The sequence below is a fragment of the Marinospirillum perlucidum genome, assembly GCF_003336805.1.
GTDB lineage: Bacteria > Pseudomonadota > Gammaproteobacteria > Pseudomonadales > Halomonadaceae > Marinospirillum > Marinospirillum perlucidum.
This window is the reverse complement of record NZ_QFWJ01000004.1, coordinates 115344-170707: the sequence shown is the minus strand read 5'-3', so window position 1 is coordinate 170707 and position 55364 is coordinate 115344. Positions and strand designations below refer to the sequence as shown.

The window sequence follows — 55364 nt, the reverse complement described above, 5'->3', positions numbered from 1 at the left end:
GTAGGTGACAAACTCCAGATGTCTTTCCCAACGCACCTCGATTTCACCCAGGCGCTGGTAAAAACTGTTGTCCTCAAAGGAAGGCGCTGTAACCCCATAACGACTGCAAAGATCCACCAGATGCTGAAAATCCTTTTGGCGATCTTCTTCAGACAGGACCAAAGCCAGATGAGAGATACGCACCGGACTATCAATAACCGGAAAGGGACGGGCATGCAGCTCCTGATAGAGAGAAGCCCGCTCAGGGTGACTGAGCGGGAGTGAAAAACGCGCGGAGGGGTGCTCTTGCTGTTCGGACACGACTCAACCTTTGATGCAGAAATTTTCTGCATCATGCTACGCCGCGTTCATGACCGCAAGTCATCCCCCCAGGCGATGAAGCAGCCGGTGAGGCGCTTCGTGCAAAGAAGAACGCAAGGCAAAATGAGCAAAACCGGCAAGCAGAAGTGCACCGATCAAGGGTGGCAAAATCCAGAAAAGCGGAGCTGCCTCCCAGGCCAGATTGAACAATTTGGCCGCCATCAAGGCATAGAGAAGCTCGCCCAAAAAAGCAGCCAAAAAGCCCGCCAGGCCGCCCAGTAAAAGGAATTCAGCGGCCTGGCGACCAGCCAGAGTTCGTCGTGCCGCACCCATGACCTTGAGTAAGGCCTGCTCTCTTTTACGGGCATCCATACTCGCCATGATCAGTGCCCAGGTCACCAGCAAACCGGCCAGCAAAACAAAGCCCAGAAGGTACTGAACCCCCAGACTCAGCTGCTGCAAAATGCCTTCTGCCTGCGCCAAAATGGCGCGGACATCCAGGAAGGCGACCCCGGGAAAACGCTGACTGAGCTCCTGCATGAATTCAGCTTCGTTATCCGGTAGATTAAAGCTGGCCAAGTAGGTATGCGGTTGATCCTGCAAGACCTCGGGCGGGAAAATCACATAGAAATTGGGTTTAAAGTTTTCCCAGTTAACACTGCGCAGGCTGGCAACCCGGGTCTGCAATTGCTGCCCGGCCAGAGTAAAAGTCAGCTCATCACCCAGTTCCAGATCCAGACGTCCAGCCAGGTCGGCCTCTACGGAAATGGGCAGCAAGTCAGCCTCAGCCGTTTCCTCTCCGCTCCACCACTGGCCTTCCAGAATCTCATTGTCATCCGGCAGGCGTTGACTCCAGGTCAGGTTCAGCTCACGTCTCAGGCTATTGTCATTTTCCGCTTCTGCCGGTACGGCCTCGCGTGCCTCCTCGCCATTAATCGCAGTCAGACGCCCGCGCAGGATCGGGTAAAGCTGGCTGTAATCCACGCCCTTTTGCTGCATAAAAGCGGCAAAATCCTGACTCTCCCAGGGCTGAATATCCACAGCAAACTGACTGTGTCTGTCCTCGGGCAGCTGGGCCTGCCAGTCACCCACTAGCTGATCCCCGCCTCGGGCCACCAAGAGTACTGCCGTAAAAGCCAGCGTGAAGGTGCTCAACTGCAACAGGGTTTCGGCCGGGTTACGCCCCAAACGCCTCAAGGCCTGACGCCCCTGCCAGGGCAGAACCTCAAGACGCACCATCAGCAGGCGCAACAAGCCTCCCCCGAGAAGAGCGACCAGTCCACCCACCAGCAGCAGACCGACCAGCGTCCAGAGCGTCAGCTGCAGATCACCGGATAACCAATAGCCCAGTCCCAGGGTAGCCAATAAAGCCAGGCCATAGGTCAAAAGGCCTGAGCTGGACAGCTTCCAGGGACGCGACTGGAGCACTGCCAGCGGACTGACTTTGGCCAGACTCAGCAGGGGAGCCAGGGAAAAACCCAACAACAGCCAGATTGCCAGGCCCAGCGCTGCCACCAGTGGCCAGATACTGGGCGGTGGTAGTGTCAGGGGCAGCAGGGGAGCCAGTAGAGCAACCAGCACCAGGTGAGCCTGATAGCCCAGCAGACCACCCAGCAGGCCTCCGCCCAGTCCCAACCAGAAGAGTTGAAGTAAAAACAAGCGCCTGACTCGGGCACGCGACTGTCCCAGGCACCTCAGTAGAGCCACTTCGCGAGCCTGGCGTTTGGCCTGACGCTGCGAGGCCAGAGCCACAGCAAGAGAGGCCAGCAAAACGGCCACCAACCCGGCCAGCCCCAGGTAACGCCGTCCCTCATCCAGCGCCCGGGCAATGCCCGGACGGTCTTCACTGATATCACGCAAGCGCTGGTGGTCTTCCAAGCGAGCGGGCAGTTGCTGACGCAGGAATTCCAGAGTCGCTTCATCGCCGGTAATACCCAGCTTCCAACGAGCCCGACTCAAAGGCCCGAGCAGCGCACTGCCTTCCAGGCTTTGCAGATTGACCAGGGCACGCGGCGAGAAGTTGGCAAAGCCTCCATCCTGGTCGGGAACTTCCAATAGCAGGGCCGTCAATTGCAACCGCTGATCGCCCAGGCCCAGCCAGTCACCCACTTCGGCTCCCAGTCGCCTGGCCAATCCGGGCTCCACCCAGATCTGACCAGCCGGTGGAGAAGAAGTCATGCTCTTCTCGCCCTCAGGAGTTTGTAACTTTAGTTCCCCCAGAAGCGGATAGCGCGCATCCACTGCACTCAGACTCACCAGCTGAAGTGCCTCTTCGTGGCTGGCCATACTGCTCAGGGTTACTTTTTGCGACCAGTCTGCTCCCTGGTAGTCAAGATAACTTTGTAATTCCGGACTCGCCGGCTCCCTGGCAGACACCACCAGTTCGCCGCCTGCAATGCGGGCGGCTTCCCGATCCAGTGCAGCCTGCATGCGTTCACCCAGTACACCCAGCAGCGTGGCACAGGCCACTGCCAACATTAAAGCCACCAGCAAAACCCGGTATTCACCGGCACGCACGCCTCGCCAGGCCAGTCTGGCCGCCAAGATCCAATCAGTCATCCAGTCGCTCCCCGGCCGTTTCACTCACCAACTGTCCGGCTTCCAGCTCCAGAATTCTCTGACAGCGACCGGCCAGCTTGCGATCGTGAGTCACCAGGACCAGGGTTACCGGGTCCTGGGTTGCTTCCTGATTAAGGGAAAACAGTAGATCTGCCACCTTCTGACCATTATCAGCATCCAAATTTCCCGTGGGTTCATCAGCAAAGAGTACGGCCGGTCTGGAAGCAAACGCCCGGGCAATGGCGACCCGCTGCTGCTCGCCCCCGGACAACTGGCTAGGGCGGTGATCAGCCCTGGCACTCAGGCCCACTCGCTCTAACCAGCGACGGGCCTCTGGCGTAGCCTGGCGGTCTCCGCGTAGCTCCAGGGGCAGCTGCACATTTTCCAGCGCCGTTAACTCAGGTAACAATTGAAAAGACTGAAAAATAAAACCCACTTCCCGGGCTCGCACAGCCGCCCTTTCATCTTCATCCAGACGGCTGAAAGCCTGACCGGACCAAAGCAACTCTCCGTCTGTTGGGGTGTCCAAACCAGCCAGCAGAGCCAGAAGTGTTGATTTTCCTGCACCCGAAGGCCCCAGCAGAGCCACACTTTCCCCTCGGTGTATACGCAGATTCAGGTTTTGCAGAATAACCAGTTTGCCGCTTTGCTGGGAAACGCTGTAACCTAAATCCTTGGCCTCCAGCAGGGGCTGCTGGCCGGCTGTCCAAGTCGTTGAAGTAGAAGACATCATCTGCATCCCGGAGTTAATAATGGAAAGAAAATCCCAAGCATCCTACCTCGCCTGGGTTCTGCTCTTGCTACTCAGTCTAACCAGTCTGCCAGCAAGCAGCGCTGACTCTAAGACATTATTGGTGCTGGGTGACAGTCTCAGTGCCGCCTATGGTATCCCCCAGCAAAGTGGATGGGTCAAGTTGCTGGAAGAACGCCTGGAAGAAGACTATCCCGCCTGGGAGGTCGTCAATGCCTCCATCAGTGGCGAGACCACGACAGGTGGACTGACCCGTCTACCCACTTTGCTCAGACAGCATCAGCCACAAATTGTTCTCCTGGAATTGGGCGGTAATGACGGCCTTAGAGGACTTCCCCCTCAGCGGATTAAAAGCAACCTCCAGCAAATGATACGTCTCAGCCAGGAAGCCGGTGCCGAGGTTTATCTGGCTGGTATTCTTTTACCGCCCAATTACGGCCAGGTTTATCTGGATGCCTTCAAGCAGGTTTATTCCGATCTCGCTGCCAGCCAGGAATTAACGTTTTTACCCTTCCTGCTCGAAGGTGTAGCCGAACAGCCACAACTGATGCAGGAAGATCAGATTCATCCCACAGCCGCAGCCCAGCCCTTGATTCTGGAAAGTGTATGGGTTGAGTTACAACCGCTGCTCAATTAAGATGTCATTAATAGTCAGGACAACAGGAGGTCAGTGATGACAACGCCAAATACCCACCCACAGCAGGCCCCGGATTTGGCTGCCCCCACAGAGGAAGTGAGCCCCTCCACTGAGGCAGAAAAGAAATCCCCCCCAGCCGAGACTCAACCTGAAGATCGGCTACTGGACATGCCCCAGCCCGGGTTTGATCCGGATCACTACCCCTACAAGAAGAAGCTGACCCGCAAAGCCTACGAAGCTGAAAAGCGTCTTTTACAGATCGAACTGCTGAAAATGCAGCGCTGGATCAAGGACGAAGGCGAAAGAGTCGTCATTCTCTTTGAAGGCCGTGATGCCGCCGGTAAAGGGGGCACCATCAAGCGCATGATGGAACACCTCAATCCGCGGGGAGCCCATGTAGTGGCCCTGGAAAAACCCAGCGAACGCGAAAAAACCCAGTGGTACTTCCAGCGCTACATTCAGCATCTGCCCGCTGCCGGTGAAATCATTCTCTTTGACCGCTCCTGGTACAACCGTGCCGGGGTAGAAAGAGTCATGGGCTTTTGCAGCCAGGAAGAATATGTCCAGTTTCTGCATCAGACCCCGGTGTTTGAACAGATGCTGGTCGATAGTGGCATCCGCCTCTACAAGTTCTGGTTTTCGGTATCGCGCAGTGAGCAGTTCCGCCGCTTCATGGCCCGGCGCAAGGATCCTTTAAAACAGTGGAAACTGTCACCGGTTGACCTAGCCTCCTTGGACAAGTGGGAAGACTACAGTCACGCCAAGGAAGCCATGTTCCTGCATACCCACAAGAACCAGGCTCCCTGGACGGTGATCAAGTCCGATGACAAAAAGCGGGCTCGACTGGCGGCCATGCGTAAGCTGCTATCAACCATCCCCTATACCAACCGTAACGATGAAGTCGTTGGTGAACCGGATCCCCTCCTGGTTGCCAGCGCCTCGGAAGTACTGACCAATCCCAATATCTGATCAAAGGAAGAACCATGGCGGGAGAACACAGTGAACATGCACAGCGGGTGGTTGCTGCCTTCCGTGACAAACTCAGCCAAAGCGGCCGCGAACATGTCGGTGCCAAGCACTTTGAAGAGCTGGAAATGTTGATCGAGCTGGCAATCGCCACCTCGGTCAATAAAGAACGAGAATTGCAGGCTAGCAAACTGGAAAGCTTTGCCAAATCTTTGCGCGCTTCCGAGTACAGCGACTAACCAACCACTTGCCGGATGTTAACCAGAAACTACCGACTTAGATGCCAATTAACATCCGGTTAAAAACCAGGTACCAAATGCTTGCAAAAGCTCACATCTTTAAGAAGCTTTCCTGCTAGTATTGAATTAGTCTCGGAATTCGGGCAGTTAACGATCATTAATCAGGGAACCAGAGTTCTGGGTCTGTGTAATCCACGGAGGAAATAGAATGCAGTTAACCCGACAAACTGACTATGCCATACGCGTGATGATGTTTCTGGGCATCCAACAGGATGACAGTCTTGTCACCATCAGCGACATCGCAGAGCATTTTGATATTTCGCGTAACCATTTGATGAAAATTGTCCACAAACTGGGACAGATGGAATATATCCAGACTGTTCGCGGCAAATACGGTGGCCTGCGACTGGAGCGAGAAGCCGCTTCGGTCAACCTGGGTGTTCTGGTCAAGGATTTTGAAACCACCCTGGAGGTGGTTGACTGTCAGAAGTTGACCTGCCCCATTACCGGTGCCTGTGAGCTCAAGCCTGCTATTCAAAAAGCCCAGGAAGCTTTTCTCGGTGTTCTCTACGAATACACCCTGCAGGATCTGCTGAAAAATCCTGCCGATCTTCGCAGCCTGCTAGGGCTGGATGCCGACGAGGAATTGCCTCTACAGGTCATGGCCGTCTCCTGATCTGTAGGACAGCGTAATATCCCGAGGGAGCTGTAGACTGACTACAGCTCCCTTTTTGCATCCGCCTTTAAAAGGCATTTGAATTTTTACCGACCACCCTGCATAGTTCTGCTATTACCTCGCCTGAATCTTGCTTAAGGAAAACTATGAAAGCCAAGCCTTTGATCAGCCCCGACCTGCTCGAACTGGTCGTCAATGAATCGGAAGATGGCATCGTGATCGCCGAACAGGAAGGGGATGAAAACATCCTTATTTACGTCAATAAAGGGTTTGAAAAACTGACCGGTTATTCCGCTGATGAAATCCTCTATCAGGATTGCCGTTTTTTACAGGGCGATGATCGTGACCAGCCCGCGCTGGATCAGATCCGTCAAGCCATCAAGGAAGGCCGCCCTTGCCGGGAAACCCTGCGTAATTACCGCAAGGATGGCAGTCTTTTCTGGAACGAATTGTCCATTACACCGGTATATAACGATCAGGATCAGCTAACCTACTATATCGGCGTACAAAAGGATGTCACTGAACTGGTTGAACTGCGCCAGGCAGCCCAGAACAAAAAATAAAAAATTTTGCTTGTCAAGCCCCATGAAAAGTCCTATATAGCAAGTTGTGGCCAACAACTGGAGTAGACTGAACCATGGGTCGTGAAGAAGCCGCTTACGAAGACAATGATGATTTTGATGTAGCCGTCAATGATGATGACTACGAGCTGGAACTTTTAGGTAAAGACAGCCTGACCAATCGCGATGGTTCACCCATTGCCAAGCGTCGGATGATCGAAGCCTTGCTGGAAGAACGCCAGCTGAAAAAACAGCTTGATGATGATTTTGATTTTGACGAGGATTGATTAAAGAGGAAGCCGCCAGACTGCGGCTTCCTGCATGCCACCTAGAAATTCAGAAGGGCAGAGGCTGATCATTGAGTCGCAGCTGCCCCTTTTCCCAGCTCAGCATCTGCTGGTCTGCTTCTTCATCCAGCAAAGAAGTAGGCAAACCGACCAGACGCATCAAGTTAGGATCAACCTCATCCATCAGCAATTGCAAGGAAACCCGACTGGCAAAATCCTCAGGGGGCAACTCGCCAGCGGATAAACGTGCCAGATAATCGGTGGGCAGGTTGCGTCCATCAAACTTCAACTCACCTTCTGCCATCTGCTGGATAGGAAACGGAGCCTGTAGTTCCACTGCCAATTGATCCAGTACCAGCTTGGGTGATCCAGATAAAAGACGGCTAGCGGCATCTCTGGCTGGCTGCATGGCCGCCGCATCAGCCTGGTTCCAGTCAATATCCTGATTGAAGTGCTCCGCCAACTCCAAGGCCGCCTCACCGTTCAGGTTTTCCGTGTGAAAAGTAATGTCCACTTGTCCCAGAGGGCGCCCTGAAGAGGTTATCTCACCCGTATCCAGCTGCATGGATAGATCCAGAGCTTCTTCAGTAAGCTGGATCGCATAATCTAATTGAGGCTGCTGCAACTGCACCCGACCCAGAGGAGACTGGTAGGTAATTTCAGTCGCATGCACTTGCATTTCGCCCTCGCCCCAGGGATAGCCCCCTGTATTCTGCCATACCGCTTCAAGATCCAGGATTTCCAAATCATCAGCCCGGGGTGAAGTAAATGCCAGACGCTCCATCTGCAATTGGCCATCCTGTTCACCATTATAGTGATAGCTGCCGGCCAGTTCGGCCTCTTGCATGTGAAGGGTCAGATCGGAATCCTCGCTTTTCAGCTCGTCGACCTCTAGGCGGTAGCTGGCTTTACTCCAGTCGGCCTGGCCGGAAAAAGGCAATTCTTCCAAACCCACAGACTCCAGAAAATCCAGGGGTTCCTGGTCATCCCAGATCACCTGCATATCCATGCCGCCCTGGAAGGTCGTCCAGCCTGGCCGGTAACTGGATACCAGAAGGGTGGAAATCAGGACTTGGGTACGCGCATCCAGTTGGAAAGCCAGCTCAAGGTCGGCTTCACTACCCAGCAAACCACCGCGGATATCCTGGCTAACCAGGGTATAGCCTGGACTGGAAGCTACTTGAGCCACGGCTTTTTCCAGCTGCTGCTCAAAAACCCGCCCCGTGGCTACAGTCATGATGACCAGAAGAATCACCAGCAGCAGACTGCCACTCAACAACCATTTTTTCATTGAAGCTCTCCTTGTAGATACCCGGTGCGGCTAGAGGGAATCTATAAAAAATTTCGCCAAATGCAGGCAGCCACCGGCATAGACTGCAGCCAGCACATCATCCAGCATGATCCCGAAACCACCGGCCACACGCCGGTCGGCCCAACGAATCGGCCAGGGTTTAATAATGTCAAAGAAACGAAAGACGACAAATCCCGCCAGGGCCCATTGCCAGGAAACCGGCAAGGCCAGCATGGTTAACCAGTAGCCGACAAATTCATCCCAGACGATGCCGCTATGATCATGAACACCCAAGTCTTCAGACGTTCTTTCACACAGCCAGCAACCGATGACAAAAGTGACCACTAGCACCAAGATATAAAAGGGCAGGGAAAGACCGGCCATTATAAAATACAGGGGTACGGCGGCCAGAGTACCTACCGTACCCGGGGCCCAGGGCGAGGCACCGCTTCCCAGACCAAAGGCGAAAAAATGAATCGGATTTTGCCAGACACTGGCCGGGGCTTTATTCATGCCTTGTCCTGTTGCAGGGAAAAGTGGTTATAGCCATGCGCCTCCAGGAGCTCACCTTCCTGATCGCGGATACCTGCACCCGGCACCAGCTGCCCAACGCGTTTCAAATCCGGGCAGAGGTTACGGGCCAGGGGAAAGTCTTCCTCATCCATCACCAGCAGGAGGGCATAGTCGTCACCAGCATGCAGGGCTGCATCCCGAGCCAGAGGCAGCCCCCAACGCTCAACCAGAAGAGAGTCCAGGGGTAATTGAGTGGTATCTATCTGGGCGGCCAGAGCTGAAGCAGCCAGTAGGTGCTGTAAATCAGCCAGAAAACCATCGGAGACATCGATGGCTGCAGAAATGCTGACATTCTGGGCCAGACGCTGGGCCTCAGCGGTCAGGGGCCAGGGCAGCATATAAGCCTTTTCCAGGGCATCCCAGTCTTCACGTTCCTGTAACCTTTGCGGATTTCGGGTCATGCTATCCAGGCCCGCTGCTGCTGAACCCAGGTTACCCAAGATCGTTAATATCTGGCCGGGACGAGCGCCTGAGCGCCGCCATACCCTGGACGGTGCCACGGCCCCTTGGACCTGAACCCCCAGGGACAGCGGGCCTCGGGTGGTGTCGCCACCGATCAGAGGACACTGCGTCAACTTTGCCAGTGTTTCCAGCCCCTGGCTAAAACCCTTCAGCCAGTCTTCGCGGGTTTCTGGCAGGGTCAGGCTCAGCGTAAAACCCAGAGGTCTGGCTCCCATAGCGGCCAAATCAGACAAGGCGACGGCCAGACAACGCCAGCCAAGCGCCCAGGGATCGGCCGCTTCGGGAAAGTGCCGGCCTTCGACTGAAGTATCAACAGAGAGAGCCAGAAGCTCTCCAGGTTGTAGCTGTAACAGGGCACAGTCATCGCCGACACCCTCGATCACCTCCGGGAGCCGGGGACCCAGGTGGGTGAAAAAGCGGTTGATGACAGTAAACTCGTCCATAACCGGTTACCGCTCCAATTGCCCGGGATCAGGACCGCTTGGCCCTGACTTCCACACTGCGGAATTTCTGGGCCAGCTTATCGAGAATGCCGTTGATGTATTTGTGGCTATCCGTACCACCAAAGCGTTTGGCCAGCTCGACGGCCTCATTGATGACCACTCGGTAGGGAACATCGATACGATGAATCATTTCATAGCTGCCCAGACGTAGAAGGGCCAGCTCGATGGGATCCAGCTCTTCGGTGCGTCGGTCCAGCAGACTGGCGAAACCTTCATCCAGCTCATCCAGCTGCTCGGGAATAGCCTGGGCCATTTCGTGAAAATAGGCCAGGTCGGCAATTTTAAGCACCTGGGAAATATCCTCATGCTCTTCCAGGCTATCGTCCGGTAGTGCCGCACGAATATGGGCTTCCACCTGATGCATGCTGTTGCCGCTAATCTGCCATTGGTAAAGAGCCTGCAGTGTCAGCTGACGGGCTGCACGCCGCTGGGCACTACGGGATGGCTTGCGTTTTTTCTCCGAAGCCATTTCAGTCTCCCAGCACGCTCATCAGATTGACCATCTCCAGAGCCGCTTCAGCTGCTTCAGCACCCTTGTTGCCCATTTTGGTACCGGAACGCTCGATTGCCTGCTCAATGGAATTCACGGTGAGAACACCGTTGGCGATAGGAACGTCGCTGTCCAGCATCAGACGGCCCAGGGCAGAATTGCATTCACCAGCCACGTATTCAAAGTGGGGAGTACCGCCCCGAATCACGGCACCCAAGACGATCACGGCAGCAGGCTGACGGGTTTTCAGTACCTGCTTGACAGCCAGGGGCAGCTCCCAGGCACCTGGAGCACGGACAATTTCCAGTTGGTCACTGCTGATCCCGTGGCGCTTGAGGGTATCGATGGCACCAGCCACCAGACTTTCCACCACAAAGCTGTTAAAACGGCCAACGACCAGTACAAAACGTCCTGCTGCGGCGTGAAGTTGACCTTCGGTCTGGGTAATATCCTGCATCATCTTTTAATCTCGTCTGTCATCTATAGTTATTCAGCGCTCAGGGTTTCCACAATTTCCAGATCAAAACCGGAAAGGGCCCCGAATTTAAGCGGTGAGGAAAGCAGTCGCATCTTGCCCACGCCGACTTCGCGCAATATCTGGGCACCCGTGCCTATGGTCAGATAGGTACCGGCACCATCCTGATTGGCCGTTCTGGTTTCCCGTTCCAATCCCAGGAAACGCTTCAGCTGGCTTTCCAGATCCGTACTGGGTTCCTGATTATCAAGCAGCACCACAACGCCTTCGCCTTCCTCGGCGATACGCTTCAGGGAGCCTCGCAGACTCCAGCTGGGTTTGCGCGGATGCTTGGCATCCAGCAGATCCTTGCAGGTATCCGCCTGGTGGACACGAACCAGGGTGGGCTTTTCCGGCTGTGGTTGCCCCTTGACCAGTGCCAGATGGGAGCCGCCTTGTACACTGTCACGGAAGGCGGTGACCTGAAAACTGCCATGCTCGGTATCCAGCGTATAGCTCTCACCCTTCTCGACGGTGGTTTCATTCACCACCCGATAGTGAATCAAATCGGCAATGGTACCGATTTTAATACCGTGACGAGCTGCAAATTCTTCCAGCTCGGGGCGACGGGCCATGGTGCCGTCTTCATTCATGATTTCCACAATCACTGCTGAAGGCTCGTAACCAGCCAGATGGGCCAGATCGCAACCGGCTTCGGTATGCCCGGCTCTTTGCAGCACACCACCGGCTTGAGCACGCAGCGGGAAGATATGCCCCGGCTGAACGATGTCTTCAGGCTTGGCATTACGCGCCACGGCGGCCTGAACGGTGGTGGCCCGGTCTGCTGCGGAAATACCGGTAGTGACCCCTTCGGCCGCTTCGATCGACAGGGTGAAATTGGTTGAGAACTGGGCACCATTGCTATCCACCATCAGGGGTAGATCCAACTGCTCACAGCGTTCCGAAGTCAGGGTCATACAAATCAGGCCACAAGCATGACGGGCCATGAAGTTGATGTCTTCCGCCCGGACCTTTTCCGAGGCAATAATCAGATCGCCTTCATTTTCGCGGTCTTCATCATCCATCAGGATGACCATCTTGCCTTGGCGAATATCTTCAATAATCTCTTCAATCGTATTTAAAGCCATAATGCTCTCTTGAATTTATTGAGCTGACGGCTGGTTCAGCGGTTTAAGCTGAAAACGCCAGTCTTTTCCTACTGCCCGCACCTCGGTCACTTCCAGCTCGGGGGCTGCGGCCAGTTTGTTCAGTCCGGGCAGTTCCAGCAAACCCCGGGCCGCTGACCCCAAAAAGCGTGGAGCCAGATAAAGTCTTAGTTCATCGATCAAACCCTGCTGCAAAAAAGCTCCGGTCAGTTGGGAGCCAGCTTCCAGCATTAATTGATTGCATTCTCGTGCACCCAGTGCCTTGACCAGTGCTTCCAGATCCAGGCGCTGACCGCAGGGGGCAGCAGGCAGAAGCATCAGTTCGGCCCCGGCCGCTTCCAGGGCTGCCGCCTCTTCTGGCTTACGATCGCGACTCGCCTGCAAAGTGGCGACCAGTGTACTACCCGCCTGCTGAAAAATCTCGGCGCTCGGCGGGCAGCGTAACTGGGAGTCCAACACCACCCGCAGCGGCTGGGTAAAACCCGGCAAGCCGGTGAAGCGTTCATCCCTGACCGTCAAACGACTGTTATCGGTCAGCAGGCTTTCAATACCGGTAATAATCGCACAACTGGCTGCGCGTAATTCCTGCACATCAGCCCTGGCTTCAGGACCGGTAATCCACTGGGATTCACCGGAAGCCATGGCCGTGCGTCCGTCCAGACTGGCCGCCTGTTTGGCCACCAACCAGGGACGCCCGCTTTGCATACGCCGGATAAACCCGGGGTTCAATGCTTGGGCCGCCTCTTCCAACAATCCTGATTCCACCTCAATGCCAGCAGCTTGCAAACGTGCCAGACCCCGCCCTGCAACCTGAGGGTTGGGGTCCTGCATACCCACAAAAACCCGCTTGACGCCTGCCTTTATCAAGGCATCAGCACAGGGCGGCGTACGGCCCTGGTGACTACAGGGCTCCAGAGTGACATAGGCATCAGCGCCTGCAGCTTCTGCTCCGGCCTGACGCAGGGCATGGATTTCAGCATGGGGCTCACCTGCCTTGAGATGCGCCCCGGCACCCAGGATCCGGTCATTCTTGACCAGTACACAACCAACTCTCGGATTGGGACGGGTGGTATAAAGCCCCTGGCGCGCTAGCTGTAGCGCTTTTGCCATGTATTCAGTTCGCGGCACGAGAAACCTTGAATGACGACTAATGGATGGATGCTTCAGCTGTCGATTCCGGAATCCGGATTGGCAGCCAGCTGATCAATTTCGGCCCGGAATTCGTTCAAGTCCTTGAATTGCCGATAAACGGAAGCAAAACGGATATAAGCCACCTGATCCAGCCTTTTCAACTGCTGCATAACCAGCTCACCCACCTGCAAGGAAGGCACTTCACGCTCGCCCCTGGCTAGCAACTGCTGACGAATTCTTTCCAGAGCTGCTTCCAGTGTCTCGGTATCCACGGGCCGCTTTTCCAGGGCTCGGGCCAGACCGGCACGCAGCTTGTTTTCATCAAAAACTTCACGGGAACCATCGCGTTTGACCACGCGAGGCATCAGGAGCTCGGCTGTTTCGTAGGTAGTGAAACGTTCACTGCAGGCAACGCATTGACGCCGTCGACGAACCTGATCGCCGCCAGCCACCAGGCGTGAATCACTGACTTTCGTTTCTTCGGCACCACAGAAAGGGCAATGCATGACGTCTACCGCCAAAGGACAGTTGAAATTGCAATGGAGACTATTCTACCTGCAAAAGCTCCCTGAGAGAAACCGGGGGGGAAGCGAAGGGAAGCACCCCTGCCCAACGGGCAGGGGCAAGCGGTCTTACTGGTAAACAGGGAAGCGGCTGCAGAGATCAGCCACCTTCTGCTTCACACTCTCCTGAATTTGCGTGTTGTTGATATCATCGAGAATATCGCAAATCCAGCCTGCCAGCTCGGTGCACTCGGCTTCACCAAAACCACGCGTGGTAACTGCCGGGGTACCGATACGCAGACCCGAGGTGACAAAAGGACTTTGTGGATCCTTGGGAACCGCATTCTTGTTGACGGTAATGTGGGCTGCACCCAGAGCGGCATCCGCCTCTTTACCGGTCAGGCCCTTGGAAATCAGGCTCAGCAGGAAGAGGTGGTCTTCAGTACCGTTGGAAACCACATCATAGCCACGCTCCATCATCACCTTGGCCATGGCCTGGGCGTTTTTCACCACCTGTGCCTGGTAGGTTTTGAATTCATCACTCATGGCTTCCTTGAAGCAGACCGCCTTGGCAGCAATCACATGCATCAGAGGACCACCCTGACCACCAGGGAAGACAGCCGAGTTCAGCTTCTTGTAGATGTCTTCATCATCACAGGCGGAAAGGATCAAACCACCACGAGGACCACGCAGGGTCTTGTGAGTGGTCGTGGTCACCACATGGGCGTGCTTCATGGGGCTGGGATAAACACCAGCAGCAACCAGACCGGCGATATGGGCCATATCCACAAACAGGTAGGCACCCACCTTGTCAGCAATTTCGCGGAATTTACCCCAATCAATCACCTTGGAGTAGGCCGAGAAACCGGCAATAATCATCTTGGGCTGATGTTCCACAGCCAGGCGCTCAACTTCAGCGTAATCGATTTCGCCAGTATCAGGGTTGAGGCCATACTGAACGGCATTGTAAAGCTTGCCGGAGAAGTTGGGCTTGGCACCGTGAGTCAGGTGACCACCTTCAGCCAGGCTCATGCCCAGCACGGTATCGCCTGGTTTGACCAGTGCCAGAAAAACAGCCGAGTTGGCCTGAGAACCAGAATGCGGTTGAACATTGGCGTAGGTGGCGCCAAAGAGTTCACAGGCACGATCAATGGCCAGCTGCTCCACTTTATCAACAAATTCACAGCCGCCGTAATAGCGCTTGCCTGGGTAGCCTTCAGCGTACTTGTTGGTCAGGAGGCTGCCCTGCGCTTCCATGACTCTTGGGCTGGTGTAGTTTTCCGATGCAATCAGCTCAATATGATCTTCTTGACGCTGAACTTCTTCCTGCATGGCAGACCAGACATCAGCATCAAAATCAGCAATATTCATTTTACGACTAAACATGGCTTCCCCGGTGGGCTTTACTAGGTTGCAAAAATTGAAGGCCACTATTCTACCTCAGTCCCGGCCCGGCTTCCTATCAAAAAAATAAACGATTGAAGATGAATACTTCTCAGGAAAGCTTCTTGCTGGCTCTGGATAACCCCTTAAGCGTCTCACCAAGATGAACGCAGCTGATCCGTCTTGATGCTAACCAGAGCAAAGCGAGCTGCTTCAGGCTGGCAATCTGTCCGGCATCCACCTATCATGCGTCCTTAATTCAAGTTGAATGTCGATGCGGCTGGCTTTTGCCCCGGCATTCCTATCCGGCCAAGGTTTTCAAGGAGTTAAAGCAGTTTATGGCTCAGTACGTCTATACCATGCATCGGGTGGGCAAAACCATTCCACCCAAGAAAGATATCCTCAAAGACATCTCCCTATCTTTTTTCCCCGGCGCCAAAATCGGTGTTCTGGGTCTGAATGGTGCCGGTAAATCCACGCTGCTGCGCATCATGGCCGGCGTGGACAAGGATTTCCACGGTGAAGCCCGCCCCATGCCGGACATCAATGTCGGCTATCTGCCCCAGGAGCCAGAGCTGGATCCTGAGAAAACCGTCAAGGAAGTCGTTGAAGAGGCAGTCTCTGAAGTCAAGGACGCCCAGGCCAAGCTGGATGAAATCTATGCAGCCTATGCCGATCCTGATGCCGACTTTGATGCCCTGGCTGCCGAACAGGCCAAGCTGGAAAATATCATCGAAGCCTCGGATGCCCACAACCTGGAGCGCAAACTGGAAGTGGCTGCCGATGCCCTGCGCCTACCCGAATGGGATGCCAAGGTCGTTAATCTCTCCGGTGGTGAAAAGCGCCGTGTAGCCCTCTGCCGCCTGCTGCTTTCCAGCCCCGACATGCTCCTGCTTGACGAGCCCACCAACCACCTGGATGCCGAGTCCGTCGCCTGGCTGGAGCGCTTCCTGCACGATTACACCGGCACCGTGGTTGCCATCACCCACGACCGCTACTTCCTGGACAATGTCGCTGGCTGGATTCTGGAACTCGACCGCGGCATGGGTATCCCCTTTGAAGGCAACTATTCCGCCTGGCTGGAGGCCAAGGAAAAACGCCTGGAACAGGAAGCCAAGCAGGAAGCAGCCCACCGTAAAGCAGTCCAGCACGAACTGGAATGGGTTCGCCAGGGTACCAAGGGGCGTCAATCCAAATCCAAGGCACGTCTCAAGCAGTTCGAAGAGCTGTCCAGCCAGGAATTCCAGAAGCGCAACGAGACCAACGAGATCTACATTCCACCCGGACCACGCCTGGGTGACAAGGTGCTGGAATTCAATAACGTCAGCAAAGGCTTTGAAGGCAACCTGCTGTTTGAAAACCTGGATTTCAGCGTTCCCAAGGGGGCCATCGTCGGTATTGTCGGCGGTAATGGTGCAGGTAAATCTACTCTCTTCAAGCTGATTGAAGGCAAGGAACAACCGGATTCCGGTGAAGTGGTTGTCGGCGAAACCGTGCAAGTAGCCAGTGTGGACCAGTCACGCGAAGGTCTGGAAGACCAGAAAACCGTATTTGAGGCCGTCTCCGATGGTGCTGACATCCTCAAGGTCGGTACCGTGGAAATGCCTTCACGCGCCTATGTCGGTCGCTTCAACTTCAAGGGCAATGACCAGCAGAAACGTGTCGGAGATCTTTCCGGGGGTGAGCGAGGCCGCCTGCATCTGGCACTGACACTCAAGCAAGGCGGCAATGTGCTGCTACTGGACGAACCCTCCAACGACCTGGATATTGAAACCCTGCGCGCCCTGGAAGAAGCATTGCTAGCCTTCCCCGGTTGCGCTCTGGTGATTTCGCACGATCGCTGGTTCCTGGACCGGATTGCCACTCATATCCTAGCCTATGAAGGGGATTCCAAGGTGGTTTTCTTTGAAGGTAATTATCAGGAATATGAAGAAGATCACAAAAAACGAGTTGGCAGTGATACGCCAAAAAGGATGAAATACAAGCGTATCGACGCCTGATCACCTCAGGACAGATCAAACTTCAAACAAGTTGTTACCCTGAAAAGCTGGCAGGGCAAGCCGCTTTTCAGGAATAATAACCTGTCCAGCCAATCATTAGCCGAACAGGAAGTACGCAAGCATGCCGGTTTTTCGTATCTACCAGCATAACCAAAAGAAAAACTATCAGGCCGTGCCTGTCGGCTTCAGCCTGGGCGCTTTTCTTGCCAGCTTCCTTTGGGCTGGTGCCAATAGCCTCTGGGGCAAAGCCTTCCTGCTTTTTCTCGGCTTTCTCCTCATGGGCAGCGCCATAGGTGCAGGTGCCTATCTCAACTCCCCCATATTGATGCTTTCCGGTGTCGCTGGCCTGGCACTACTCCCGCTTTGGGCCGGTGCCCAGGGGCAACAATGGGTTTGCAGCCATCTGGAAGGTCAAGGCTATCAGCTGATCAAGCGAATCAACAGTGAGTCAGCCACCAAAGCGATCCAGGCGGTTAAACGCCGGGAAAAAGCCAATGCCGCACCTGCAGGCAAAGCCGAACCAAGCCAGCAAAAAGGCGCCCGTTTTGGCAAGGATTTTCGTGATATCCGCGACAATGCCGCAGCTAACAGCAACCAACCGCCACCTTCCGATTTTAATGCCCGCCCCTGGAAGCGCCGCTAAGCCGGTTGAATTTCTGCGCGGCTGTCTCCATTACTGCTATTAAATTCTTACACTGAAATACAGGATGCCGCATGAGCACTTCTCCTTATATCGTTGATATTACCGTTGAAAACTTTCAGCAGATTATTCTGGAAGGATCCATGCAGCAGCCGGTGCTGGTGGATTTCTGGGCCGACTGGTGCGCACCCTGTAAAGCCCTGATGCCCATCCTCACCAAGCTGGCCGAGGAGTATCAGGGTAAATTTATCCTTGCCAAGGTCAATATCGAAGAACAGCAGGAACTGGCGGCCCAATTTCAGGTTCGCAGCGTACCCACCGTAATGCTGGTCAGTCAGGGCCAACTGGTGGACCAGTTCAATGGTGCCAAGCCGGAAAGTGAAATCCGCGCCTTTCTGGAGCCTCACCTGACCAACCCGGTCGAGCAGTTGAAAGAACAAATCCGTGAACTTATCGGTGCCGAACAGCTGGATCAAGCGCAGATGCTGCTGCAGCAGGCTATCAGCCAGTTGCCGGAAGACTATGAATTGCAGATCCAGTTAGCCCGGGTTCTGCTGCAGAAAAGCCAAGCCAGCGAAGCCAAGGCGGTACTGGACAACCTTCCGGAAACCGAAAAGGGGCGCCCGGATGTCCAGGGCCTGCAAGCCGGGCTCAAGTTTGCAGAAAAAGCGCCTTCAGCAGAGGAGCTGGCGGCTCTTGGAGAAAGGGATGACAGTGAAGCCCGCTACCTGAAAGCTCTGGCAGCTCTGGTTCAGGCTGACTATGACCGGGCAGTGACTTTGCTCATGGCCATTATCCGGGATGATCGCGGTTATGATGAAGGCGTCGCCCACAAGACGCTGCTGGAGGTCTTTGCACTGCTGGGTGAAGGTAATCCACTGGTGATCCAGACCCGGCGCAAGCTGTTTACCCTGATGTATTAAAACCTATGTCGCCTGCTACGGCAGGTGACAAAAAGGAGCCACCTCTATAGAATGCAAAAGTTGATCTAAATCAATTTCCATGCATTTCAAGAGGTTTTATATGTCCGCTTCATCCGAGACGTTTCAAGATAGCGCCAGCCTTCTCTGGCTTCCGGTCGGCCTGGTTGTTCTTCTGGCCATGCCCCTGTTGCCTGCAACTATCAGGCTGAGTCAGCTGGCTTTCTGATCTGCGTCTTCCGCGCCGGGCTCAGCTTGCTCCCGGCGCTTTTGTGTCAGGCGGGCTATGGCCTGATGCTGTGTCAAAAACACCTCTCCAGTCAAAGCTTCCAACAACTGACTTCTTTTCAAACGATCCAGAACCGGACCCTTGATTTCCGACAGGTGCAGCTCAATTTGCTGTTCCTTGAGTAGGTGGTTCAACTGTTCCAGCATTTCCACCCCGCTGGCATCCAGGTGATTAATCCCCGACCCCATTAACACCACCTGCCTGATTTCTCGATTATCACCTATTTCCAGAAGAACGCGTTGCTCCACCTCCTGGGCATTGGCAAACATCAGGCTTTCATCAATTCTAAGAGAAAGAATGTGCGGTTCCAGCTCGACCTGGTAACGCTGGACATTGCGGTAATGCTCGGTACCGGGAACCCTGCCTACCACAGCCATGTGCGGACGACTGTTCTTGGCCAACCAGGCTCCCAGGGAAACCAGCACACCCAGCACTAACCCCATTTCCAGACCCAGAAAAAGCACACCGGCAACAGTGGCCAACCAGGCCCAGGCATCGCTGCGACTGAAACGCCACAGATAGGGCAGCTGCCGCCAGTCAATCAGAGAAATAACAGCGACAATAATGACTGCGGAAAGGAGTGCTTGGGGCAGGTAGTAAAACCAGCCGGTAAAAAAAATCAATGCCAGAGTCATGCCCCCGGCTGTTAATAGACTGGCAAAAGGGGTAACCGCACCGGCATCATGATTGACCACGGTACGCGATAAACCGCCGGTCACCGGAAAAGCGCCACTAAAGCCCGCAGCCAGGTTAGCAGCCCCCAGCCCCAGGAGTTCTCGATTAGGGTTAACCTGCTGACGCCGCTTGGCTGCAAAGGTGCGGGCGATGGCCACAGATTCGGCAAAGCCGATCAGGCTGATCATCACGGCCATGGGTAAAAGCTCGGTCAGCTGGGCCAGATCCAGTTCTGGAAGCTGCAGGCTGGGCAGCCCCACCGGCAGCTCCCCGACGATCTTCACACCCTTGTGATCCAGATCAGCGCCAGCCACCAGCAGTATAGCCACGACCAAAAGCAGCAGGGGAGCCATGCGTGCCAGAAGACTGGCAGTAGAGGCGCTCCATCCCAGTTTCTGGAAGACAACAGCCAGTTTCTTTTTAGCCAGATAGAGCAGCAGGATGAAACTCAGCCCCAACGCCAGCGTCAGACCATGTAGCTGGTCAGCCCCCTGCCACAGGCTCATCAACTCCACCGGCAGGGTGCCACTGGTCACCGGAATACCGGTCACCCCTTTCAACTGACTGAGCAGGATAATGATGGCCGCAGCCGTGACAAAGCCGGACATCACCGGATGGCTGAGGAAATTGGCCAGAAAGCCCATGCGCAACAGGCCCATCAGCAGAAGGCAAACACCGGACATCAAGGCCAGAAGAACAGCCAACAGGAGGTATTCACTACTCCCCGGCGTCGCCAGAGGACTCAAGGCACTGAAGGTCAAAAGGGAAGTTATTGCCACCGGCCCCACGGCCAGTACTCCACTGGTACCCAGAAGCGCATAGCCAAGGGCGGGCAGGATGCTGGCATAAAGCCCGGCCTGTAGCGGCAGCCCCGCCAAATGGGCATAAGCCAAGCTTTGGGGAATCAGCAGCAGGGTGACCAGTAGCGCAGCCAGACCATCCTGCCGCAGCAGACGCGTGTTATAGCGGCCCTGGCGGAAAAGCCCCCAGAGGCCCTTCTGCAAGGCCGGTCCCTGCAATTCCGGCCAGGTTTCCCCGGCCTGATTTTGCTGAGCTTCAGGCTTCATGATTAGCAATCAAGCCAGCAACCGCTTAAAGAAATCCGGCATATCAAAACCGGCTGCCTGCATCTTCGCAACCAGGGCTTCACCGGATTCCTGATCCTTTTTGCTCAACGCCCACAGGCAACCACAACGTGCCCCGGAACGGCAGAAAGCCACAACGGGCTTGGGTGCCTGAGCATAAATACGGCCAAATTCCCGACCCTCTTCATCACTGACCTGTCCGGAAATTACCGGCTGGTGAACCCAATGCAGACCCAGCTCTTCAGCAGTTTTCTGCAATTCCTGGGTGGCAGGCTGATCTTCGGTTTCCTGGTCGGGACGATTGAAAATCAGGGTCTTGACCCCATCACGAGCCAGCGCCCGGATATCGTCACTGGTCAGTTGACCGGCAGTACGCAGGTCCTCCTCCAGCTGTCGCATTGGAGGTAAATTAGTCATGCTCGACTCCTCAAAATTGGTTCAATGGCAGTTTGAGGTAGCTTACACCATTCTCTTCCGCCGGGGGCAGCTGGCCGGCGCGCATATTGACCTGAACTGAAGGCAGAATCAGTCGCGGCATTCCCAGGGTGGCATCCCTTTCACTGCGCATCTTGACGAATTCTTCCTCGCTCTTGCCAGCACCGACATGCACATTCTTGGCTTTTTCTTCACCCACGGTCGTTTCATGCTGGTAGTCATCTCTTCCCGGCGCTTTGTAGTCATGGCACATGAACAGGCGGGTGTCATCAGGCAGGGCAAAGAGCTTTTGAATGGATTGATAGAGGGTGCGGGCATCCCCACCGGGAAAATCACAGCGGGCCGTGCCGAAATCCGGCATGAAAATGGTGTCGCCGACAAAACCGGCATCACCGATCACATAGGTCAGACAGGCCGGCGTATGCCCCGGAGTATGCAACACCCGACCTTCCAGTTTACCGATGGAGAAATGCTCGCCATCCTCAAAAAGACGATCGAACTGACTGCCATCTTGGGCAAAATCATCCTCGGCATTAAACAGCTTGGCAAAGACTTCCTGCACTTGGGTAATCTTCGCACCAATACCCAGTTGCCCACCCAACTGCTGTTTCAAATAGGGAGCTGCAGAGAGGTGATCGGCATGCACGTGGGTTTCCAGAATCCATTCCACCTGTAATTGCTGTTCTTTTACTGCAGCAATCATGGCATCGGCACTGGTTGTGCTGGTCGTTCCTGAAGCCGGATCGAAGTTCAGTACGGAATCGATAAGGGCACAGGAGGAAGACTCCGGGTCCTTGACCAGATAACTGTAGGTGAAGGTGTAGTCATCAAAAAAAACTTCAACGTCTGGCTTGAGCATCATCGCCCTCCTATATTCGATTCCGGCATAAAATTTCGCTTCCTATAAATTAGACAGTACAAATATAACGAAGTTTTGTCACCCCGAAAGCAATAAAAAACCCTGCCGAAGCAGGGTAAAAAGGTCTCAGGAGAGCCTAAGCTTTGTGGTTTCGCAGATAACAAATTGGATGGAAAACCAACCAAGCGTAAAGAGCCAAACCAAAACTAGCTCCTAGCAAGGCTATCCAATCCACCCAAGTATTCACATAAGCCAGAGTTGAGTCTGTATGCAAAGGCACCAAAAAAATGGATAAGATAAAAATCAGGGGCGGGAAGTATTTAGAACCTTTTCCACCCTTGGCAGAAAAATGATAACCCTTCAGGCGAGCAATCACTTGAGGCACCAAAAACAAAACCACCATCAAGGCAATTAACCAAAGCCAGGGTTGTGCAGAATACCAAAGAACTGTCAGTGTACCAGTAATAGTCATTGTTACTTCCTTTAGATTTGACCTTCAAGCATGGCGTAGTAAGCAGGACGAAGCATACGTTCTTTCATCACCCAGACAGTCCAGGACTCTTCTTTGGGATCAATAAAGGAGAAAGAGGGTAAGAGTTCACCATTCCAGCCAAACTCAACCAACATGGCCTTACCAATACTGGTAATTAGAGGACAGGAGGTATAGCCATTGTGTTTTGCTGGCAAAGGTCTTTCCTGCAGATGGGCTACAAAATTCTGCTCCAACACTTTAGCCTGCATTTTCACGCTTGCAGCTGTCTTGTTACTGGGCATTCCCATCACATCACCGATACCCCATACATTAGGATAATCAGGGTTCTGAAGAGTCTCACGATCGACTTTCATCCAGGTTGCAAAGCTTTCGCCTTCTTGATTAACCAAGGGGCTGTTAAGCAGGGAGTCAGGTGCAGTCATTGGAGGAACAACATGAATAAAATCATAGTCCTTGACCTGATCAGGACCACCTTCGACTGAATAGGTTGCTCGCTTGGCATCTGAATCCAGAGATTTAAGGGTCCAGTGGTCATTTCGAGTAACACCCTGCTCTTCAAAGCGCTGCTTGACGAACTGATTATAGAAATCAACGCCAAACAATCTTCCCGAGGGGGTCATGAACTCAACATCATAGGCCTCACGCTGTCCACTAGCTTCTAATCTAGACAGGGTGGTAAAGGTCATCTTTAAAGGAGCACCTGCACATTTGAGTGCTGTTGGAGGAAGATTGAAGAGTCCCTTACCCTGGCTCGAAGCGATCCATTGGTCGATTTCTTCACTGGTTTTAGCCGCCTCATCAACGCCTGCATAGACACTACCAACACCTTTTCCCTGACCGATCAGACGGGTGTCCATACCTTCGATCCATTCATATCTAAGCTGCAAGCCAGTGGCAACAATCAACTGATCATAGCCAAGCTGTTGGCCATCTTCCAGAATAACCCTGTTATTATCAGGGTCATATTCGGCCACTTTACCCTTCACCCAATCCACACCGGAAGGTAACCAATCAGCGGTGGAAGTGACTGTTTTGCTCTTCTCCCATACACCAGATGCCACCAGCGTCCAGCCAGGTTGATAATAGTGTTGCTCACGCGTGTCAACAATCGTTATTTTGGCACCATTTAAGACTTGGCTAAGGCGATTTGCCATGGAGGTACCGCCAGCCCCTGCGCCGACAATAACCACATGAATTCGGGCATTAACCGCCTGAACACTCCCTGTACCCAAGGCAAGGGGGCCCAGTACTCCAGTAGCAGCACCCAGCTTTAAAAGATTGCGTCGACTGACAGTCTCAAATGGAAAGGGATTCTTGGACATGAAACTTTTCCTGGATAATGGTCTGTATAAGCAGATATTAATTCAATAAGCATGAATATAACTCTTTTGCCCAAGCATGTATATGATGGATGAGCATATATTAATAATTATTTGCTATAACACCGACCCCTTTCAGACAAACATCAACTTACGCAAGGCTCTTTGTGCAGCCAGGAAACCAAAACTGCCGGTGACAAAACAGGCTGAGCCAAAACCACTGCTGCAATCCAGTTTCATGGCATCACCAGCGCCCGGCTTTTGCCGTGCCACCGAACCATCTACTTGCGGGTAAATCAGTTGCTCGGTGGAATAGACACACTCCACTTCAAAGCGCCGCTTGGGATTACGACTGAAGCCATACTCGCGACGCAGCAGGTTACGCACCTTGGCCAGCAGCGGGTCCTGACTGGTCCGCGCCAGATCAGCAGTGGTAATCAGGCTGGGGTCAAGTTGCCCACCCGCGCCGCCCACCACGACCAGTTTTTGCTTGTTTCTGCGACACCAGGCAATCAGCCCGGCTTTAACGGGCACAGTATCCGTGGCATCGATGATCACATCGAAGTGCTTTTGCCCATCACGGGTAAGGCTGGTTTCCAGGTTCTTCAGGGTGACAAACTGGCTCAAGGGCTCAAGATCCATCGCAGGATTGATTTCACGGATCCGCTCGGCCATGGCCTCCACCTTGGGACGACCTATGGTTGAATCCAGAGCGGGTAGCTGGCGATTGATATTGCTGGTACACAGATCATCCAGATCAAAAAGCGTCAGCGCGCCCACGCCTGAGCGGGCCAGGGCTTCCGCAGCCCAACTGCCCACCCCGCCAATACCGATAATTGCGATACGCGCCCGGCTGAGAGTTTCCAGCCCCTCCTGACCATAAAGACGGGCCAGACCACCAAAACGATAAAGATAATCTGCTGATAAACTTGTAGAACTCAAAAATGACCCCTTTCACCTGGAAAGAAATTATTGGAAACTAACCACCCATTATAACCCTGTGTTCACCATGAATCCCGCTTCCCCTGCCAAGGAATTACCCCTGCCGCCCGGCTGTCCGCCCGCCTGCCCCGGTTGCCCTCATCGGCAGCTGACTGCGGCCACCAGTCAACAGCAAAAAAGCACCTGGCTGGAACAACAGCTCGCCCCCTGGCAGCAGGCCCTGCAACCCCTACAGGCCGTAGAGGCCAGCAGACGCTGGGGCTATCGGGATAGAGTGACCCTGGCTTGTCGCTGGCAAGAGGACCAATGGCAGATTGGCATGCATCTGAAAACTGCTTTTCGGGATGAAATCCTGCCCATTCACAACTGCCCGCTGCATACGCCCAGAACCAATCATTTAATGCAGTTGCTTGTCGAACACTTACCTCCACCCGAAGATTTCCCCTTAACCTGGCTGGTTCAGGCAGGCCATCAAATCACCCTGGTGGTCAAGGATCGCCAACTGCCCGCCACCCAGTGGCTAGAGAATCTCTACCCGCAACTGGCCGCCTGGGGTTACGAAGGGCTCTGGCTGCATCTAAACCCTTCCACCGGTAAAAAAATCTTTGCCAAAAAACACTGGCAGCAGCTTTGGGGACAGACTCGCTCGCGTGACTCCCTGGGATTAAGCTATGGTCCCTGCGGTTTTCAGCAACTCCTGCCAGAACTCTACCAACAAGCTTTGCAAACAGCCGCCCGTTTTCTGGCTCCCGACCCCGCCAGCCAGGTGGTGGATCTCTACTCAGGCGGTGGAGCCAGTTTGCAATTGTGGCTGGCTGCCCAGGCCTCTTGTCTGGGTGTAGAGCTGGGTGGTGAGGCGGTGGAATCAGCAGCTATTAATGCCCCCGGAGCCAGCTTGTTACGTGGAGGCTGCCGTGAACGCCTCCCGCAGATCCATGACTGGGTTCAGGCAGAGGCCGACAAACCACAACGTCTGCTTTACACCAACCCGCCCCGTACCGGCATGGAAGAAGAAGTGACCCGCTGGATCAATGATGACTATCAACCCGAGCGCTTGGCCTACCTCTCCTGCAGTGCAGGCACCTTGAAACGTGACCTACTCGCGCTGAGCAACTACCAGCCCCTTGCCCTGCATCCTTTTGATTTCTTTCCACAAACCAAACATGTCGAAACCCTGGCTCTGCTGCAAAGAGTTAATCCTTAGAGAAATAAGAGTATTTCTTTATATTCCTTTTATGAATATAAAAAGTCTTCTATATTGCTCCTATCTTGCGATTCACAGGTTAATCCGGCATGTCGATTTCTTACCTAATCCTTCCCGGCTGGCACGGCTCCGGCCAGGACCACTGGCAAACTCACTGGCAGCAAACCCTGCCTCACAGCCAGCGCCTGCAGGTGCAAAGCTGGGAGCAGCCAAACCCTGACGATTGGCGGCAGGCTCTGGAAACCACCTTGCAATCAGCCGATCAACCCCTGGTGTTAATCGCCCACAGCCTGGGCTGTATCAATCTGGCGAACTGGGCCGCCCAGGCTCATCCGCAATTGCTGAAAAAAGTAGCGGCCGCGCTGCTGGTGGCCCCCGCGGATGTCGAACGCCACGGCTGCCCCGCAGAATTAACGCCTTTCGCGCCCATTGCCCGCCAAGCCTTACCCTTTCCTACCCTGGTTTTGGGTTCAGATAATGATCCGGCAGCGACTTCTGCCCGGATCGAGGAACTGGCTAGTGACTGGCAGGCCGACGTGCGTATTCTGGGCAAGGTGGGTCATATCAACACGGCCTCCGGCCATACTCACTGGGAAGAAGGCAAAAGCTGGCTTGAACTGTTATTGAAATCAACGGCCAACAAGAGAAAAGCGGCCTGAAGCACTGCTTGACGCTCAGCAACAGAAGCAGGAAACTGATTAAAATTTGTATTTAATCAGGAGCTTCTATGCGCGGTGTACTTCTGGATGCAGCCAGCCTTGGCGAAGCAGTCGATTTTTCCATTCTGGAAAAACAGCTCTCTCAACTGACCATCTGGCCTACCACCCAGAGGGATCAGGTCCAAGAAAGAATTGAAGATGCCGAAGTCATCATCGTCAACAAGGTGGTCTTGCAACGCGAGGATCTGGAAGCGGCTCCTCACCTGAAAGGCATTTGTGTTCTGGCCACCGGATTGAACAACATTGATCTTGAAGCGGCCAAAGACCTGAATATTCAAGTCTATAATGTCCAGGCCTATGGCACCGCTAGCGTTGCCCAGCATACGCTGATGCTGCTCTTGTCCCTGGCAACCCGCTTGCCGCTTTACCAAAAATCCGTGGCAGCCGGTGACTGGCAGGCCGCATCCTTTTTCTGCCTGATGCAACACCCGGTCACTCAACTGGCTGGCAAAAAACTGCTGCTGGTAGGTCGGGGTGAACTCGGACGCGAAGTCGAACGCCTGACCCAGGCACTGGGCATGGAAATCCTTTATGCCGCCCGTCCCGGCAAGGAAACCCAGGAAGCCCGGCCTTTTGATGAACTCCTGCCCCAGGCCGATGCAGTTTCCTTTCACTGCCCCTTGACCGAAGAAACGCGGGATCTGCTCAATGCCGACAACCTCAAAACAGCCAAGCCGGATCTGCTGGTGGTCAATGCCGCGCGTGGTGGTATCGTTAATGAAGAGGCCGCACTGCAAGCCTTGCGAGCAGGGCATCTGGGCGGTCTGGCCGTGGATGTCCTCACCCAGGAGCCACCGGTTGCAGGCAACCCCCTGCTGGATGCTTTAAAAGAAGAGCTGAACTTGATCGTCACGCCCCACTCAGCCTGGATTACCCCGGAAGCGCGGCAAAAAATTCTGGAGTTGACCGCAGAAAATCTGGTCAAGCTGACTGGCAAAGGATAAAATGCAAAAACACTAATTTAAGGATCAAGTCTTGTGACCCTGAACCGGAACCTGAATACCTGGCTGCTGCTGCTGGCGATAACCGTGATGGTCAATCGTCTGCTCACGCCTTTTCTGGTTCCGCCGCTGGTCGTTCATGACAATGGCTATATCGAAGTCTGTTCCTGGCAGGGAGGCAGTGAACGCCTCCTGCTCGATAGCAATGGCCAGCAGATTGAATCCGAACAACCCTTTTCTCACTGCCCCGATTGCGCTTCCGGCACAGCGCTGCTTGCCCAGAATGTTGCAGCCGGTCTGCAGGAGCTTCCCCCCGCAAGAAATCCGGTCCTTGTCATCGGCTCGCTTGCACCGCTGAGTCCAACTCATCTACTGCCACCTACACGCGCACCACCTCTAATCCAGGCGTAAGGCAAGTGCTTTTGCTGGTCGGGTTCCCTGCTCATGTCCCCGGCCTTGCAGCCAGCACTTAGAACTACGCCAGCCTGTTGCCGGCTCCTACTCAGCGGGTGCTTCCCATAAAGCTCATGTCAAACCGCTGCTGTCTGCCAGCAACAGGCTTTTATTTATCTCGATTTTTATTTTGCCACCCTCCTGATTTCAGGAGGTGTCTACCCCTGCGTGTTTGAAGGAAAACTATGAATTCTTTATCTTTTGCCCGTCATCCTCTGACTCTGGGCCTGGCTTCTTTTTTAATCTCTACCGCCGTTCAGGCTGAAGACCTTCCACCTCTGCAAGTCACCGGCCAGCCTTTGGGAGAAGTCACCTCGCGTACCCTGACGCCGGAAACTTCGATCAGCCCCGCCGCCGATGCCGGTGACTGGCTTCAGCAACAACCGGGTATCGACGCCGTGCGCATGGGTGGCCACGGACTGGACCCCATTATTCGAGGCCTGGGCCAGAATCGGGTTAATATCCTTCTGGATGGTGCCTATGTTTTTGGCGGCTGCCCCAATCGTATGGACCCACCCACTGCCTACGCGCCCCTGCATTCCTACGATCGCATCGTGATTGAAAAGGGAGTCAGCACCTTAAAAAATGGCCCGGGTGGCAGCGGTGGCAGCGTCAGCTTTGAAAGAGACAGACCTGAGTTTCTACCTGGTGATCCCCTCTATCGCGGCGAAGTAGGGGGCCGCTACGCCAGTAATGGTGACGAGATCAAGGCCTGGGCTCAGGTGACAGCCGGTGGTCAACAGGGGTATCTACGCACCTTTGCCGAATACAGCGAAGCCGATCACTATGAAGATGGTAGCGGACGTGAAATCTGGAGTGGCTATGAAAGCACCCAGGGCGGTTTACTCTTGGGCTGGACACCCAATGAAGCGACCTGGCTGGAAGTCAGCTATGAAGAAACCCGCGAGCGCGACGTGCATTTTGCCGGGGCGGGCATGGATTCCCCGGAAAGTGACAACCGCACCCTGGGCCTACGTGGTGAATACCAAAGCTCGCCGCTACTGACCCTCTCCGGTAACCTGCATCTGAGTGAAATCGATCACCTGATGGACAGCTACAGCCTGCGCCCCGATGCCACCATGAAAATGAAGGCGCCCACCGAGTCCGACACTCTGACCGGTCGCCTGATGGCAGAATACCAGTTGGGCGAGAATCAAGTCACCACCGGCATCAACCTGATGCAAAACCAGCGTTCGGCCCTGCTGCAAACAGCCATGGATCAGGAGATAGCCTACCTCTGGCCGGAGGTGGAACAAACCGCCGTGGGGGCTTTTGCCGAAATCGAGCATCGCCTGGGTCAGGAGGGGCGAGCTTTTGCCGGAGTCAGACTGGATCAGGTCACCTCCAGCGCGGATCAAACCGCCATCAAGCCCACGGGCTTCCCCTGGACATTGAGTGCCGACCAGCTATATCAGGACGTCTATGGTTTTACTGGCGACACGGATCGTGAAGACTGGCTGACCGGTGCTTTTTTACGTTACGAACAGGATCTGGGTAGCTGGCAAAAAGCCTTTATCAGCGCCAGCCGTAGTCAAAGAAGCGGTGATGCCAGCGAACTCTACATGGCCCGAGTTACTAATATGGGCAAGGCCCGCTGGGCCGGTAACCCGGATCTCGACCTGGAAACCAGCCACCAGCTGGATCTGGGCCTGGCCGGTAAAAGCCGCAGCCTGGACTACTCAGCTGTACTTTTCGGCAACTGGATCAGCGATTATATCTACCGCGATCAGCAAACCCTGTCCGGCAAGACCAATGACTTCTATCGCAATATCAGTGCCCGTCTCTACGGGATCGAACTGGAAGCGTCACTGCGTTATGCCGGTAATTGGGAGACTCGTGGCCACTTCTTTGCACAAAGAGGCAATAATGAGACCGATGGCGGCACCCTGGCGGGTATTCCTGCCTATCAGGGCCAGATTGCCCAGCACTGGCAAGCTGACTCCTGGCAGCTTATTGCCCGGATGGATTTTGCTCTGGAGCAGGATCGTCTGAATGCACCCGCAGGCGAAGTGGCCACGGATGCCTACACAGTTCTAGGATTGGAAGCCCACTGGCAGCCTCAGGAGAATCTGCTGGTCGCAGTGGGTGTGGATAATTTGCTGGATGAAGACTACGCCAACTTCATCAACCGCAATGCCGCAGGCAGTGACCCCTTGAATTTTGGTGGGACCGCCTACACGGACACCCTGACCGAACCGGGCCGCAGTATCTGGGTCAGCGCCCGCTATCAGTTCTAAAGCGAAAGCATCAAGCCCGGCCTGAGTGCCGGGCTTGATCAACTTCTCCTCTCAGCTGTCTTTCCCCAGCTTAATTACCCTCAAACGCAGGGCGTTGGTGATGACGCTGACCGAAGATAACGACATGGCTGCGGCCGCAAAGATGGGGGACAGCAGAATGCCGAAAAACGGATAAAGTACGCCTGCAGCAATGGGAACACCGGCTGAGTTGTAAACAAAGGCAAAAAACAGGTTCTGGCGGATATTGCGCATGGTCGCCAGAGACAGCTGCCGGGCTTCGACAATGCCCATCAAATCGCCCCGCAACAGGGTGACTCCGGCACTTTCGATGGCAACATCAGTACCACCGCCCATGGCAACACCCACATCGGCGGTTGCCAAAGCAGGGGCATCGTTAACACCATCCCCGGCCATGACCACCACACGCCCTTCATCTTTCAAGCGCTGAACGATTTTGCCCTTGTCTTCCGGCAGGATCTCCGCTTCCACTTCATCTATGTGCAGCTTGCGAGCCACGGCTTCGGCTGAGGTGCGATTGTCGCCCGTCAGCATCACCACCCGGATACCGTCTTTCTGCAGGGCGGAAATGGCCGCCTCAGTGGTTTCCTTGATGGGATCGGCAATGGCAAGCAAACCACAGATCTTGCCCTCCAGGGCTGCGAAAATCACGGTTGCCCCATCTTTGCGAAGCTGGTCGGCTTCCTCCTCAAAATCATCAGTAGGAACGTTTTCGGACTCCATCAAAATACGATTGCCCAGCAGCACCTGCTTTCCTTCAATCTTACCGGTCACCCCTTTGCCGTTGGGGGAGTCAAAGTCTTCGGACTCCGGCAGCTTCAGCTCCATTTCTTTGGCCTTATCCAGTATGGCCTGAGCCAGTGGGTGCTCACTGCCTTTTTCCAGGCCAGCCGCAAAGTGCATCAGGTCTTGGTCGCTGAACCCCTCGGCAGGAACCAGCCTGGTGACCTGAGGCTTACCCTCGGTAAGAGTGCCGGTTTTATCCACGACCAGAGTGTCCACCTTTTCCATGCGCTCCAGCGCTTCGGCATCCCGGATCAGTACGCCACTTTGCGCACCGCGACCCACCCCCACCATGATCGACATGGGGGTGGCCAGGCCCAGAGCACAGGGACAGGCAATGATCAAGACGCTGACGGCGGCGATCAGGCCGAAAGCCATGGGCGGCGTTGGCCCAAAAACAGACCAGACAATAAAGGCGACAATCGAGACGGCAATCACCGCAGGTACAAAGTAGCTCGATACTTTGTCTGCCAGCCCCTGGATCGGGGCACGACTGCGCTGGGCACTGGCCACCATCTGCACGATCTGCGAAAGCATGGTATCCCGGCCTACCTTGTCGGCCCGCATGATAAAGCTGCCCTGCTGGTTGATGCTGCCCCCGATCACCTGATCGCCAGCCTTTTTACCCACGGCCAGAGGTTCACCCGTCACCATGGACTCATCAATATTGGAGCTGCCTTCCAGCACCTCGCCATCCAGCGGCACCTTGTCACCAGGGCGCACCCGAAGACGGTCACCCACCTTGACCTCTTCCAGACCTACATCGGATTCGCCGCCTTCATCATCCAGCTTGCGCGCCGTCGCAGGGGCCAGATCCAGCAGCGCCTTGATGGCCCCGGAGGTTTTTTCTCTGGCTCGTAATTCCAGCACCTGCCCTAACAGCACCAACACCACGATCACGGCTGCCGCTTCAAAATACACGGCAACCGAGCCATCTTCCTGACGGAAAGCTCCGGGGAAAATCTGGGGAGCCAGTGTCGCCACCAGACTGTAAACCAGCGCCACCCCGGTGCCGATGGCAATCAGTGTGAACATGTTGAGGTTACGGTTAACGATGGACTTCCAGCCACGTACAAAAAAGGGCCAACCGCACCAGGCAACCACGGGTGTGGCCAGTACCAGTTGAATCCAGTTAGAAGTCTGGGGATCCAGAAGATGATCGATACTGAATAGATGCCCACCCATTTCCAGCAGAAACACCGGCAGCGCCAGCACCAGGCCTACCCAGAAGCGCAACGTCATATCCTTGAGTTCTGCCGAGGGGCCGTCATCCAGGCTGACTTCTTCCGGTTCCAGAGCCATACCACAGATAGGGCAATCCCCCGGCTTCTCCCGGCGGATTTCCGGGTGCATGGGGCAAGTATAAACAGCCCCTGGAGGAACCGGCTTATCCTGTTTCTGCTGGTCGTCCAAGTAGTGTTCGGGGTCTTTTTCAAACTTGGACTGGCAGCCCGAAGAACAGAAATACCAGGTTTTGCCCTGATGCTGGCTGCGATGCTCCGCTGTGTGCGGATCAACCGACATACCGCAAACCGGATCCTTGGCCGTGTACTCTCCAGAATCAGAGTCATGAGAGTGATCGTGGTGGTGATGTTCGTGTTCATGATGATGCTTATGCTGATGTTCAGTCATTAAGGTCTCCTTTCTTGTCTACCGGCCACTTGGCAAAAGCAAGGAAATAAAGCAGCCCTAAATTTAGAAGAGGAACCAGAATCAGAAGACCCAGCCAGCCCGGATACCCGGTACGCTTGCAGATACGCCAAGCCGGGATAACTGCAATCAGAGCAAAAACCAGCATCCATAGCCAGTGCCCCGCCCACATGGTATTACCGTACATTTGTGCCTCACCCATAGTAGGAACCTCCGTTGGAATAAATGTTTAGTGATGGTGGTGCTCATGATGAGATTCACCATCAGGCGGTTCTATTCCCGCCGTTCTCTTCAGAAAAATTTGTTCAGCAATTGCGATCACCAGCATCCCAACTACCGCTACGCCAATGACAAAAGCATCCGTATTTAATTTGACCCAGACAAAACCTCCAAGCGCGAGCAAGTCCAGCAGAATAGCGATCCCAGGCACCCAGACATTAGCCTTGATGTCCTTGCGCAGATAGCGCAGCACACCCCAGTGGATGGCAATATCCATAATCAGGTAAAACACAATACCCAGCGCGGCAATCCTGGAAAGGTCAAAGAAAGCCGTCAGAATCAAACCCAGAACCACAGTGTAGACCAGGGTGTGCTTCTGGATGCTGCCGGGCATGCCGAAATGCCTGTGGGGAACCAGTTTCATCTCGGTCAGCATCGCCAGCATGCGTGAAACAGCAAAGATACTGGCCAGAATACCGCCTGCAGTGGCCATCATGGCAAGGACAATCGTAAACCAGACGGCGTACTCCCCCAGTGCCGGACGTGCAGCAGCGGCAAGGGAATAATCCTGAGTCTTGATAATTTCAGCCAGGGATAGATTACTTGCCACGGCAAAACCAACCAGCGTATAGATCACCACACAGGCCGCAATGGAAATAATGATGGCGCGCCCCACGTTGCGTTTGGGATCTTTCACTTCCGAACCACTGTTGGTAATCGTGGTGAAGCCTTTGAAGGCCAGGATACCCAGTGCCGTTGCACCCAGGAAATTGCCCACAGTTCCAGCCTCTCCGGGACTTGAGAAGTCGACTGAAATGCTGTCGGCAACCCAGACACCCACAACCCCGAAGACCACAATACCCGCGATTTTCAGGATGCCTATAAAAGAGGCCACACCCTGAATCATTCGATTACCCAACAGGTTGACCAGAAAGGCGGCCAGGATTAGGAAGACACCCAGAAGAGGCACCAGGTAACCACTTTGGTCGCCACCGAAAAGCTGCATGGTGTAAGAGCCGAAGGTGCGAGCCAGAAAACTCTGGGCAATCACCATGGAAAAATACATCAACAAGGCATTGAAAGCCGTCGGCAGCCGGTTCCCGTAGGCTTTGTGCAGATACATGCCGATGCCACCGGCTGAGGGGTAAGCATTGGATATCTTGATGTAGGAATAGGCGCTGAAGCTGACAACCACCGCAGCAGCCAGAAATGCCAGTGGGAACAATACACCCGTCATCTGCGCCATTTGCCCGGTCAGCGCAAAAATGCCGGCACCAATCATGACACCGGTGCCCAGCATCACGGTTCCAGGCAAAGTGAGACTGCCCTCCTGATACTGAGTGCTTCTATCCTGGTTCTCGCTCATTCAACCTCCGATTACTTGCGTTTCATGGGCGGAATTTTTGAGCAGCAAAATGGCTCGTGCTTGGCATTGGCCCTGACATTTTCATCTGTAAACTGATACCAGGACAGTTTCTTTCGGGTCCACCAACCAGCTTTAACGTGGCCACCATGAGCCTTGAGCAACTCCAACAGCTCATCCAGGGACCAATGACTACCATCATAGATTACATCCAGCTTGTTTGTTGGTTTATGCTCGGCAAAGTCAACATAAGGAAGATGGTTGAGCTCCTGAACAAAATCTTTCCACTGCTTCTCATCAAGCCCTTCAACCGGCAGTTTCCTGCGCAGCAGAAAGCCCTTCTGGATAGTGCCTTTGTGTGCTTTAGTCATGGGATTGCACCTCCTGACATCAGTAGTTTTGGTATTCACGAAATACGCTTTGATGCCCATTGGCACTGAAAGCGATAACTTGAGTGTAGTGTAAGGCTCGGGGTTACCCTGGCTCCCCCGAGTAACGGAGAACAGTTCAACCCTTAATTCGCCTCAGCACCTTCATTTTTCCGGGTGCCGTGCATCGGGTTGCTGTCATGATTCTGCATCATCTTCGTGCAGGCCTTGATCATGGCTTGACGGTCTTCCGGGGACATTTCTGACATCATTTCCATCATCCCCTCCATGCCATGCACGCCGCTCATCTCATGCATACCTTCAGAAGGCTTTCTGTGATGCCCTTCATCTTCCTGGGCAAATACAGAGAAGGTGCTGAAAGTTGCAGCCAGAAAAACGGTCATAAGCGTAAGCTTAATTCTGGAAATGCTCATAGGATTCACTCCAATTAAGGCCCGTAACAGATGAATGAAAGTACGGGACTTAAGTTGCAAGAATTAACGTCAATGAAATTGCCGCAAGGGGCAAAAGTCCGGGTTAAAACTTAGGAGTGACTTTGTGGAGGGGGTGTAATGAAAGCCAGGAAAGGATCCTGATAGTTAGCTACTCGGGCACTTAGCACCGGTAGAGAGCCAGTCTCCAATAAATCTGTGGAAGCCGTCAGCACTAGAACAAAGCCGAAGCTGCATTTGCCTGGCCCGGCAGCACCATGACAAGCCATATCTGAGGCAGCGTCACAGTGACTGCTCTTGTCAGACGGGGCACTGTTGTTTTCAGCCTGATCCACCAACAGGGAAGCACAATTCACCTTGGCATTGGTTGCATGACCATCCACCACTTTGGTGACAGCCGATACCGGCCCACTCACTGCCAACAGCAGTGACAGCAAAACGGGGACAAGGTGGCGGCTGGTTACGATCATTATGATTTCAAGCACCCAACAGTCGAGTTGTTAAAGTAAATGACATGGAACCTGTTTTTAAGTTCATCATTTCCTGAAAGTTTCTGCAACAGTGGTTTATTCAGGTGGTTTATGCTCATGGTCTGAATCCATTTTCCGGTGCAACACTAGATGGAGTACCAGACAGCCCAGCATGGGCAGCAGAAGCCACAGACCGTAACCGCTACCACCCTGAGTCACCACCATAAGGCCAGCACCCAGCATCACCAGGCAAATGACCAGCATACCCGCATGTTGATGTTTCATCTCTGACTCCTCTCAGTTACAGGCTTGAAACTGCGCTTGAGCAGCATGGAGTTCCCGATCACCGAAAGTGAACTGGCGGTCATGGCAATCACACCTATCATGGGATGCAAGAGACCCAGCGCGGCAATGGGAATAGCGGCAAGATTATAGGCGCTGGCCCAAACCAGGTTCTGTACGATTTTGCCAAAGGTTGCCTTGGAAAGCTGCATGGCTTCGACCACACCGGTCAGTTCACCCTTGACCAGAGTGACATCGGCAGCTTCGATGGCCACATCGGCACCAGCACCTATGGCAATACCGACATTGGCCTGAGTCAGTGCAGGGGCATCATTGATGCCATCCCCGACCATGGCCACCACCTGACCGTATTTTTCCTGCAGTTCGCGTACAATTCGAACCTTGTCTTCCGGCAAAACCTCGGCATAAACCTCATCAATACCGACTTCATCAGCAACTGCCTGAGCAGCCCGCCGGTTATCACCTGTCAGCATCACCACTCTGAGACCCATCCTGTGCATCCCTTCAATGGCAGCAAAGGACTCTTTCTTCAAAGTATCAGCAACAGCCAGCAAGCCCTGTAACTGGCCATCGGCAGCCAGCAGGATCACAGTTCGCCCCCGGGCTTCCAATTGCTGCATGGTTTCTTGCATAGAGGCCAATCCCTGAACACCTGCTTCTTCCAGCAAACGATAATTGCCGATCAGAATCTTGCATCCTTCAACCTCACCGGAAACACCTCTGGCTTCCGTGGATTGAAAGGATTGAACGCTGGCCAGGGACATCTCTTTTTCTTCAGCAGCATTAACAATTGCTCGGGCAATCGGGTGTTCTGAGGCTTTTTCCACGCTCGCCGCCAAATGCAGAAGCTGATCCTCATCAACCCCTTCAGCAGCTTTCAGTTCTGTCAAGCGCGGCTCACCACGGGTGATGGTGCCTGTCTTGTCCAGCACTATCACCTTAATGTCCTTGAAGGTCTGAATCGCCTCCCCGGAGCGGATCAAAATACCGCGCTCAGCACCGATACCGGAACCCACCATCAGGGCAGTAGGCGTTGCCAGACCCAGAGCACAGGGGCAAGCAATCACCAGAACAGCAATGGCAGCCAACAAACCGAGAAGTGGTGCTGTGGTTTCAGCATTCACCCAGGGCAGGAAGCCTTCACCCCAGAAGAGTATGGGTCGCAGAGCATCGGCAAACAGCCACCAGCCGACCAGACTGAGCAGCGCAATAATAATCACCAGGGGAACAAAGCGGCCGGTCATGCGATCAGCGAATTCCTGAATCGGCACCCGCGCACCCTGAGCCTGATCGATCAGCTTCACGACCTGCGACAGAAAGGTGTCCTTGCCGACCCGAGTTGCCTTGATCCTCAGACGACCTTCCTTGTTCAAAGTCGCCCCAATGACCGAGTCACCAACCGCCTTGTAAACCGGCAATGATTCCCCGGTTGCCAGAGACTCATCCAGATGGCTTTCACCTTCAATGACTTCGCCATCGGTTGGCACCTTGTCACCCGGGCGCACCACCAGAATATCACCGGGCTGAAGCTCCTTGACCGGCACTTCAACTTCCTTGCCATCACGTTCCACCCGTGCTGTTTTGGCACCCATATTCATCAGTTTCTTGATCGCCTGAGAGGCTCGGCCCTTGGCCAGGGCTTCAAGATAGCGACCCAGCAAATGAAAGGTCATGATGGTGGCCGCCATCTCGATAAAAGAGGTCATGGGAAAAATAAAGCCCAGCAAGCCCAGTAAATAAGGCGGTAGACTGCCCATGGAAATCAGCACATCCATATTGAAGGTGCCGTTTTTCAGTGAACGCCAGGATGCTTTATGTGTTGCGGCCCCACCGAAAAGAAAGACCACGGGGAAAGCCAGCACCGCAATCACCAACAGATAACCGGGCAGGGGTTGCCAGAACATATGCGGCAACATCAGCAGCATGATCAAGGTAGTGGGAATTGCAGCAATCCATAGGCGCTGCCTGGCTTGAGACAGGTAAGAAGCTTCAATTTCTTCATCCGACTGCTCGGAATCATCACCCTCAGCTTTAACGCTGGCGACATCATAGCCCGCACCTTCAACTGCCTCGCGCAACTGCTCTTGATCCGGGCCATCCACTTTAACCGTGACTTTCACCTGATGGCGGGCAATATTGACATCCAGGCTTTCAACCCCTTCCAGGCGATGAAGGGTTTTACTGACAATTCCGGCACAGTGATTCGATCCCATCCCGGGCACGATCAGCTCGATAATCTGAGTTGCAGCAGTTTCCGGTTTTTGCTTGACCATCCGTTTGCTCCCGTCCAATGAATAAAAGGAGAGCCTGAAAATTCAGGCTCTCCCTGGTTTTTAACCAGGCGCTTGTGGTCAGAACATTAAACGAGCGCCGATCACTGCAAACCACTCACTGGGTTCGCTTCCTGCAGCTTCTGCCCAGTCTTTGCGATCACCGTAAAGGCGTTCATTGACCACACCAACATAGGGTGAAAGAGTACGGCCCAGAAGGTCACGGGACAGGCGGAAACCCAACTCAGTCGCGTTCAGACCTTTGGCCTGGCCGATTTCCAGATCTTCGTGGAAACCCACCTTGACGTCCATTGCCGCGCTGAGAACCCAGTAGTTGGTCAGCAAGATTTCATATTCCAGATCCAGATCAGCAGACGCCTTGCTGTTATCACTCCAGTAAAAGTTTGCATCCATCTCAATCCACTGGGGTGCCAGGCCCGTCACCCCAAACAGGACATAGTTGCGATCCTCGCCTTCCGGTGTATCCAGACGCACACCTGCCTTGACATCAAAGAAGCCTGAAACCGGCTTCTGAACCACAAGGTTATTCTGCAGCGAAGCATACTGGCTTTCTTCCAGAACGTATTCACCGCTGGGTTGCCAACGAAAGGTCAGTTCATCAGAGCCATAATAGAGATCACCGTTCCAGGCTAGCAAATCCTCATCACCCGTGCGATATTCCAACTCTTCAAAAGACACACCCCAGAAATGACCGCCACTCATGGCCTGAACAGGGCTGGAAAGCAGCCAACCCGTCAAGACGACGCTACCTATTTTATGCCAGGGCTTCATGCCTCACCTCCTTCAACAACAACCTTCAAAAACATGCCTGCACTAGCATGATTAAATATATGGCAATGGAAGGCCCACTCACCGGGTTCATCTACCTCGACATCAAATGCAACCTCGGTGTTGGGATTAACGCTGATAACATGCTTAACGGGATTATCGCCCTGGGCTCCCACATTCAATAAAGACCACATGCCATGAAGATGCATCGGGTGCGCCATCATGGTTTCATTGATAAAACGGATTCTGACCCGCTCGCCGTATTGCAAACGCAGCGGCTCGGCATCTTCAAATTTGACGCCATTGATACTCCAGATATAGCGCTCCATATTGCCCGTCAGACGCAGAACAATTTCCCGTTCCGGTTCACGATAGTCATAACGAGGCTGCTGGGCACGCAGGTCAGCATAGGATAGGAATTTGCCGCCGGAGGCAGCCTGAGGCAAAAGCCCACTGCCCGGAGCATAAAAAGGATCGGCTGCGTCCATCGCACTTTGATCCATGCTGCCATGGCCCATACTGGAATGATCCATGTCTGAGCCACTCATTTCAGTGTCACTCATGTTGCTGTGATCCATGCCGCCATGCCCCATATCAGCCATGGTCAGCAAAGGTGGCTCGCGCATCTCGGGGACAGCGGCAGTCATGCCTTCACGGGGGGCCAGGGTGCCTCTGGCATAACCCGTACGGCCCATGGATTCAGCAAACAGGGTGTAGGCCTTGTCTTCACGAGGCTGAACAATAACGTCATAGGTTTCCGCCACGGCCAGTCGCAATTCATCCACAACCACAGGCTGAATATTGTTGCCATCAGCGGCGACAACGGTCATTTTCATGCCGGGAATACGGAAATCAAAATAGGTTGAGGCTGAAGAATTGATTAAACGCAGTCGAACCCGTTCACCCGGCTCAAACAGAGCGGTCCAGTTCTGATCGGGCCCCCTGCCATTGATCAAACCGGTAAACCCCTGAACATCTTCGATGTCCGTCTTCATCATGCGCATGTTGCCCCAGTCCCAACGATCCTTGACCGTGGCCAGGAAGCCGTTTTCTCCGATATCACTGAAAAAATCGCCCAGTGTTTGCTCGGTACGGTTGTAATACTCGGCTGAATTCTTCAGGTTGTGCATGATTTGCGCCCCAGCATCAGGGTGCTTATCCGCCAACTGGACTACGTATTCACGGTCATAGCGGAAAGGCTCCCTATCTTCTGCCTCTATCACCAAGCTGCCATAGGCACCATCTGGTTCCTGAAAACCGGAATGACTGTGATACCAGTAGGTTCCGCTCTGACGAACCGGGAAGGTGTAGGTAAAGGTTTCACCCGGCTTGATGCCATCAAAACTGATGCCCGGCACACCATCCTGATCGGCCGGGACAATCAGTCCATGCCAATGAATAGAGGTATCCACATCCAGATTGTTGGTAACCCTAATGGTGGCGATCTCTCCCTCTTTCATACGCAGAGTCGGGCCGGGTGAAGAACCGTTATAGCCCACTCCGATTTTGGTGAAATCCCCTGTGTCGATCACCACCGGATCAACACTCAGCTCGTATTCCCCGGCCAGAAGAATGGCCGGGAAAAGCAATGAGCCGGTGAAAACAGCTATTTTTTTCAACGTTCGCATGCTGCGCCTCTTTCATCGAGTTACTGTTGGAAGTGGAAGTTGCCCATCATTCCCGCCTGATAGTGGCCCGGCAGGTTGCAGGCGAATTCGAGATTTTTGACTGGCTCGTTAAAAGTCCAGATCAACTCTCCAGTTTCTCCAGCTTCCAGTAACAGGCTGTTGGGATCATCATGCTGCATGCTGCGGCCATCACCCATGTCCATTTGCATGGCCTGCTGGTTGATCTGGCCGCCTTTAATGGCTCCGTGCTCAACCATCATTTGCATCATCTCCTGATGGCCTTCGTGCATGTCCGGGGTTCCCACAGAGAACTCATGCACCAGTTTGCCTTTGTTGGTCACTTGAAAACGGATGGTTTCACCAGCCTGGATGTCCAGATTCTCAACACCGTAGTAGTTGTCGTGCATCTCAATATCAATGCTGCGATCCACCTGCTCGGGCTGGCCGGGTTGTCCCATAGATTCTCTTTGTTGATCACCATGTCCGGGTGAAGCACTCACCACACTGGTGAAACTCCACAGAGCGAGGAAAAAACCTGCTGCCAAATAGGTACTTGTACCCTTAGCCTTCATTATTACACTCCTATCGTTTCTGTAGCGGTCTGGATTGACGCTGACAACTTTGCAGGAGCAAACTGAATCCTTTCTGAAAGGCTGCCGATATTCTTTTTCAGCAAGAATTCAGCAGGATGCCTGAAACTGGAAGGTCAAAAATCACGCAGGAGTAACGGGCAATGCGTTTATTACTGGCAGAAGATGATGCCTTGCTGGGTGAATCTCTTTGCAGTCAATTACAGCGAGCAGGCTATGCCGTGGACTGGACCGACCGGGCCGATCAGGCACTCACTCTGGGGCGTCAGGAGGATTACCGCCTGGCGATTCTGGATCTGGGGTTAAAGGAAGGCAGTGGGCTGGATACCCTGAAAGCCTGGCGCGCCGAACAGATCAAGCTACCCGTATTGATACTCACGGCCCGAGGTGACTGGCAGGACAAAGTCAACGGGCTTAAATCCGGGGCGGATGACTACCTTGCCAAACCCTTCCAGATGGAAGAATTACTGGCGCGTCTGGAGGCTTTGAGCCGACGCAGTGAAGGACGACTTCTGAGTAAGCTGGTTGTGGAAGGCTATGAGCTGGATGAAGAACGCCAGCAAATTATTACGCCTCAACAGGATACCCACCATTTAACGGGGACCGAGTTCAAATTGTTGCGCTGCCTGATGAGCAGGCCTCAGCGCATTTTCCCCAAGGAAGCCCTGATGGAGCAGCTTTACAGCCTGGATGACAATCCTTCCGAAAATATTATTGAAGCTTATATCCTGCGTTTACGAAAAATGCTGGGTAAAGAGGTTATCCTGACGCTTCGTGGCCAGGGGTATCGTTTCAATGCTTCGAATTAAACGTCCCACCTCAATAAGATCCACCCTCTTACTCCTCTTGCTGCCTTTTGCCACTTTCTTCATGCTTCTGGCCTGGAGCATCCACGGCATGCTCCTGGAACGCATGTCGCGGGATTTTGTCCAGCAACGTTTGATCGAAGAAGCTAATTTTCTGGAAGATACTCTTGTTGAGAATCAGTTGACCGACAACCCCCTGTACCGAACGGCTGACTATTTTGAGTCTGTGTTTCACCATGCCTTTGTTATCCACTCAAAAGAAAGAACACTGATCTCACCATCTCAGTGGCAACCGGCTTTTGAACCCTTATTGAACACTCAGGAAACTGGTTTTATTTCGCATACCGCCAGACTGCCCGGTTCAGAAAAACCTCTGCGCTTACTGGTATATCGTAGAGAAGTGCAAGTAAACAACCAGATCATTCTCCTGCTGGTAGCCGAAGATCTGACCCAAATAAAAGCGGATCAACGGCAGCTACACGTTTGGGCTGCCATCGTGGTTTTGGGACTGATGGCGATGCTGATTGCCACGATTTACGGAGCCGTCCTTTTATCCTTACGACCCACCAGCCAAATTCAGAAAGCCCTTTCACAATTGCAGAAAGGGGAAACAACACGTTTGCAATTGGCCCCGTCTCCCACCGAGTTCACCCCGCTAATCGACCAGTTGAATCTTCTGATAGAAACCCTTGAGCAGCGCCTTAAGCGTTCGCGGGAAGCCCTAGCCAACTTATCACATAGTGTCAAAACACCCTTATCAGCCGTTCAACAAATGCTTGAAGATCGCAGCTGCCCTTTGACGGAAGAACAGCGCCAGCTAATGGCTCTGCGCCTCAAAGACGTTCATCACCAATTGGAAAAAGAAATGCGTCGTAGTCATTTTGCCGGACCTCAAGCAGGTCTGAATGCAAAACCTGTGCGTCAGGTTCGTGATCTACTCTGGGTGCTGGGTAGGCTTTACCCTGATAAGCATTTTGAAATGGATATTTCAGTCGATATTGACCAAAGCTGGCCGGTAGAAGAGCAGGACATGAATGAGCTACTGGGCAACCTGCTGGATAATGCTGGCAAATGGGCCAAAAAACAGGCGCTAGTGAAACTTGCAGAAACAGATGAGGATCTGGAGATCCACGTTCAGGATGATGGCCCAGGTGTGGGCCCTAATAATTTACAGGAATTGGGTACCCGTGGACTGCGCCTGGATGAGCAAAAACCCGGCTACGGCTTGGGCCTGGCCATCACTCATGAGATCGTGGCCCGCTATGGAGGGCGTCTTGTATTCAGCAACAATCCCGGCCTGAAGGCCAGCATTTTTTTACCCAGAAAATTACGTTAACTTCAGTTTTAATTCAGCCTGGTCGCTTATTCTAATATTACTAGCGTTACAGCAGCTAGTTGGCAGTAAATAGCTCAGTGGTTGCCTGGCTCTTAGGAGCCAGGCTTTTTTTATCCACGATTACTGGTTATGCCGTGACCAGACATCCAACTGCTGATTGTCCAGATCAAAGCTCACCACCTCATAGGCATCCACACGACCGGTTTCCATACCGGGGGAGCCATGCGGCATTCCAGGTACGCTCAAACCGGAAATGGAAGGCGCTTCGCGCAGAAGACGCTGGATCTCATTGGCGGGCACATGACCTTCAATGATATAACCATCAATCACTGCGGTATGACAGGAAGCCAATTGATAAGGCAACCCCAACTCCTGCTTCTTACCATTCACGTTGGTCAGGTTGTGCACTTCAACACGTAGACCTGCCGCTTCCATCTCTTCGACCCAGGCAGCACAACAGCCGCAACTGGCACTCTTGTAAACCTGCATAACAGACTCGGCCCAGGTTGGAGTCGCCACCAGCAGTGCAGTAGCCAGGCTTAACATCCATTTTTTCATCGACATAGCTCTTTGACCTCAAATAAAAATTATTTACTAAACAAATATTTAATCAGCGCTGCAATCACCAGAATCGCAACCAGGAAGAACAACCAACCTCCTGGATGCATCCAGCCACCGGCGCCCATCCACTCACTCATATTCCAGCCATGCATAAAAATCTCCTCAGGCAGGAAAGCCTTTTCGATTAAAAGAACAAGCAGAGAGGTTAAAGAAGACGTGGAGGTGGCAGATCAGGTGTAACCTGTCCGCCTGGCAAAGGATAAAGGCCGGTCAAACCGGCCTGGTAAGCAAGCACGGCTTCTTCGCTGGGTAGATTCACCAGCAGCAGACAGCCTGAGCAGAAATCACATGAAGAGGAAGCCTGGCAGGAAGTAGCTTCCTGATGGCAGGGATCTGCCGCTGTGGCAGCCAAGAAATGCGACTCGGACCAATCGGCATCGGCCAGCTGCTCCAGTGTAGCTTCGGACATAACAGAAGAAGTCGACAAGGAGGCGGAGGCATTCGCCAGGGGCGTGACCAGCAGCATCCACACGAGCAGCAAGAGCAGCCCATAAGCGGGGAAAGTGAAAGCTGTCCGTTGTGTCCTGATCATGCCTGTTCCTCGTTACTGGAAATTAAGACCCTGCCGGGGGACTGGAGTTCCCCGAGCAAAGGGCAAAACTACCAGGGCAAAAGCTCACCATTGGAATGCCAGAAACTGCCGGAAGTCTCCAGTGTCAGTTCTTCCAGCCGCGCAGCCAAACCTGCCGCAGCCTCTTCAGGTGAAATCAGACCGCCAAAATTGACCATTCGGGTTTTAACGTAACCGGGGTGCAGAAGAGCAACACTGATCCCACGCGGCTGCAGATCTACGGCCAGGGATTTGCCAAAAGCATTCAAAGCAGCTTTGGAAGCACGGTAGCCATAGCGACCACCGGAATCATTGTCAGCTATGGAGCCCATGCGGCTGGTCACCAAACCGATTTTGCTGCCCTGATGTAAAAGCGGTAACAAGGCTTCGGTCACCCGCAAGGGACCATAGGCGTTGATTTCCATCTGGCGTGCCAGGGAGGCAAAATCCAGCTCACCCAGACGCTCATCGGCCAAAAGCCCGGCATTATTGATCAACAGATCAATGGCAGTGCCTTCCAACTCCCCGGCCAGACGCTTCACGTCCTCTTCCGCAGTAATATCCACACCCGTGATCACCCGGTTGGCCACTTCGTTCAGATCGGCAGAGGTTTCCCGGCAGACACCCACTAGCTGCCAGCCTGCTTGGGCATAATGACGGGCCAGGGCCAGGCCGATGCCTCGGTTGGCTCCGGTAATCACTGCAGTTAAAGGCATAAAAAACTCCTTAAGCGTAGATACTAAGAGGGATGCAGCAAGACACTATTTCATGCAAAAATAACATTTTCACTCCTTCAAGGGTACAGACAATGCTGCGTCTACTGCTTTCTTCCGGTTTGGCTCTACTGCTGACTAGCACAGGTCTGCTTCAGGCAGGTGAACTGCCTGAGCCCCAGGGCCGGGTACTGCTCAAGGTCACCGGTCCCTTGCAGGTCACCAACCAGGGAGAAGAAGCTCATTTCGATCGGGCCCTGCTGGAAAGTCTGGAGCAACAAACCACGCAAACGCTTACCCCCTGGACCGAAGAAGTCAATGACTACACCGGCCCCCTGGGTCGAGCCCTGGTGGAAACAGTGGGTGCAGAAGACGCCACCTGGATGACGGTCACGGCCTTGAATGGCTACCAGGCTCGCCTGCCAGTAGCGGATTTCATGGAGTATCCGGTCATCCTGGCCCTGAAAAAAAATGATCGCTATCTGCGCATTCGTGATCGTGGCCCGATTTTTATCATCTACCCCTTCGATGCTTACCCCCAACTGCATTCGGAAATGCATTACAACCGCTCCGTCTGGCAGGTTAAGGCCATCGAGTTTCACGAGTGAAAACACCGGCTTCGCTCTACCGTAATCCCGGCTTCTGGCTACTGCCGGTCATTGCTGGTGTCTTTCTGATTGCCAGTCTGGCCGTTCTTCTGACCTTGCATAATCGCCTGCAAGCGGTCTCCGATGCGGTGCGCGATGATGCCCTCTGGGCTGCCTACCAACTGGATCGGGAAAACCTGCGGTTCAACAGCCTCTTGAGCCAGTATCTCTACCAGCCAGAGGCCATTAGTGACCAGGAAGTTGAGTTGCGTTTCGAGATTCTCTACAGCCGCCTGAACATCCTACGCCAGGGGCAGTTTGCCCGGGTTTTTGGTGAGGAAGCCCAAACCCGCAACAAGACCCAAACGCTGATTCGTCTGATTGAAGAAATGGATTCGGTGTTTGCTACTGACCAGGCCTTCACCCCCCAGGGCAGCGAGAAACTCCTGCAACTGTCCGAGCAATTGCAAGCGGTCAGTGCCCGGCTATCCAGCAGCATGAAAGGCTATAGCACCCGCATTACCACCGAAGCCCGCCAATCCAAGCTGGAACTCTATCGCTACCTGGCCGGACTGGTTCTGCTGCTTTCCCTGAGCATGGGATTGATGATCGTGCTCCTGATCCACAAGATGCGTGAATCCTGGCAGGCCCAGCTACAGGCCCAGGAAATGGCCACCCAGCTGGAAATCACTGCCTCGCGGGCCGAAGAAGCCAGCCGTGCCAAATCAGATTTTCTGGCCACCATGAGCCATGAAATCCGCACCCCCATGAACGGGGTTCTAGGTATGACCGATCTTCTTCGGGAAACCCCTTTAAGCGCCGAGCAACAGACCTATGCTGATGCCGCTTTCAAAAGCGCCCACTCTCTGCTGACCCTGCTCAATGATCTGCTGGATATTTCCCGTCTGGAAGCAGGCCGCCTGGTACTGGATTATCAAAAAACCTACTTGAAGCCCTTGATTGAAGAAGTGGCCGGTTTTTTCAGTGCCGAGTTAAAACAAAAGCAGCTGGATTTTTACTGGAACCTGCATCCACAAGCCGAAGGTTGCTACAACACCGATGCCGGACGCCTCAGGCAAATCCTGTTCAACCTGATCGGCAATGCTCTGAAATTCACTGAAAAAGGCTACATCCGCCTGGATGTTGAGCCCAGAGGCGGCGAAATCCAGTTCACCGTTTCCGACACCGGCATGGGAATTGCGGAAGAAGCCCAATCCCGCCTCTTCGAAGTCTTCACCCAGGCCGATGCCAGTATCTCGCGCCGCTATGGCGGTACCGGACTGGGACTAACCATCTGCCAGAGAATTGTTGAACAACTGGGTGGAGAAATCGGTTTTCACAGCACCCCCGGCCAGGGGAGCTGTTTTTACTTCACCCTGCCTCTGGAAGAGGCCACCACGGATCAAGGAGCCTCTGATTAACGTAATGAGCGCCGGTTAGGGCTGAATTCATTCCTGATGAATTCCAGCACTTCCTACTTCCGTGTAGGTCGCCAGCGAAAATGAACGAAAAAGCGGAGTTTACAGCGAGTAAATGAGCAATTTGAGGTCAATTTCAACGCAGTATAATCAAGCGCAATAGTTGATCAGAGGTTTCTTAATTCCCGGCCCAGACCAAACCGCCAGCCAGCAACAGGGGATAGAGATGACACAAGAGAATATTCAGCCCCATAAAGGGCACCAGGGCCTTCAGGTCATCCGCCCTGAGAATCACCCCGCGCATCAACACCAAGGCCAGAGGCAGACTGATCAACCCCAGCAGGCTGGTAACCGCTAGCCACTGCTGCCAGACGGCCACAACCAAGACCAGATAGCTGACAGCCAAAAGACCGGAAAATATCCAGGCACTGACCCGGCGCCCCCAAAGAATAGGGTAGTTGCAGCGGCCCACCTGACGATCTGCTTCCACATCAGGAAACTGGTTGAGCAGCAACAGGTTACTGACCAGAAGAGCCGTAATCACCGCCAAGGACCAGCTACCGGCATCCAGCTGATCGCTAAACACCCAACTGGCGCCCAGGGTCATCAAAAGACCGAAACCGACGCCGGGCGCCAGCAGGCATAAAAGGGGAGAACGATTAATATGCTGGGTGTAGGCGTAGATGATGACCACACCGGGCAGTCCGATCCACAAGAGTTGCCACCCCTGGATCGCGATCAGACCCAAACCACCCAGAATCACTAGCGCCAGGGTAACCAGACCCACGACCAAAGCCTGCCAGGCCTGATCAGGATACTTAAGCAGGGTGCCGCTGCCCCCGCTGAAAGGCGTTTTTTCTGTCAGATAATCCAGACCGGAGCGAAAATCAAAATATTCATTCAAAGCATTTACACTGATATGGGCCGCCAGGGCCACCGCGAGCACCAGGGCCAGTTCCGGCCACACTAGCTGGCCAGTCATCAACCAGCCATAACTGGCAGCCAGGCAGATACAGACCAGCGTCAAGCTCAAAAAATTGGCACGCGCGACACCAAAATATAACTTCAACACGGTTAAACTCCTCTAATTAAAGAGGATTTTAACACCTTGACCTGTAAAAAGATTCAAGCGGCCAACCAGTAGGCCAGCCCTGTCTGTTTCAGAAAGGTTTCGGCTGCCTCACCTTGCAACAAAGCCAGACTGGCCACCAATCCGCTTTGCACACAGGTTGGTGCAGAGACGGTCACACTGCGCGGCGCTTTTTGCAAAGGCCAACCGGTTTTGGGATTGAGCAGATGACCATAGCGCTTGCCATCACAGACTAGATAGCGGCGACTATCCCCGGAAGTGGCCAGGCCACCTCGGGTCAGCTCAAGCAGAGACGCTGCCTGGTTCTCAACGGCAGTGGATTCAATCCCCACTCGCCAGGGAGCCTGCTCGGAAGGCGGCGCATTGGCGGCCAGATCACCGCCCAGATTAACCAGCAAACCCGGCAGGCTTGCAGATTGAGCTGATCCAAGCGCTGCCTGCAAGGCCTGAAGGGCCAAACCCAGCGCCCGATCGGCAGCGTACTCCTTGCCCAGACCCCCCAAATCAAGCTCCATCCCCGAGGGCAGAAAGAGACGCCCGCCCAGGCTGTCCGTACGGCTTTCCCAGCCGACCTGGTCCCAACCGATGCGAGGCAGGAGCGCAGCGACGGCATCCGGGTCAGGCAGGCGATCACTGCCATCAAAAGACCACACCCGACGCAGAATACCGGAGGTAATATCAAAGAGCCCGCCGGATAACTGCCAGGCCTGATCAGCAAAATCCAGCAGGCGGGTAGTTTCTGCATCCACCTCCTGCCACTGACCCGCTTGTTGATGCAGGCGGGCAAAAAAATTATCCGGCCGGTAACGACTGTAAGTCGCTTCGATTCGCCAGACTTCCTCAGCTGCGATACGAGCCAATTTTTCGGCCAGGGACTGCTGTTCCCTTGGCAAAGCCAGAAGAATTTCACAGGGACTGGCCATGGCATCAAATCGGGCGAGAAAAAGGCTTCCCTGCCAACTCACCTTCACTTGCCTTGTCCGCATTAAAATTTATATCCCAGTATCCACATGACGGCCGTGGTATCGGGTAGATCGTCACCGCTGGCCGGGGTGGTCGAGGAGCTGAAGTCATCGGTGGTCTGCTGGTACAGCGACAGGCGGGTATAGGCCTCCTGCCCCTCGGTCACCTGATAACCATAGCGAACCCCCAGCGTCCAGGCATCAAAATCGCCCAAACGATAGTCGGCGGTCACCTCGTCCAGTCCCCCATTGACCTGGGAGGTCAGCGCGTAGGGTTGGTAGAAATCCACAGCGGACTGGGTGTACCAGCGTAGTTGGGGTTCCAGATAATGGCGTCCGAGATCCCAGCGGTATTTGAATTCCAGGGTGTGTGAATTCAGACCCCAGTCATCAAACTGATAGCGGTAGCTTAAATCAGCCACATCCCCGGAGCCCAGCTGGTATTTCACCTGACCGAAAAGTGCCTGCTTGATGCGTGAATCCGGGCGCTGTTCGTAGCGGTATCCCTGGGTTGTGCCCCCGGGCTGATCCAGCACACTGACCACCTTGTAGGGGTCGTTCAAATAGCCATCTGCCCGATTCAGGCTGTAGTTGAACTGCATCAGAGTACGCCGGTTGATGACCTGGGTGACCCCAAACAGCAAATCCGTGACCAGCTTGTCATCCTCACTACCGGAACGACTGGCGGCAAAATCACTGTTAAAGCTGCCACTACCAGGCACGGCCATGCTGCTCAGTCCCACCGGCAATCCACCTTCGGGACTGATGCTATCCAGGGAAAGGCCGCCAGCGAGGGTCAGGGTGGTGTTCTTTTGATTGAGATAGCGCGACAGGCTGGCATTGGTGCCGGTGGACAGATAGTCGTGCTCACTGGAGAAATGCCCACCCACCGAATATGTCCAGTCACGATTGATCGGCGCGCTCCAGTCGGCCGAGGCCGCCACCCGCGTATCCCGAAAGGTATCATCCAGTGGCAATTCTCCGGCATCGGTGGTGTAGCTGCCCTTGCCGGAAGGCCGCGTGAAGGTTTGCGGCTGATTACTGGGCAGAGCCCCATTGGGTGAAGCCCCGGTCAGGGTATCCAGTACCAGTTTGAGATTCAGTTGAGTTTCACTGTCAAAATTACGCGTGGCACTGATCACCGGTTCAGCCGCCTGCACCCGGCTATCGCTTTCCGAATAAACCAGAACAGCGGCATCCACATCCCAGTTTTCCAGCTCTCCGGCCTGGGCCTGATTGGGCAAGCCCTGCAAAAGCGCACAGCCCAGGGCTGCCAGGGTGGTGCCCAGCGGCAGGGATTTTTTATCCAAATCGTTACTCATGCTTGCTCTCCCTCTGACCTAGTTGCATCCGCAACCGCCGCCGCCAAAGCTGCGACCGCCACTGCTGCCTTCTTTACTGAAATAGATATGATCATCCAGCCCCATTTCCACCGGCTCACTGATCAGCTGCATTTTATCGGCAGCCAGCAGGTCTCTTTCCCAGGGTTTAACACCCCAGGAGGAGCAGCCACTGATGAGCAGACCGATCAGCAGCAGCAAGACTATTCTTTGCAATTTCATCATGATGTCCCCTTGTCCTGAGGAGTAAAAACGGTTTATTCAGCCAAAAGTTGCTGAATACTGGCTTCATAGGTTTCCACCCGGCTGGCATGAAAGCCGGTATGGCTAGCCCTCAGGCGACCCTGGCGATCCAGCAGATAGCTGGAGGGCATGCCAATCAGTCCATAGGCTTCGGGCAAGCGGGCCTGGTCATCGTGTAAAACCGTAAAGGCAGCAGGCAGTTGGTCCAGAAAACGCCGGGCTTCATCCAGGTTCTGATCCAGATTAACCCCGACGATGCGCAGGCCCTGATCGGCATACTGGGCCTGCATACGATTCATCCAGGGAAAGGATTCCCGGCAAGGGCCACACCAGGAAGCCCAGAAGTCCACCAAAACGACTTCACCTTCCAGGTCCTGCATGGACAGCTGGCCTTCTTCCTGCATCAGGGGTAATTTCAGGTCGCGCAGTGGGGCCGTTTCTGACTCCTGCGCGGGGATAAGTTCAGCTGCTTCTGCGCGACTGGCAAAATCCACGGCTGTCACGCCCAACATCAGGGCTACTGCTGCAAACCAGCGACTCAAACGGTGGGTGGGTTGGCTCATCATTGCTACATCTCCTGTGGAAGTCTTAAGGCCATGTCAGCATCCTCGCAGCGGCAACTTAAGGCTTTCTTAAGTGAGCGTTAAGCGAGCCTTAATCTTTGCCAGGCAGGCTGGCTGCATGATCATCAAGGAGATCTAGCCATGCCCATTAAAAAAATCTTGTTCCTTCTGCTGTTGTTGGCCAGTGCCAACCTTCAGGCCGAAGAACCGGAATTTCTGCCCGTGGATGAGGCCTTTCAGCCTGCTATCCAACTGGTGGACAGCGAAAACCCGCGTGTTGAAACCCATTGGCAAATTGCCGAGGGCTATTATTTGTACCGCTCGCGGATCAGCGTCACGGCTGCGGGTCAGCCTCAGGAAATCCAGTTTCTGACCGAGTCGGAAACCAAGGACGACCCCAACTTCGGCCGGGTCGAAGTTTTTCACGACCAGGCTGGTTTAAGCTTTACTCCCACGGTGACAGCCTTCTCCGGGCTGCAGGTGCAAGTCCGTTACCAGGGCTGTGCCGAGAAGGGGCTGTGTTATCCCCCCCAGACCCGCACCTACACTCTTGATTGGCCGGGCCAGGCCCAGCAGGCTGATAACTCTGAAACAGCTGAAGCGGCAGCCACGCCTTCGGATTCATCCACGGAAACCGCCGATGGTCTGGCCGGTCTGTTGGCCACCTCCAGCAGCGCCTGGATACTGGGTACTTTTTTTGTTCTCGGCCTGGGGCTGACCTTTACTCCCTGTGTGCTGCCCATGCTCCCCATCCTGGCCGGAGCCATTGCCGGTCAAGGTGAAAACATCAGTGCTCGCAAGGGGCTGACCCTGTCTCTAGCTTACGTTCTGGGGATGGCCTCCACCTATACCCTGGCCGGTGTCCTGGTCGGTTATTTCGGGGCCAGTATGAATCTTCAGGCAGCCATGCAGAACCCTTTAGCCTTGAGTATTTTTGCCGGGATTTTTGTCCTGCTTTCCCTATCCATGTTCGGTTTCTATGAACTCCAGCTACCGGCCTTCCTCCGAGATCGCCTGAATGCAATCGGCCAGCAACCGGGTGAAGAACCCCAATCGGGAAGCGGCCGCTACCTGGGTCTGGCTCTTTTGGGGTTGATTTCTGCACTGGTCGTCTCGCCTTGTGTTTCCGCGCCTTTGGCAGGAGCACTGATTTACATCAGCACCACGGGGGATGCCCTACTCGGTGGTGCCGCCCTTTTTGCCCTGAGCCTGGGTATGGGGGTTCCCCTGCTACTGGTGGGGGCCGGTGGTGGCCGCTTCCTGCCCAAGGCCGGGACCTGGATGCTGGCGGTCAAGAATTTCTTTGGCGTGGCCCTACTGGCCCTGGCCATCAGTCTTCTGGGCCGTTTTCTTCCGGCTCAAGTTAGTCTTCTGCTCTGGGGTGCCCTGGGCCTGGTTTACGCGACCCATTTGGGTAGCCTGCCGGAAATTACCAGTGGCTGGCAGAAAACCCGCAGAGGTCTGGCTGCACTCCTGGCGGTCTATTCCCTGGCCCTGTTGATCGCGGGTCTGGCCGGACAAACCGATCCTCTTCAGCCGCTGGCTGGCCTGACCGGACCGGCAACCTCGGCAAGCAGTCGCCAGGAAGAAGCGCCTCTGTTCACACGTATCGAAAGCCCGGCAGAGCTACAAACAGCGATTAATTCAGCGCAGCAGGCGGGTTTACCCGTGGTGTTGGATTTTTACGCCGACTGGTGCGCGACCTGCTTGGTGATGGAAAAAGAAGTCTTCAGTCACATGAGTTCGGCGGAATTTTCCGGTCGGATTCGCTTCCTGCAACTGGATGTCACCCCTAATCGTGATGAACACACGGAGCTGATGCAGCAGTGGGGTTTGTTTGGACCTCCGGCCATCCTCTATTTCCAACCGGAGGGTAACGAAGTTCGCTCCCTGCGCACTGTGGGCGAATTGAGCCTTGAGGAATTCCGCCAGCGCCTGCAAACTCTTGCTTCTGCACCGGACGCTGTCCGCTGAGGGGAAACTGCCATGCGCCTACTCTTGATCGAAGATGATGCCTCCCTGGCCGGAGGCATACGTACCGCCCTGAAACCGGAAGGCTACACTGTAGACTGGCTGGCAGATGGCCAGCAGGCCCTCTACGGGCTGGAAAATGAAATCTTTGATCTGGTGCTGCTGGATTTGGGGCTACCGGGGCTGGATGGTTTATCCCTGCTAAAAAAAATCCGCGCCAGCGGCAAGGATCTTCCCGTGCTGATTCTCACCGCTCGGGATGCCGTCGAAGACAGAATCACCGGGCTGGATGCCGGTGCCGATGACTACCTGATCAAACCCTTTGATATCACCGAACTCAAAGCCCGGGTCAGAGCACTACTCAGGCGCAGTGCCGGTCGTGCCCAGACCGGCATTCAACTGGGGGCGCTAGACGTCAATCCACAAACCCAGCAAGTCTTTTTTCGCCAACAAGCGGTCACCCTGACTCGACGCGAATTTGCGCTTTTGCATGAATTGATCAATCACCCCGGCCATGTGTTTACCCGCGACCACCTCCAGCAGCTGCTTTATGGCTGGGATGATGACGTGGAAAGCAATGCCCTTGAGGTTCATGTTCACCACCTGCGCAAAAAAATCTGTCCCGGTCTGATCAAGACAGTGCGCGGGGTCGGCTATCTGCTTAACAAGGAGGCCGTGGCGTGAAGACCTCCTCGATTCGCATCCGAACCCTCAGTTGGGTGCTGCTTGTCTTCGTCCTGGCCAGTGGGCTTTTAGCCTGGTCCAGTTTTCATGATGCCGCCCATGAAGTGGAAGAACTTTATGATGCCCATCTGGCCCAGCAGGCCCGATTGATCAGCAGCCTTTTAACCGGGATGGAAGCCACCTCCCTGACCCAGGTGGCCAAGTTGCGCCTTCTTAACACCATGGAGCAAACAACGCTGCAAGCCGGAGACAACAAAGGCCACAAGTATGAGAGCAAGGTGGTTTTCCAAGTCTGGCAAAGGGACCAACTGCTGCTGCGCTCACGCAATGCCCCGGCAGGGCGTTTAAGTCAGGAAGGCGAAGGCTATTCCAATACCCAGTTGGGTAACCATCTGTGGCGGGTTTTTGCCCTGAGTCTCGCCGAGACCGGGCACACCATCCTGATTGCGGAAAGAGATGATGTCCGCGGTGAGCTGGTGGACAAGATTGCCTTGAGGACCCTGTTGCCCGATATTCTGGGAACTCCGTTTCTGCTGCTGTTGATCTGGTGGGCGGTAGGCCGGGGCCTCAAACCCTTGCATCAACTGGCCCAGCTTCTGCACGAACGCGACCCTCAATCACTGGAACCCCTGCAACTTAAGCCCCTGCCCCGGGAGCTGGAAACCATACAAAAGGCCATCAACCTGCTCATGCAACAGTTGCGTGAACTTTTGGCCCGAGAAAAACGCTTTATTGCCGATGCTGCACATGAACTGAGAACCCCCTTGTCTGTCCTCAGTCTGCATACCCAGAATGCGCTGCATGCCCAAACTTCAGCCGAGCAGCAGGACTCCCTGCAAGCTCTGGAGACAGGCATTGCCCGAACCACCCGCATCATCTCGCAATTATTGACCCTGGCTCGCCTGGAACCGGAAAGCGGCGATCATAAAAGCTGGCAGGACCCCTTGCCAATCAGCCGCCAGGTACTGGCCGATCTGGCCCCCTTGGCCTGGAAGGAAGGCATTGAGTTGCAACTGGTGGATGACCTGCCAGCCAGAGGGCAGCTGCTGCTGGAAACCGGCAGCCTGGAAATTCTGCTGCAAAATCTGATCAGCAATAGCATCAAACAGGCACCTGAGGATAGTGAGATCACCCTCCGCTGGCAGCTTCAGGGCGGGGAATTACTGCTGGAGGTGATTGATGCTGGTCCCGGTGTCGCCGATGAAGACAAGCCTCGTCTGTGGGAACGTTTTTACCGCAAGGGGCAGTACACCGGATCAGGACTGGGGATGGCGATCGTGGCTCGCATCGCCGCCCGACACCAGGCACGTCTGGTATTGACCGATACGCCTGGCGGCGGCCTGACTGTCCAGCTCTTTTGGCCAGAGAAGGGCTTTCACCAAGTGGAAGAGAAAACCGTCATTCCCAGCGGGCGGCCTCTTTCTGAGGATAAAAG

General features: G+C 54.3%; 60 protein-coding genes (3 of these 60 running past the window's edge). 21 read left to right on the top strand and 39 right to left on the bottom strand.

The window, feature by feature from the left end:
• The 3 genes in view from DFK18_RS07920 to DFK18_RS07910 are tightly spaced (at most 60 nt apart) and all read right to left on the bottom strand, a layout consistent with a single transcriptional unit that may run on beyond the window.
• Window positions 1-300, bottom strand: the start of a protein-coding gene (locus tag DFK18_RS07920) for a DUF3422 family protein (RefSeq protein WP_114417716.1). Its footprint begins 1035 nt before the window's first position; only the first 300 of its 1335 coding nucleotides appear in the window; it begins with the start codon at window positions 298-300; its stop codon lies off the left edge, out of view.
• A gap of 60 nt (window positions 301-360) precedes the next feature.
• A complete protein-coding gene (locus DFK18_RS07915) occupies window positions 361-2859 on the bottom strand; it encodes an ABC transporter permease (RefSeq protein WP_114417715.1) in 2499 nt (832 codons plus the stop codon).
• Window positions 2852-3589 (bottom strand): ABC transporter ATP-binding protein, encoded by a 738-nt coding sequence (locus tag DFK18_RS07910; RefSeq protein WP_114417757.1) that lies wholly within the window; start codon window positions 3587-3589, stop codon window positions 2852-2854. The genes DFK18_RS07915 and DFK18_RS07910 overlap by 8 nt, the downstream gene beginning before the upstream one ends.
• Window positions 3590-3611: 22 nt before the next feature.
• Here DFK18_RS07910 and DFK18_RS07905 point away from each other — a divergent pair, with 22 nt between their 5' ends.
• The 6 genes from DFK18_RS07905 to DFK18_RS07880 all read left to right on the top strand — a co-directional run bounded on the left by DFK18_RS07905 (window position 3612) and on the right by DFK18_RS07880 (window position 6975).
• Entirely contained in the window at window positions 3612-4247 is a 636-nt protein-coding gene (locus tag DFK18_RS07905; protein WP_114417714.1) for an arylesterase, read from the top strand.
• Between the two features lie 36 nt (window positions 4248-4283).
• A complete protein-coding gene (ppk2, locus tag DFK18_RS07900; protein WP_114417713.1) occupies window positions 4284-5216 on the top strand; it encodes a polyphosphate kinase 2 in 933 nt (310 codons plus the stop codon).
• Window positions 5217-5230: 14 nt separating this feature from the next.
• The gene (locus DFK18_RS07895; protein ID WP_114417712.1) at window positions 5231-5452 is read left to right on the top strand and encodes a hypothetical protein; all 222 of its coding nucleotides are present in this window, start codon (window positions 5231-5233) and stop codon (window positions 5450-5452) included.
• A 208-nt stretch (window positions 5453-5660) separates the two neighbouring features.
• On the top strand, window positions 5661-6128 hold the full coding sequence (locus DFK18_RS07890) for an Rrf2 family transcriptional regulator (protein ID WP_114417711.1): 468 nt from the start codon (window positions 5661-5663) through the stop codon (window positions 6126-6128).
• Between the two features lie 146 nt (window positions 6129-6274).
• Complete coding sequence (locus tag DFK18_RS07885) at window positions 6275-6691, top strand: PAS domain-containing protein (RefSeq protein ID WP_114417710.1); 417 nt, start codon at window positions 6275-6277, stop codon at window positions 6689-6691.
• Window positions 6692-6765: 74 nt separating this feature from the next.
• Window positions 6766-6975, top strand: a complete 210-nt coding sequence (locus tag DFK18_RS07880; RefSeq protein ID WP_114417709.1) for a PA3496 family putative envelope integrity protein — start codon at window positions 6766-6768, stop codon at window positions 6973-6975.
• 49 nt (window positions 6976-7024) lie between these two features.
• Here DFK18_RS07880 and DFK18_RS07875 read toward each other — a convergent pair whose 3' ends face one another.
• From DFK18_RS07875 to glyA, 9 genes are all read right to left on the bottom strand, one after another.
• A complete protein-coding gene (locus tag DFK18_RS07875; RefSeq protein ID WP_114417708.1) occupies window positions 7025-8266 on the bottom strand; it encodes a DUF945 family protein in 1242 nt (413 codons plus the stop codon).
• A 30-nt stretch (window positions 8267-8296) separates the two neighbouring features.
• The gene (locus DFK18_RS07870) at window positions 8297-8779 is read right to left on the bottom strand and encodes a phosphatidylglycerophosphatase A family protein (protein WP_114417707.1); all 483 of its coding nucleotides are present in this window, start codon (window positions 8777-8779) and stop codon (window positions 8297-8299) included.
• A complete protein-coding gene (thiL, locus tag DFK18_RS07865; RefSeq protein WP_114417706.1) occupies window positions 8776-9744 on the bottom strand; it encodes a thiamine-phosphate kinase in 969 nt (322 codons plus the stop codon). Before thiL ends, DFK18_RS07870 begins: the two co-directional genes overlap by 4 nt.
• A gap of 28 nt (window positions 9745-9772) precedes the next feature.
• Window positions 9773-10273, bottom strand: coding sequence for a transcription antitermination factor NusB (nusB, locus tag DFK18_RS07860; RefSeq protein ID WP_114417705.1), 501 nt, complete (start codon window positions 10271-10273; stop codon window positions 9773-9775).
• A 1-nt stretch (window position 10274) separates the two neighbouring features.
• Window positions 10275-10751, bottom strand: coding sequence for a 6,7-dimethyl-8-ribityllumazine synthase (ribH, locus tag DFK18_RS07855; protein ID WP_114417756.1), 477 nt, complete (start codon window positions 10749-10751; stop codon window positions 10275-10277).
• A gap of 29 nt (window positions 10752-10780) precedes the next feature.
• Window positions 10781-11896, bottom strand: a complete 1116-nt coding sequence (gene ribBA, locus DFK18_RS07850) for a bifunctional 3,4-dihydroxy-2-butanone-4-phosphate synthase/GTP cyclohydrolase II (protein WP_114417704.1) — start codon at window positions 11894-11896, stop codon at window positions 10781-10783.
• Between the two features lie 15 nt (window positions 11897-11911).
• Window positions 11912-13042 carry a bifunctional diaminohydroxyphosphoribosylaminopyrimidine deaminase/5-amino-6-(5-phosphoribosylamino)uracil reductase RibD gene (gene ribD, locus DFK18_RS07845; protein ID WP_342769749.1) on the bottom strand — a complete coding sequence of 377 codons (1131 nt, stop codon included), beginning with the start codon at window positions 13040-13042 and terminating at the stop codon, window positions 11912-11914.
• Between the two features lie 35 nt (window positions 13043-13077).
• A complete protein-coding gene (gene nrdR / locus DFK18_RS07840) occupies window positions 13078-13551 on the bottom strand; it encodes a transcriptional regulator NrdR (protein WP_114417702.1) in 474 nt (157 codons plus the stop codon).
• A 126-nt stretch (window positions 13552-13677) separates the two neighbouring features.
• A complete protein-coding gene (gene glyA / locus DFK18_RS07835; RefSeq protein WP_114417755.1) occupies window positions 13678-14934 on the bottom strand; it encodes a serine hydroxymethyltransferase in 1257 nt (418 codons plus the stop codon).
• A 335-nt stretch (window positions 14935-15269) separates the two neighbouring features.
• On the opposite strand from glyA, the gene ettA reads away from it, so the two are divergent.
• From ettA to trxA, 3 genes are all read left to right on the top strand, one after another.
• Complete coding sequence (ettA, locus tag DFK18_RS07830; protein ID WP_114417701.1) at window positions 15270-16931, top strand: energy-dependent translational throttle protein EttA; 1662 nt, start codon at window positions 15270-15272, stop codon at window positions 16929-16931.
• Between the two features lie 121 nt (window positions 16932-17052).
• Window positions 17053-17574 carry a hypothetical protein gene (locus DFK18_RS07825; RefSeq protein WP_114417700.1) on the top strand — a complete coding sequence of 174 codons (522 nt, stop codon included), beginning with the start codon at window positions 17053-17055 and terminating at the stop codon, window positions 17572-17574.
• Between the two features lie 71 nt (window positions 17575-17645).
• A complete protein-coding gene (trxA, locus tag DFK18_RS07820; RefSeq protein ID WP_114417699.1) occupies window positions 17646-18494 on the top strand; it encodes a thioredoxin in 849 nt (282 codons plus the stop codon).
• Window positions 18495-18704: 210 nt separating this feature from the next.
• On the opposite strand, the gene DFK18_RS07815 is transcribed toward trxA, so the two are convergent.
• The 6 genes from DFK18_RS07815 to tcdA all read right to left on the bottom strand — a co-directional run bounded on the left by DFK18_RS07815 (window position 18705) and on the right by tcdA (window position 24588).
• Window positions 18705-20522: a SulP family inorganic anion transporter gene (locus DFK18_RS07815; RefSeq protein ID WP_114417698.1), complete on the bottom strand. Its 1818-nt coding sequence runs from the start codon at window positions 20520-20522 to the stop codon at window positions 18705-18707.
• 9 nt (window positions 20523-20531) lie between these two features.
• Complete coding sequence (locus DFK18_RS07810) at window positions 20532-20957, bottom strand: protein tyrosine phosphatase family protein (protein ID WP_114417697.1); 426 nt, start codon at window positions 20955-20957, stop codon at window positions 20532-20534.
• Window positions 20958-20967: 10 nt separating this feature from the next.
• Window positions 20968-21834: an MBL fold metallo-hydrolase gene (locus DFK18_RS07805; RefSeq protein ID WP_114417696.1), complete on the bottom strand. Its 867-nt coding sequence runs from the start codon at window positions 21832-21834 to the stop codon at window positions 20968-20970.
• A gap of 136 nt (window positions 21835-21970) precedes the next feature.
• Window positions 21971-22306, bottom strand: coding sequence for a hypothetical protein (locus DFK18_RS07800; protein ID WP_114417695.1), 336 nt, complete (start codon window positions 22304-22306; stop codon window positions 21971-21973).
• A gap of 11 nt (window positions 22307-22317) precedes the next feature.
• Window positions 22318-23649, bottom strand: coding sequence for an NAD(P)/FAD-dependent oxidoreductase (locus DFK18_RS07795; protein WP_114417694.1), 1332 nt, complete (start codon window positions 23647-23649; stop codon window positions 22318-22320).
• A 132-nt stretch (window positions 23650-23781) separates the two neighbouring features.
• Window positions 23782-24588, bottom strand: coding sequence for a tRNA cyclic N6-threonylcarbamoyladenosine(37) synthase TcdA (gene tcdA, locus DFK18_RS07790; protein WP_114417693.1), 807 nt, complete (start codon window positions 24586-24588; stop codon window positions 23782-23784).
• A 67-nt stretch (window positions 24589-24655) separates the two neighbouring features.
• On the opposite strand from tcdA, the gene DFK18_RS07785 reads away from it, so the two are divergent.
• The 5 genes from DFK18_RS07785 to DFK18_RS07765 all read left to right on the top strand — a co-directional run bounded on the left by DFK18_RS07785 (window position 24656) and on the right by DFK18_RS07765 (window position 30142).
• Window positions 24656-25792: a class I SAM-dependent RNA methyltransferase gene (locus DFK18_RS07785; protein WP_114417692.1), complete on the top strand. Its 1137-nt coding sequence runs from the start codon at window positions 24656-24658 to the stop codon at window positions 25790-25792.
• 89 nt (window positions 25793-25881) lie between these two features.
• On the top strand, window positions 25882-26451 hold the full coding sequence (locus DFK18_RS07780) for an RBBP9/YdeN family alpha/beta hydrolase (protein WP_114417691.1): 570 nt from the start codon (window positions 25882-25884) through the stop codon (window positions 26449-26451).
• A 68-nt stretch (window positions 26452-26519) separates the two neighbouring features.
• The gene (locus DFK18_RS07775) at window positions 26520-27455 is read left to right on the top strand and encodes a D-2-hydroxyacid dehydrogenase (protein ID WP_114417690.1); all 936 of its coding nucleotides are present in this window, start codon (window positions 26520-26522) and stop codon (window positions 27453-27455) included.
• Window positions 27456-27488: 33 nt separating this feature from the next.
• Window positions 27489-27863 carry a hypothetical protein gene (locus DFK18_RS07770; RefSeq protein WP_114417689.1) on the top strand — a complete coding sequence of 125 codons (375 nt, stop codon included), beginning with the start codon at window positions 27489-27491 and terminating at the stop codon, window positions 27861-27863.
• Window positions 27864-28090: 227 nt separating this feature from the next.
• The gene (locus DFK18_RS07765) at window positions 28091-30142 is read left to right on the top strand and encodes a TonB-dependent receptor domain-containing protein (RefSeq protein WP_114417688.1); all 2052 of its coding nucleotides are present in this window, start codon (window positions 28091-28093) and stop codon (window positions 30140-30142) included.
• A 51-nt stretch (window positions 30143-30193) separates the two neighbouring features.
• Here DFK18_RS07765 and DFK18_RS07760 read toward each other — a convergent pair whose 3' ends face one another.
• The 11 genes from DFK18_RS07760 to DFK18_RS07710 all read right to left on the bottom strand — a co-directional run bounded on the left by DFK18_RS07760 (window position 30194) and on the right by DFK18_RS07710 (window position 41027).
• Complete coding sequence (locus DFK18_RS07760) at window positions 30194-32575, bottom strand: heavy metal translocating P-type ATPase (protein WP_114417687.1); 2382 nt, start codon at window positions 32573-32575, stop codon at window positions 30194-30196.
• A complete protein-coding gene (locus tag DFK18_RS07755) occupies window positions 32568-32795 on the bottom strand; it encodes a hypothetical protein (protein WP_114417686.1) in 228 nt (75 codons plus the stop codon). The genes DFK18_RS07760 and DFK18_RS07755 overlap by 8 nt, the downstream gene beginning before the upstream one ends.
• Before the next feature lie 27 nt (window positions 32796-32822).
• Window positions 32823-34178 (bottom strand): APC family permease, encoded by a 1356-nt coding sequence (locus DFK18_RS07750; RefSeq protein ID WP_114417685.1) that lies wholly within the window; start codon window positions 34176-34178, stop codon window positions 32823-32825.
• A gap of 11 nt (window positions 34179-34189) precedes the next feature.
• Complete coding sequence (locus DFK18_RS07745; RefSeq protein WP_114417684.1) at window positions 34190-34546, bottom strand: hypothetical protein; 357 nt, start codon at window positions 34544-34546, stop codon at window positions 34190-34192.
• A 143-nt stretch (window positions 34547-34689) separates the two neighbouring features.
• Window positions 34690-34977 (bottom strand): hypothetical protein, encoded by a 288-nt coding sequence (locus DFK18_RS07740; RefSeq protein WP_114417683.1) that lies wholly within the window; start codon window positions 34975-34977, stop codon window positions 34690-34692.
• A 110-nt stretch (window positions 34978-35087) separates the two neighbouring features.
• On the bottom strand, window positions 35088-35465 hold the full coding sequence (locus tag DFK18_RS07735) for a hypothetical protein (RefSeq protein ID WP_114417754.1): 378 nt from the start codon (window positions 35463-35465) through the stop codon (window positions 35088-35090).
• A gap of 96 nt (window positions 35466-35561) precedes the next feature.
• The gene (locus DFK18_RS07730) at window positions 35562-35750 is read right to left on the bottom strand and encodes a hypothetical protein (RefSeq protein ID WP_114417682.1); all 189 of its coding nucleotides are present in this window, start codon (window positions 35748-35750) and stop codon (window positions 35562-35564) included.
• Window positions 35747-38041, bottom strand: coding sequence for a heavy metal translocating P-type ATPase (locus DFK18_RS07725; RefSeq protein WP_114417681.1), 2295 nt, complete (start codon window positions 38039-38041; stop codon window positions 35747-35749). The genes DFK18_RS07730 and DFK18_RS07725 overlap by 4 nt, the downstream gene beginning before the upstream one ends.
• A gap of 78 nt (window positions 38042-38119) precedes the next feature.
• Window positions 38120-38830 (bottom strand): copper resistance protein B, encoded by a 711-nt coding sequence (locus tag DFK18_RS07720; RefSeq protein WP_114417680.1) that lies wholly within the window; start codon window positions 38828-38830, stop codon window positions 38120-38122.
• Window positions 38827-40455, bottom strand: a complete 1629-nt coding sequence (locus tag DFK18_RS07715; RefSeq protein ID WP_114417679.1) for a copper resistance system multicopper oxidase — start codon at window positions 40453-40455, stop codon at window positions 38827-38829. The genes DFK18_RS07720 and DFK18_RS07715 overlap by 4 nt, the downstream gene beginning before the upstream one ends.
• Window positions 40456-40475: 20 nt before the next feature.
• Window positions 40476-41027 (bottom strand): cupredoxin domain-containing protein, encoded by a 552-nt coding sequence (locus DFK18_RS07710; RefSeq protein WP_245944352.1) that lies wholly within the window; start codon window positions 41025-41027, stop codon window positions 40476-40478.
• Between the two features lie 161 nt (window positions 41028-41188).
• On the opposite strand from DFK18_RS07710, the gene DFK18_RS07705 reads away from it, so the two are divergent.
• Window positions 41189-41854 (top strand): response regulator transcription factor, encoded by a 666-nt coding sequence (locus DFK18_RS07705; protein ID WP_114417678.1) that lies wholly within the window; start codon window positions 41189-41191, stop codon window positions 41852-41854.
• The gene (locus tag DFK18_RS07700; RefSeq protein ID WP_114417677.1) at window positions 41841-43187 is read left to right on the top strand and encodes an ATP-binding protein; all 1347 of its coding nucleotides are present in this window, start codon (window positions 41841-41843) and stop codon (window positions 43185-43187) included. The genes DFK18_RS07705 and DFK18_RS07700 overlap by 14 nt, the downstream gene beginning before the upstream one ends.
• A 120-nt stretch (window positions 43188-43307) precedes the next feature.
• Here DFK18_RS07700 and DFK18_RS07695 read toward each other — a convergent pair whose 3' ends face one another.
• The 4 genes from DFK18_RS07695 to DFK18_RS07685 all read right to left on the bottom strand — a co-directional run bounded on the left by DFK18_RS07695 (window position 43308) and on the right by DFK18_RS07685 (window position 45074).
• The gene (locus DFK18_RS07695) at window positions 43308-43751 is read right to left on the bottom strand and encodes a DUF411 domain-containing protein (RefSeq protein WP_342769748.1); all 444 of its coding nucleotides are present in this window, start codon (window positions 43749-43751) and stop codon (window positions 43308-43310) included.
• Window positions 43752-43774: 23 nt separating this feature from the next.
• A complete protein-coding gene (locus DFK18_RS14745) occupies window positions 43775-43900 on the bottom strand; it encodes a hypothetical protein (protein ID WP_281269767.1) in 126 nt (41 codons plus the stop codon).
• 53 nt (window positions 43901-43953) lie between these two features.
• Complete coding sequence (locus DFK18_RS07690; RefSeq protein ID WP_114417675.1) at window positions 43954-44340, bottom strand: hypothetical protein; 387 nt, start codon at window positions 44338-44340, stop codon at window positions 43954-43956.
• Window positions 44341-44408: 68 nt separating this feature from the next.
• Entirely contained in the window at window positions 44409-45074 is a 666-nt protein-coding gene (locus tag DFK18_RS07685; protein WP_114417674.1) for an SDR family oxidoreductase, read from the bottom strand.
• A 92-nt stretch (window positions 45075-45166) separates the two neighbouring features.
• Here DFK18_RS07685 and DFK18_RS07680 point away from each other — a divergent pair, with 92 nt between their 5' ends.
• Both DFK18_RS07680 and DFK18_RS07675 read left to right on the top strand, forming a co-directional pair.
• Window positions 45167-45679, top strand: a complete 513-nt coding sequence (locus DFK18_RS07680; protein WP_114417673.1) for a putative pterin-binding protein — start codon at window positions 45167-45169, stop codon at window positions 45677-45679.
• Window positions 45676-47079: an ATP-binding protein gene (locus DFK18_RS07675; RefSeq protein WP_114417672.1), complete on the top strand. Its 1404-nt coding sequence runs from the start codon at window positions 45676-45678 to the stop codon at window positions 47077-47079. The genes DFK18_RS07680 and DFK18_RS07675 overlap by 4 nt, the downstream gene beginning before the upstream one ends.
• A 175-nt stretch (window positions 47080-47254) precedes the next feature.
• Here the strand turns inward: DFK18_RS07675 and DFK18_RS07670 are convergent, their stop codons facing one another.
• The 5 genes from DFK18_RS07670 to DFK18_RS07650 are packed head-to-tail and all read right to left on the bottom strand — an operon-like array spanning window position 47255 to window position 51277.
• A complete protein-coding gene (locus DFK18_RS07670) occupies window positions 47255-48148 on the bottom strand; it encodes a prenyltransferase (RefSeq protein ID WP_114417671.1) in 894 nt (297 codons plus the stop codon).
• 53 nt (window positions 48149-48201) lie between these two features.
• A complete protein-coding gene (locus DFK18_RS07665; protein WP_114417670.1) occupies window positions 48202-49152 on the bottom strand; it encodes an FAD:protein FMN transferase in 951 nt (316 codons plus the stop codon).
• Window positions 49152-50450, bottom strand: a complete 1299-nt coding sequence (locus tag DFK18_RS07660; protein ID WP_114417669.1) for a DUF3570 domain-containing protein — start codon at window positions 50448-50450, stop codon at window positions 49152-49154. The genes DFK18_RS07665 and DFK18_RS07660 overlap by 1 nt, the downstream gene beginning before the upstream one ends.
• An 18-nt stretch (window positions 50451-50468) precedes the next feature.
• A complete protein-coding gene (locus tag DFK18_RS07655) occupies window positions 50469-50693 on the bottom strand; it encodes a DUF4266 domain-containing protein (RefSeq protein WP_114417668.1) in 225 nt (74 codons plus the stop codon).
• Window positions 50694-50725: 32 nt separating this feature from the next.
• A complete protein-coding gene (locus tag DFK18_RS07650; RefSeq protein WP_114417667.1) occupies window positions 50726-51277 on the bottom strand; it encodes a TlpA disulfide reductase family protein in 552 nt (183 codons plus the stop codon).
• Window positions 51278-51415: 138 nt separating this feature from the next.
• On the opposite strand from DFK18_RS07650, the gene dsbD reads away from it, so the two are divergent.
• The 3 genes in view from dsbD to DFK18_RS07635 are tightly spaced (at most 12 nt apart) and all read left to right on the top strand, a layout consistent with a single transcriptional unit that may run on beyond the window.
• The gene (dsbD, locus tag DFK18_RS07645) at window positions 51416-53248 is read left to right on the top strand and encodes a protein-disulfide reductase DsbD (protein WP_114417666.1); all 1833 of its coding nucleotides are present in this window, start codon (window positions 51416-51418) and stop codon (window positions 53246-53248) included.
• A 12-nt stretch (window positions 53249-53260) separates the two neighbouring features.
• Window positions 53261-53929 carry a response regulator gene (locus tag DFK18_RS07640; protein WP_114417665.1) on the top strand — a complete coding sequence of 223 codons (669 nt, stop codon included), beginning with the start codon at window positions 53261-53263 and terminating at the stop codon, window positions 53927-53929.
• Window positions 53926-55364: the 5' portion of an ATP-binding protein gene (locus DFK18_RS07635; RefSeq protein WP_114417664.1), read on the top strand. The gene runs 4 nt beyond the window's last position; 1439 of the gene's 1443 nt are visible here — the first part of the coding sequence; it begins with the start codon at window positions 53926-53928; its stop codon lies off the right edge, out of view. Before DFK18_RS07640 ends, DFK18_RS07635 begins: the two co-directional genes overlap by 4 nt.
• Window positions 55328-55364 carry the end of an alkaline phosphatase D family protein gene (locus tag DFK18_RS07630; protein WP_114417663.1) on the bottom strand. The gene runs 1898 nt beyond the window's last position, so 37 of the gene's 1935 nt are visible here — the last part of the coding sequence; its start codon lies beyond the right edge, outside the window — the gene reads right to left on this strand; it ends in the stop codon at window positions 55328-55330. The genes DFK18_RS07635 and DFK18_RS07630 overlap by 41 nt on opposite strands.

What these genes read in the sequence shown, in the direction of transcription:
- DFK18_RS07890 (WP_114417711.1), top strand. Translation starts at nt 5,661, where the DNA reads ATGCAGTTAACCCGACAAACTGACTATGCCATACGCGTGATGATGTTT.
- DFK18_RS07825 (WP_114417700.1), top strand. Translation starts at nt 17,053, where the DNA reads ATGCCGGTTTTTCGTATCTACCAGCATAACCAAAAGAAAAACTATCAG.
- ppk2 (WP_114417713.1), top strand. Translation starts at nt 4,284, where the DNA reads ATGACAACGCCAAATACCCACCCACAGCAGGCCCCGGATTTGGCTGCC.
- DFK18_RS07880 (WP_114417709.1), top strand. Translation starts at nt 6,766, where the DNA reads ATGGGTCGTGAAGAAGCCGCTTACGAAGACAATGATGATTTTGATGTA.
- DFK18_RS07640 (WP_114417665.1), top strand. Translation starts at nt 53,261, where the DNA reads ATGCGCCTACTCTTGATCGAAGATGATGCCTCCCTGGCCGGAGGCATA.
- DFK18_RS07815 (WP_114417698.1), bottom strand. Translation starts at nt 20,522, where the DNA reads ATGAAGCCTGAAGCTCAGCAAAATCAGGCCGGGGAAACCTGGCCGGAA.
- DFK18_RS14745 (WP_281269767.1), bottom strand. Translation starts at nt 43,900, where the DNA reads ATGCATGGCTGGAATATGAGTGAGTGGATGGGCGCCGGTGGCTGGATG.
- thiL (WP_114417706.1), bottom strand. Translation starts at nt 9,744, where the DNA reads ATGGACGAGTTTACTGTCATCAACCGCTTTTTCACCCACCTGGGTCCC.
- ribH (WP_114417756.1), bottom strand. Translation starts at nt 10,751, where the DNA reads ATGCAGGATATTACCCAGACCGAAGGTCAACTTCACGCCGCAGCAGGA.
- DFK18_RS07660 (WP_114417669.1), bottom strand. Translation starts at nt 50,450, where the DNA reads ATGAGTAACGATTTGGATAAAAAATCCCTGCCGCTGGGCACCACCCTG.
- DFK18_RS07810 (WP_114417697.1), bottom strand. Translation starts at nt 20,957, where the DNA reads ATGACTAATTTACCTCCAATGCGACAGCTGGAGGAGGACCTGCGTACT.
- DFK18_RS07765 (WP_114417688.1), top strand. Translation starts at nt 28,091, where the DNA reads ATGAATTCTTTATCTTTTGCCCGTCATCCTCTGACTCTGGGCCTGGCT.
- glyA (WP_114417755.1), bottom strand. Translation starts at nt 14,934, where the DNA reads ATGTTTAGTCGTAAAATGAATATTGCTGATTTTGATGCTGATGTCTGG.
- DFK18_RS07650 (WP_114417667.1), bottom strand. Translation starts at nt 51,277, where the DNA reads ATGATGAGCCAACCCACCCACCGTTTGAGTCGCTGGTTTGCAGCAGTA.
- DFK18_RS07805 (WP_114417696.1), bottom strand. Translation starts at nt 21,834, where the DNA reads ATGCTCAAGCCAGACGTTGAAGTTTTTTTTGATGACTACACCTTCACC.
- DFK18_RS07895 (WP_114417712.1), top strand. Translation starts at nt 5,231, where the DNA reads ATGGCGGGAGAACACAGTGAACATGCACAGCGGGTGGTTGCTGCCTTC.
- DFK18_RS07680 (WP_114417673.1), top strand. Translation starts at nt 45,167, where the DNA reads ATGCTGCGTCTACTGCTTTCTTCCGGTTTGGCTCTACTGCTGACTAGC.
- DFK18_RS07730 (WP_114417682.1), bottom strand. Translation starts at nt 35,750, where the DNA reads ATGAAACATCAACATGCGGGTATGCTGGTCATTTGCCTGGTGATGCTG.
- ettA (WP_114417701.1), top strand. Translation starts at nt 15,270, where the DNA reads ATGGCTCAGTACGTCTATACCATGCATCGGGTGGGCAAAACCATTCCA.
- dsbD (WP_114417666.1), top strand. Translation starts at nt 51,416, where the DNA reads ATGCCCATTAAAAAAATCTTGTTCCTTCTGCTGTTGTTGGCCAGTGCC.
- DFK18_RS07700 (WP_114417677.1), top strand. Translation starts at nt 41,841, where the DNA reads ATGCTTCGAATTAAACGTCCCACCTCAATAAGATCCACCCTCTTACTC.
- DFK18_RS07685 (WP_114417674.1), bottom strand. Translation starts at nt 45,074, where the DNA reads ATGCCTTTAACTGCAGTGATTACCGGAGCCAACCGAGGCATCGGCCTG.
- DFK18_RS07870 (WP_114417707.1), bottom strand. Translation starts at nt 8,779, where the DNA reads ATGAATAAAGCCCCGGCCAGTGTCTGGCAAAATCCGATTCATTTTTTC.
- DFK18_RS07740 (WP_114417683.1), bottom strand. Translation starts at nt 34,977, where the DNA reads ATGAGCATTTCCAGAATTAAGCTTACGCTTATGACCGTTTTTCTGGCT.
- DFK18_RS07875 (WP_114417708.1), bottom strand. Translation starts at nt 8,266, where the DNA reads ATGAAAAAATGGTTGTTGAGTGGCAGTCTGCTGCTGGTGATTCTTCTG.
- DFK18_RS07750 (WP_114417685.1), bottom strand. Translation starts at nt 34,178, where the DNA reads ATGAGCGAGAACCAGGATAGAAGCACTCAGTATCAGGAGGGCAGTCTC.
- DFK18_RS07665 (WP_114417670.1), bottom strand. Translation starts at nt 49,152, where the DNA reads ATGCGGACAAGGCAAGTGAAGGTGAGTTGGCAGGGAAGCCTTTTTCTC.
- DFK18_RS07795 (WP_114417694.1), bottom strand. Translation starts at nt 23,649, where the DNA reads ATGTCCAAGAATCCCTTTCCATTTGAGACTGTCAGTCGACGCAATCTT.
- trxA (WP_114417699.1), top strand. Translation starts at nt 17,646, where the DNA reads ATGAGCACTTCTCCTTATATCGTTGATATTACCGTTGAAAACTTTCAG.
- DFK18_RS07800 (WP_114417695.1), bottom strand. Translation starts at nt 22,306, where the DNA reads ATGACTATTACTGGTACACTGACAGTTCTTTGGTATTCTGCACAACCC.
- ribBA (WP_114417704.1), bottom strand. Translation starts at nt 11,896, where the DNA reads ATGGCTTTAAATACGATTGAAGAGATTATTGAAGATATTCGCCAAGGC.
- DFK18_RS07760 (WP_114417687.1), bottom strand. Translation starts at nt 32,575, where the DNA reads ATGACTGAACATCAGCATAAGCATCATCATGAACACGAACATCACCAC.
- DFK18_RS07720 (WP_114417680.1), bottom strand. Translation starts at nt 38,830, where the DNA reads ATGAAGCCCTGGCATAAAATAGGTAGCGTCGTCTTGACGGGTTGGCTG.
- DFK18_RS07655 (WP_114417668.1), bottom strand. Translation starts at nt 50,693, where the DNA reads ATGATGAAATTGCAAAGAATAGTCTTGCTGCTGCTGATCGGTCTGCTC.
- nrdR (WP_114417702.1), bottom strand. Translation starts at nt 13,551, where the DNA reads ATGCATTGCCCTTTCTGTGGTGCCGAAGAAACGAAAGTCAGTGATTCA.
- DFK18_RS07775 (WP_114417690.1), top strand. Translation starts at nt 26,520, where the DNA reads ATGCGCGGTGTACTTCTGGATGCAGCCAGCCTTGGCGAAGCAGTCGAT.
- nusB (WP_114417705.1), bottom strand. Translation starts at nt 10,273, where the DNA reads ATGGCTTCGGAGAAAAAACGCAAGCCATCCCGTAGTGCCCAGCGGCGT.
- DFK18_RS07710 (WP_245944352.1), bottom strand. Translation starts at nt 41,027, where the DNA reads ATGAAGGCTAAGGGTACAAGTACCTATTTGGCAGCAGGTTTTTTCCTC.
- DFK18_RS07780 (WP_114417691.1), top strand. Translation starts at nt 25,882, where the DNA reads ATGTCGATTTCTTACCTAATCCTTCCCGGCTGGCACGGCTCCGGCCAG.
- DFK18_RS07755 (WP_114417686.1), bottom strand. Translation starts at nt 32,795, where the DNA reads ATGGGTGAGGCACAAATGTACGGTAATACCATGTGGGCGGGGCACTGG.
- DFK18_RS07915 (WP_114417715.1), bottom strand. Translation starts at nt 2,859, where the DNA reads ATGACTGATTGGATCTTGGCGGCCAGACTGGCCTGGCGAGGCGTGCGT.
- DFK18_RS07735 (WP_114417754.1), bottom strand. Translation starts at nt 35,465, where the DNA reads ATGATCGTAACCAGCCGCCACCTTGTCCCCGTTTTGCTGTCACTGCTG.
- DFK18_RS07705 (WP_114417678.1), top strand. Translation starts at nt 41,189, where the DNA reads ATGCGTTTATTACTGGCAGAAGATGATGCCTTGCTGGGTGAATCTCTT.
- DFK18_RS07715 (WP_114417679.1), bottom strand. Translation starts at nt 40,455, where the DNA reads ATGCGAACGTTGAAAAAAATAGCTGTTTTCACCGGCTCATTGCTTTTC.
- DFK18_RS07785 (WP_114417692.1), top strand. Translation starts at nt 24,656, where the DNA reads ATGAATCCCGCTTCCCCTGCCAAGGAATTACCCCTGCCGCCCGGCTGT.
- DFK18_RS07910 (WP_114417757.1), bottom strand. Translation starts at nt 3,589, where the DNA reads ATGTCTTCTACTTCAACGACTTGGACAGCCGGCCAGCAGCCCCTGCTG.
- DFK18_RS07905 (WP_114417714.1), top strand. Translation starts at nt 3,612, where the DNA reads ATGGAAAGAAAATCCCAAGCATCCTACCTCGCCTGGGTTCTGCTCTTG.
- DFK18_RS07745 (WP_114417684.1), bottom strand. Translation starts at nt 34,546, where the DNA reads ATGACTAAAGCACACAAAGGCACTATCCAGAAGGGCTTTCTGCTGCGC.
- DFK18_RS07695 (WP_342769748.1), bottom strand. Translation starts at nt 43,751, where the DNA reads ATGTCGATGAAAAAATGGATGTTAAGCCTGGCTACTGCACTGCTGGTG.
- DFK18_RS07725 (WP_114417681.1), bottom strand. Translation starts at nt 38,041, where the DNA reads ATGGTCAAGCAAAAACCGGAAACTGCTGCAACTCAGATTATCGAGCTG.
- DFK18_RS07690 (WP_114417675.1), bottom strand. Translation starts at nt 44,340, where the DNA reads ATGATCAGGACACAACGGACAGCTTTCACTTTCCCCGCTTATGGGCTG.
- DFK18_RS07885 (WP_114417710.1), top strand. Translation starts at nt 6,275, where the DNA reads ATGAAAGCCAAGCCTTTGATCAGCCCCGACCTGCTCGAACTGGTCGTC.